Here is a 57,671-nt window from a genome sequence, read left to right as displayed (position 1 = left end):
CGCGCTGTGGAGAAAGACCATCTATGCACCGCGCGAGCACCCGCGTTTGTCGGCGCAGGAACTGGACTACATCCAGCGCAACGGTGCACTGGTGGACATGGAGCAACGCAACACGCCTAGCCAGCACGTCAAGGGAGCGCAATGGCATTACGCCAAGCAACTGCTGGGCAATCGCATGTTGCTCGGCGTGTACATCGGCCAGTACTGCATCACCACGCTGACGTACTTCTTTTTGACCTGGTTCCCGGTGTATCTGGTCAAGGAGCGTGGCATGTCGATCCTGGAGGCAGGCTTCGTTGCCTCGCTGCCGGCGGTGTGCGGCTTCATCGGCGGCGTGCTGGGCGGTTACGTGTCCGATCGCATGGTGCGGCGCGGCTACTCGCTCACCGTGGCGCGCAAGACGCCGATCGTGGTTGGCATGTTGATGTCGGTGACGATGATCGGCTGCAACTACGTGCAGGCCGAATGGATGGTGGTCGGCTTGATGGCGCTGGCGTTCTTCGGCAAAGGCATTGGCGCGCTCGGCTGGGCGGTGGTGGCCGATACCTCGCCCAAGGAAATCGCAGGGCTCTCGGGCGGCCTGTTCAACACCTTCGGCAACATGGCCGGCATCACCACGCCGATCGTGATCGGCTACATCGTCTCCAACACCGGCACCTTCGAGTGGGCCCTGGTGTTCGTTGGATTCAATGCCTTGCTGGCGGTGGTGTCGTACCTGGTGGTGGTCGGCCAAATCAAGCGGGTGGAGCTCAAGGCGCCGCCTGGCGGCCCATCCATGCCCCTTCCTGCAGCGCTGTGACTCACGCGGAGATCCTTCAATGAACATCCATTCTTCAAGTGCGCGCAGCAGCGCGACACCACGCATCACCGACGTGCGCGTGGTGCCGGTCGCCGGGCAGGACAGCATGCTGCTGAACCTGAGTGGCGCGCACGCACCGTACTTCACCCGCAACGTGCTGGTGCTGCACGATTCCTCCGGGCGCATCGGCGTGGGCGAAGTGCCGGGCGGCGAGGCGATTGCCGCGCTGTTGCGCGAGGCCGCCGGGTTGATCCTTGACCGGCCCATCGCCGACTACCAGCGCATCCTCAATCAGGTGCGCGCAACCTTTGCCGACCGCGACAGTGCGGGCCGTGGCCTGCAGACCTTCGATCTGCGCATCACCATCCATGCGGTCACCGCGATCGAGTCGGCATTGCTGGACCTGCTTGGGCAATTTCTGGAGCAGCCGGTGGCCGCGTTACTGGGCGAAGGCCAGCAACGCGACGCGGTGGATGTGCTTGGCTATCTGTTCTTCATCGGCGACCGCCGCAAGGCCAGCGTGGCCTACCGCGATGGCAGCGGCGCGCGTGATCGCTGGGAATCGCTGCGTGACGAGGAGGCATTGACCCCCGATGCCGTGGTTGCACTGGCGGAGGCCGCCTACGACAAATATGGCTTCCGTGATTTCAAGCTCAAGGGCGGCGTGCTGCGCGGCGAGCAGGAGATCGAGGCCATCCGCGCCTTGCATGCACGCTTCCCGCAGGCGCGTATCACGCTCGACCCCAATGGCGCGTGGTCGCTGGAGCAGGCCATCGCGCTGTGCCGCGATCTGCACGGCGTGCTGGCGTATGCCGAAGACCCATGTGGTGCGCAGGATGGGTATTCCGGGCGCGAAGTCATGGCCGAGTTTCGGCGTGCCACCGGCCTGCCCACGGCCACCAACATGATCGCCACCGATTGGCGCCAGATGGGCCACGCCATCCAGCTGCAATCGGTGGATATTCCATTGGCCGATCCGCATTTCTGGACGCTGCAAGGTTCGGTGCGCGTTGCGCAGATGTGTCGCGATTGGGGCCTGACCTGGGGTTCGCATTCCAACAATCACTTCGATATTTCGCTGGCCATGTTCACCCACGTGGCCGCCGCCGCACCCGGGCGCGTAACGGCGATCGATACGCACTGGATCTGGCAGGACGGTCAACGCCTGACGCACGCGCCGTTGACAATTGCAGGCGGCCAGATCCAGGTGCCTGCCAAACCGGGCCTGGGCATCGAGCTGGACATCGACGCACTGGATGCGGCGCATCGCACCTATCAGAGCCTGAGCCTGGGTGCGCGCGACGACGCGGCAGGCATGCAGTGCCTGATTCCGAACTGGGCATTCGACAACAAGCGTCCGTGCCTGGTGCGCTAGCTGTGGCGTCGCAGGCCAACACGGGTGCATTGCGCCAGGTTGCATGCACCGCTTCACCACCGCGGAGGGCGGTTGACATGAAACACGTACTGGCACTCGGCAGCGCCGCGCTGCTGGCGGTTGGTGCCGCCGGGCGCGCACGCGCACAGGCGCCGGACGATGGGTTCTGGGATGGCGCGGGCGTGGACGTCACTGCGCTCAACTTCTATTACAACCGTGACTTCCGCAGTGGCGAAGGGCAGGGCAAGCGTGCCGAATGGGCCCAGGGCTTCGTGGTGGATGCCAAAAGCGGCTATACCCGCGGTCCCGTCGGTGCCGGCCTGGATCTGCTCGGCATCGGCGACTTCAAGCTCGATGGCGTGCGCGCCGAGGGCGGCACCGGCTTGCTGCCCAATAACGACGATGGCACTGCGCAACACGCGCTGATGCGGGTGGCGCCCACACTCAAGCTGCGCGCCTCGCAAACCGAATTGAAGTGGGGCAGCTTCATTCCCAACGAGCCGCTGGTACGCGCCAGCATCACCCGCATCATGCCGGAGACGTTTCAAGGCGTGACGCTGGAATCCAAGGACGTGCCCAAGCTCGATCTGCTGCTCGCGCGTTTCACCAGTGCCTGGTATCGCGACGGCGATTCGCGCGTGCCGATCACCTTGACCAACAAGAACCGCCGCTTTCTGGGGACCCCGGATGCGGATGCGTTGAATCTGGTGTCGGCCACCTACAGCGTTGCGCCCGGCACGCAGCTACGCTATCAGGGCGCGCTGATGGAAGACATCTACCGCCAGCAGCTCTACAACCTGATCCAGACGCACGCCTTCGGCAAGGATCAGTTGCGTGTAGACCTGCGCTATTTCCGCACCGATGACGTCGGCCAATCGCGTGCCGGGCCAATCGACAACCGTATGTTCAGCAGCATGGTGTCCTGGCGCACTGGCGGGCATGAATTCGGGGCCGGCTATCAACGCCTGTCCGGGCCCGGCGCCATGCCCTGGCCAGGCGGTACCGACGGCAATGTCTTCAACTGGACCTTCATCAACGACTTTCTCGAACGCGGCGAGCGCAGCTGGCAGCTGCGTTACAGCATCGATGGCAAGAGCATCGGCATCCCCGGGCTCAGCGTCATGGCGCGCTACATCCACGGCGATGACGCGCGGCCTGCGACCTATGCAGGCGAAGGCCGCGAGTGGGCGCGTGACGTGCTCACTACCTACCGGTTTCAGAGCCCGCGTCTCAAGCATTTCAGCGTGATCTGGTTCAACGGCACGTTTCGCTCCAACTACCAGCGCAACGTCGACGAGAATCGATTGATTCTGCAATACAAGCGCCAGTTCGATACGCCTGGCCAGTGATGTTCCTCTCCCCTGTTTGCAAGGTAAGCCCATGATGTCCGCCACCCAGCAACTGCCGCGCTGGCTCAGTCTGCAAGCGCATCCTCAGGACAACGTCGCCATCGTCGTCAACGATGGCGGTGCGCCGCCGGGCGCCACGTTCCAGGACGGGATGACCGCGATCGAGCACATTCCGCAAGGTCACAAGATTGCATTGCAGGCGCTGCACAAGGGCACGGCAGTGCGCCGCCTGGGCGCGGTCATCGGCACCGCGGCCGACGACATCGCACGCGGCGCCTGGGTCAGCGAGCAGTTGCTGGAGATGCCCACCGCACCGGAACTGGCAGCACTGGATCTGACGCCGCAGCCACCGGCTGCCGCCGCGCCACTGGACGGGTATACGTTCCAGGGCTATCGCAATCGCGACGGCAGCGTCGGCACCCGCAACATTCTCGGCATCATGACCAGCGTGCAGTGCGTGGTGGGTGTGCTGGGCCATGCGGTTGCCCGGATCCGCGCCGAACTGCTGCCCAAGTACCCCAATGTCGATGACGTGGTGGCGATCAATCATGTCTACGGCTGCGGCGTGGCCATCACCGCGCCCGAGGCCATCATTCCCATCCGCACGCTGCGCAATATCGCGCGCAGCCCCAACTTCGGCGGGCAGGCATTGATCGTGGGCCTGGGCTGCGAAAAACTCGCGCCCGAGCGCCTGCTGCCGGACGATGCCAGCGCCGACGATAGCGGCATTTATCGGCTGCAGGAGGCTAGCCTGGGCTTCGCCGACATGGTTGGCTCAATCATGCAGATGGCCGAAGAACGGCTGCGCCACCTCGACACCCGCCGCCGCGAAACCGTGCCCGCCAGCGAGCTGGTGGTGGGCATGCAATGTGGTGGCAGCGATGCGTTTTCAGGCGTCACTGCCAACCCGGGCCTGGGCATCGCGGCCGACCTGCTGGTGCGTGCTGGCGCGACCGTGATGTTTTCGGAAAACACCGAAGTGCGCGATGGCATTCACCTGCTGGTGCCACGCGCCGCCAATGCCGAGGTCGCCAAGGCGCTGGTGCGCGAGATGGCCTGGTATGACGCCTACCTGGCGCGCGGCCAGGCCGATCGCAGCGCCAACACCACCCCGGGCAACAAGAAGGGCGGGCTGGCCAATATCGTGGAAAAGGCGATGGGCTCGATCGCCAAGTCCGGCTCGTCACCCATCAACGGCGTGGTGCCGCCGGGTGAGCGGGTCAAGGGGCGCGGCTTGCAGTACTGCGCCACGCCGGCCAGCGATTTTGTCTGCGGCACCTTGCAGGTGGCCGCCGGCATGAACCTGCACGTCTTCACCACCGGGCGTGGCACGCCGTACGGGCTGGGCATGGTGCCGGTGATCAAGGTGGCCACGCGCACCGAGCTGGCGCAGCGCTGGTCCGATCTGATGGATATCGATGCCGGTGGGGTGGCGAGCGGGGCCAAGACGCTGGACCAACTCGGCTGGGAACTGTTCCAGCGTTATCTCGATGTAGCCAGCGGGCAGCGCACCTGGACCGAGCAACACCGCCTGTACAACGACCTGGCGTTGTTCAATCCGGCGCCGATCACCTGAGCGCCGGCTGCCGAGGATGGCTGATGGCCGCCGAGCACTGCCGCGTAGGGCGCGTCGGCGGCGGCCACGCTGTCATTGGCCCGTGCGTGGCGTGCGCCGATACAATGGGCCTTCGTTTTCAGTGTTGACGGAGTCCCCATGTCCCAGATCATCCATACCGATCAGGCGCCTGCCGCCATCGGTCCGTATTCCCAGGCCGTGCGTGCCGGCAACACCGTGTATTTTTCCGGGCAGATTCCGCTGGACCCGGCCACCGGCGAGATCGTGCCCGGCGACATCGGCGCGCAGGCGCGGCGTGCGTTCGACAACCTCAAGGCCGTGGCCGAAGCCGCGGGCGGCTCGCTCGACAAGATCGTACGTTTGGGCCTGTACCTGACCGATCTGGGCCAGTTCGCCGCCGTCAATGCGGTGATGCAGGAATACTTCCAGGCGCCGTTCCCGGCGCGCTCGACCATCGAGGTGTCGGGCCTGCCCAAGGGCGCTGGCTTCGAGGTCGACGCAGTGATGGTGCTCGACTGACCGAAGGCGCGATTCGCCGTGCCGCGCGCGCGTTCCGTCACCCCAAGCCTGGCCGTCGCTGGCCAGGCGCCGCTTTCCAGCTTGCCCGGGGTCGGCCCGAAAGTGGCCGAGAAATTTGCCGCGCGCGGCATTCTCAGCCTGCAGGATCTGTGGCTGCACCTGCCGCTGCGCTACGAAGACCGCACCCGCCTGACCACCATCGCGCAGTTGCAGGGCGGGGTACCGGCGCAGATCGAGGGGCGTGTGGAGGCGATGGAGCGCGGCTTCCGCTTTCGCCCGGTGTTGCGCGTGGCGATGTCGGACGACTCGTGCGGCACGCTGGTGCTGCGCTTCTTCCACTTTCGCGCGGCCCAGGTTGCGCAGTTTTCCCCGGGCACGCGCTTGCGCGTGTTCGGCACGCCCAAGCCCGGCCAGAACGGCTGGGAAATCGTTCACCCCAGTTACCGCGTCCTGGCGCCGGATGAAGATGCGGGCCTGGGCGATTGCCTGGACCCGGTGTATCCGGTGCTGGAAGGTGTCGGGCCGGCCACGCTGCGCAAGCTGATCGGCCAGGCATTGGAGCGCTTGCCGCCGGAGGCCGCGCTGGAACTGCTGCCGCCGCACTGGTTGCAGGACGAACAGCTGCCGTCGCTACGCAGCGCGCTGCTGACCATGCATCGCCCACCGGTGGACACCGACCCGCAGCAACTGCTGGCCGGCGGACATCCGGCGCAACAGCGATTGGCCATCGAAGAACTGCTGGCGCATCAAGTGAGCCTGCGCCGGCAACGCATCGCGCTGCAGCGCTTCCGCGCACCGCAGTTGCGCGGTGGCCGCTTGGTGCAGCAGTTACGCAAGGCCTTGCCGTTCCAGCTCACCGGCGCGCAGCAGCGCGTGTTCGAGCAGATCGCCCACGATCTGGCGCAGCCGGCACCGATGCTGCGGCTGGTGCAGGGCGATGTGGGCAGCGGCAAGACCGTGGTGGCGGCACTGGCCGCGATGTTGGCGGTCGAACACGGCAAACAAGTGGCCCTGGCTGCGCCCACCGAGCTGCTGGCCGAGCAGCATCTGGCCAACCTGCGTGGCTGGCTGGAACCGCTGGGCGTGCGCATCGTCTGGCTGGCCGGCAAGGTCACCGGCAAGGCGCGCGTCGCGGCGATGGCCGAAGTAGCCTCCGGGCAGGCACAGGTGGTGGTGGGCACGCATGCGCTGATGCAGGACGCGGTGGTCTTCCACGATCTGGCGCTGGCCATCATCGACGAGCAGCACCGCTTCGGCGTGCATCAGCGCCTGGCGCTGCGCGACAAGGGCGCGGCTGCCGGCAGCGTGCCGCATCAACTGGTGATGACCGCCACGCCGATCCCGCGCACGCTGGCAATGGCGGCCTACGCGGATCTGCACGTCTCGGCCATCGACGAACTGCCGCCCGGTCGCACGCCGGTGCAGACCATCGTGCTGAGCGCCGAGCGCCGGCCCGAGCTGGTGGAGCGCATTCGCGCGGCCTGTGCCGAAGGCCGGCAGGCGTACTGGGTCTGTACCCTGATCGAAGAAAGCGAAGACACCGACAAGGGCGCGCAGAACGGCCCGCCGCGCATCGAAGCACAGGCCGCGCAGGTCACCTTCGAAACGCTCTCGGCGCAACTGCCGGGCGTGCGCGTGGCGCTGGTACACGGGCGCATGAAACCGGCCGAAAAGCAGCAGGCCATGCTGGATTTCAAGCAGGGCCGCACCGATCTGCTGGTCGCCACCACCGTGATCGAAGTGGGCGTGGATGTGCCCAACGCCTCGCTGATGATCATCGAGAACGCCGAGCGTCTCGGCCTGGCCCAGTTGCACCAGTTACGCGGGCGGGTCGGGCGCGGCGCGGCGGCGTCCAGCTGCGTGCTGCTCTATCAGGGCCCGCTGTCGCTGATGGCACGCCAGCGGTTGGAGACCATGCGCCAGACCAACGATGGCTTCGTGATTGCCGAAAGGGATCTGGAGCTGCGTGGCCCCGGCGAGTTGCTGGGTACGCGCCAGACCGGTCTGGCGAGTTTCCGCATCGCCGACCTGGCGCGCGATGCCGGCCTGCTGCCGCGGGTGCAGGTGCTGGCGGAGCGCTTGCTCGACGAAGCGCCGGAGATCGCCGACCGCGTGGTCGCACGCTGGATCGGTGGCGCAGTGCGGTATGCGGCCGCTTGAGTGGCGGGGATTGGGGATTTGGGAGTGGGGATTTGTCAGAGCGGGGCTGCTGCCTCATCTGATTCGCTTGCCTCGCCGATCCTTGCGAAGATGCGACAACGAATCCCGAATGACCAATTCCGAATCCCATGACAAAAAAGATACCGCTGCTGATCGACACCGACCCGGGCGTGGATGACGCGCTGGCGCTGCTGATGGCGTTCAACGATACCCGCCATGACGTGGTCGGCCTGACCATCGCCGCAGGCAATGTCGGTCTGGAGCACACCGTGCGCAATGCGCTCAAAGTGTGCGAGGTGGCCGGTCGCGCCGATGTGCCGGTGTATGCGGGCTGCCCGCAACCGCTGCTGCACCCGTCGGTGGACGCGGCGCATGTGCATGGCATCGACGGCTTCGGCGATGTCGGCCTGCCGCCTGCCGCGCGGGCTGCGGACGCCGAGCATGCCGCGCTGGCCATCCTGCGGCTGTCGCACGTGCATGCAGGCGAGTTGTTGCTGGTGGCACTTGGCCCGCTGACCAACCTCGCCCTGGCTCTGACCCTGGACCCGACCCTGCCACAGCGTGTGGCGCGGCTGGTGGTGATGGGCGGGGCGCTGACCGGGCACGGCAACATTACCGCCGCGGCTGAATTCAATATCGGCTTCGACCCGGAGGCGGCGCATATCGTGTTCCGCGGGTTTCCCCAGTTCGATGTGGCCGATTGGGAGGCGACCGCCGCGCACGGCCTGCTGCACCGTGATGTGGAGCAGTGGCTGGCGGCCGATTCGCCGCGTGCGCGCTTCTACGAAGAAATCTCGCGCAAGACCCGGCTGTGGTCGGAGGACAGTCGTGGCGAGTACTGGTATGCCGCAGACGCGTTGGCGATGGCCTTCGCCCTGCAGCCGGACGGCGCGCAGCGCCTGGAGCAGCGGCCGGTGCACATCGAACTGTCGGGCACGCACACCCGCGGCATGACCCTGGTGGACTGGAACCGGCAGGGCGGGGCGGCCGACAACGCCACCCTGTTGCTGGACTACGACCGCCAGCGCTTCTACGGCCTGGTCGGGCAGGCGCTTGCGGCCGGCTAGGGCCGGCTTGCACCGGGTGCCGGGCGGTGGCTATAATGCCCGGCTTACCCAGGCAGCCCGGCGCCAAGTCCATGAAAGATAACGTTCATCCCAGCTACAACGACGTCGTCTTCCACGACGTGACCTCGGATTTCAAGATCCTGACCCGTTCCACCATGAGCTCGAAAGAGACCGTGAAGTGGGAAGACGGCCAGGACTATCCGCTGATCAAGGTGGAAATCTCCTCCGCATCGCACCCGTTCTATACCGGCAAGCACAAGGTGATCGACACCGGCGGCCGTATCGACAAGTTCCAGAAGCGCTACGCGCGCTGAGCTTGCAGGACGGGCTGTACCGGCAACGGCCGCGCATTGCGCGGCCGTTGTTTTTTGGGGAATTCCCGCTTCGCTTTTGCGCCCCTCACGGGTGCGTCTACGACTTCTGTCCAAGCGACGGCCAAAATGCTGCTGTGCGATAATGACGTGATCCGAGGCGATGCCTTGGACTTCCATCACGTGCCTGCCCATGTGGGATCAGGCGCCTTCCACTGAAGGAGCGTACACAGTGTCCGATCTTGATCAGGTCACGCTCAACGCCGGCGACACGTCGGTCGTTCTGCCGGTTCTCAAGCCCACGTTGGGCAATGATTGCGTCGATATTTCCAAGCTGACCAAAGAAACCGGTCTGTTCACCTACGACTCGGGCTTCACCGCCACCGCCAGTTGCAAGTCGGCCATCACCTACATCGATGGCGACAATGGCGTGCTGCTGTACCGCGGCTACCCGATCGAACAGTTGGCCGAGAAGTCCAGCTTCCTGGAAGTTTCGTATCTGCTGATGAACGGCGAATTGCCGACGGCGGACGAATTCAAGAAGTTCGACCACGAAGTGACGCATCACACGATGATGCACGAGTCGCTGAAGAACTTCCTCGGCGGTTTCCGCCACGATGCGCACCCGATGGCCATGCTGGCCGGTTCGGTGGCCTCGCTGTCGGCGTTCTACCACGACACCCTGGACCTCAACGATCCGGAGCAGCGCCGTCAGGCCGCCATCCGTCTGATCGCCAAGGTGCCGACCCTGGCTGCTGCGGCGTACCGTTACTCGATCGGCTGGCCGATCCGCTATCCGCGCAACAACCTGAACTACGTCGACCGCTTCCTGCACATGATGTTCGAAGTGCCGAGCGAGCCGCTGGAGATCAACCCGGTCGTTGCCAAGGCACTGGATCTGCTGTTCATCCTGCACGCCGATCACGAGCAGAACGCCTCCACCTCGACCGTGCGTCTGGTCGGTTCGACCGGTGCCAACCCGTACGCGTCCGTGGCAGCCGGTATCACCGCGCTGTGGGGCCCGGCACACGGTGGCGCCAACGAAGCCGTGCTGAAGATGCTGGAAGAGATCGGTACCGCTGACAACGTCGAGTCCGCCGTGGCCAAGGCCAAGGACAAGAACTCCTCGTTCCGTCTGATGGGCTTCGGTCACCGCGTCTACAAGAACTTCGACCCGCGCGCCAAGATCATCCGCGAGATGACCCACAAGGTGCTGGGCGAGCTGGGTGTCAACGACCCGCTGCTGGAAGTTGCCCTGAAGCTGGAAGAAGCCGCGTTGAAGGACGACTACTTCGTGCAGCGCAAGCTGTACCCGAACGTGGACTTCTACTCGGGCCTCATCTACAAGGCGCTCAATATCCCGGTGGAAATGTTCACCGTGATGTTCGCCATTGCCCGCACCGCCGGCTGGGTGTCGCATTGGCTGGAGCAGCAGGTCGACCCGGAAATGAAGATCGGCCGTCCGCGCCAGATCTACACCGGCTACGACAAGCGCGACTACACCGACGCCGGCAAGCGCTAAGCGCCCCGGAGTTGGTTGTTTGACCAAACGCCCCGCATTGCGGGGCGTTTTGCGTTGCGGCCTGGAGTGCTGTGGGCAGTGCCGGGCCGGTCCTGGCGCGATGCAATGGTGCGGTCTGCTGCTTACCGCAGTGGCTGCACGTAACCCTGGATCTCTTCGTCCGCCAGCAACTGCCGCAACTGCGCTGCAGAGGCGCGTGCCATCGGTTTTTCGTCCAGCTGCGACAATGGGGCCTGACGCAGTGCGTCGTAGGGCAGCACGGTCAGGTCGAAGGTCAGGTCTTCCGCACTGAACAGCCACACTGGAAACTCGCCGCTACGTTCGCGATCCAGGCGCAGGCGCCGCGTGCGCGCCTCGGCCGGAATACGGTGTTCTTCGAGAAATCGTTGCACTGCATCGGCATCGTCACTGTGCAACTGCACTTGCACCGGCGCATTGGCATCGGCGGTGCCGTCCAGTACCGGGCCGGTCAGCCGTGGCTGGAATGGGCTGAGGAAATCCAGCGCGCGCAGTGCGGCCTCGCGCCGTTGCCGCAAGCGAACGCCATGCTCGGGGCCGGCGAACAGACGTTGATACTCACGCAGCGCGTCTTCGATCTCGCGGTTGCGTGGCAGTGATGCATCGTCGTGGATGCCGAGCCGGCTGGCCGCCTTGAGTTTGGCTTGATGGAAATCGCGGATGCCGCCTTCGGCCATCAGTCGGGCGGCCTCATGGGCGAGCCGGTGACGGCGCTCTCGGGTGCGCGTGTCGGCATGTTGGCGTGCGTGATGCATGGCCGGGCTCCCCAGTCTGAACCTGACTTCGACTCTACACGAGCGTAGTGAAGTTGCCGATGACAATCGTTGGTGCGATAGCGCCGCCTGGACGCGGCGTTGGCAGGTGATCGGCTACCGCGCGCTGGCATCGCATGGGTGCTGCGCGCGGCGGCGATGAAGCCATCCGGTGCGGGTCATACAGGCGTAGCGAACGCTGGCGTCCGCAGCACGGATAGGCTGTGGGGCGTCGCGCAGACGTTCAGTGCCGGCACTGAGTTGGCCCAGGTAGCGTGCGTGCCCTGTGCGTCGATAACGCAGCGAGACGCGGCACGGCGGTGGAGGTCATCGCAACCGATCAGCAACGCCCAGCGTCACGCCGCATCAATCGCTTGCCCAAAAAAAACAGCGGAGCCACAAGGGCTTCGCTGCTGGCATCACACCGTCTGGAACAGCTTAGAGCAGCTATCAAAACTACTGCGCAGCCGCCAGGCGGGCGCGGCCGGTGCTCGGAATCCTCATGTACCCACGTACACTCCGGTTCCTCCGCGCCGTCCGCACCCACCTGACGGCTGCTCGCTACGTTTTGTTAGCCGCTCTTAGAAGATGTCGAATGCCTTCTCGTCCTGCTGTTCCTGCAGACCGTAGTCGTAATCCTGCAGACGGTCGAGGTCTTCGTTCTTGACCCACTCCACCGCGCCATTGATGGTGGCCTGGGTCATGCCATCGGGCGGGTCGTTTGCCGCGATCGGCTTGTCCTTCAAGGCCACGCGCATGTAGTCGATCCAGATCGGCAGCGCGGCCTTGCCGCCGTATTCGCGATACCCCAGCGAGCGGAAGTCGTCGCGACCAACCCACACAGTGGTGGCGTAGGGGCCGCCAAAGCCGGAGAACCAGGCGTCGCGGTGATCGTTGGTGGAGCCGGTCTTGCCACCCACATCCTCGCGTCCCAGCACCTTGGCCGCAGTGCCGGTGCCGCGCTGGACCACGTCGCGCATCATCGAAACCAGCTGATACGCAGTGCGCTCGTCGATGGCGCGCGGCGCGATCTTGGTTTCGGCGGTGGCTGCCGGGGTAGTTTCCGCAGGCGTGGCAGGGGTCGCGGCGGCTGGCTCGATCGACTTGGGCAGCGCAGGCGCGCCGAAGTTGAAGCCGTCCACCACCTGGCTGACCGGGGCGGCGGTGCCGCCCTGTGTAGCGCAGGTGCGGCAGGCCACGGCGGGCACTTCCTTGAAGACCACATTGCCGTCGCGGTCCTTCACCTCGTCCACGATCCAGGTGTCCACGCGCGAGCCGCCATTGGCGAACACCGCGTAACCGCGCGCCACCGACAGCGGCGTCAGTGATGCGGTGCCCAGCGACATCGACAGATTGGGCGGCAGCTCGGCTTCCTGGAAGCCGAACTGGCTGATGTACTTGCGTGCGAAATCGACGCTGATCGCATCCAGCAAGCGCACCGACACCAGATTGCGCGACTGCACCAGCGCCTCACGCAGGCGCATCGGCCCACGGAAGCCGCCGCCATCGTTCTGCGGCGACCAGGTCTTGCCGCGGCGGTCGCGGAACACCACCGGTGCATCCAGCACAATCGAGGCCGGGTTGAAGCCCTTCTCGAAGGCCGCCGCATACACGAACGGCTTGAAGCTCGAGCCCGGCTGGCGCCGTGCCTGGGTGGCGCGGTTGAACTTGTTGCCGGCAAAACTAAAGCCGCCGACCAAGGCGCGCAGCGCGCCACTGTTGGCGTCCAGCGACACCAGCGCGGCCTGGCCGCGCGGCAGCTGATCGATGATCCACTCGCCGTCCTTTTCGCCGGCACGGATGCGTGTCAGATCGCCGCGGGTCAGCAGCTTGGCCGGGGTCTTGTTGGTCCAGCGGCTGGCGCTGGCCGGCAAGGTCAGCTCGGTCTTGTCGCTCTGTACGACGGTCACACCGCCGTCGGCGTTGGTGCGCGCCACGATCACGGCGCGCAGGCCGCCTTGGGTGAACACGCCCGACAGATGCTTGGCCAGGGCCGGCGCATCCGCATCGGCGGCGACATCGAAATGCTGCTCCACGCCGTGCCAGCCATGGCGGTGGTCGTACAGGCGCAGGCCTTCGGCAACCGCCGCATCGGCGCCGGTCTGCAAGGTGGAATCGATGGTGGTGGTGACGTGGTAGCCCTTGTTGAGCACGTCGCCGCCGTACTTGGCGATCATTTCCTGGCGCACCAGCTCGGCCACGTATGGGGCATAGACCTCCACCGGCGGCTCGTGCGGCTTGGCGTGCATCGGCACCGCCTTGGCCGCGTCGGCCTCGGCCTGGGTGACAAAGCCCAGGTCGGCCATGCGCTGCAGCACGTAGTAGTCGCGGCGTTCGCGCGCGCGCTCGGGGTTGCTGATCGGGTTGCCGCTGGACGGGAACTTGGGGATGCCGGCCAGAGAGGCCATCTCGTCCAGGCTCAGGTCGGCCATCTTCTTGCCGTAGTAGTACTCGGCTGCAGCACCCACGCCGTACGCGCGGTTACCGAAGAAGCTCTTGTTCAAATACAGCTCGAAGATCTCGTCCTTGGTCAGCTCGCCCTCGATCTTGCGCGCCAGCAGGATCTCGGCCAGCTTGCGGGTGTAGCTGTATTCGGAATTGAGGAAGAACTGCCGGGCCACCTGCTGGGTGATGGTCGAGCCCCCCGGCACACGCTTGGCGTCAGTACTGGCCAGCAGCCACACCGCGCGGGCGATGCCCTTGTAGTCCACGCCGCCATGCTCGTAGAAGCGCGCATCCTCGGTGGCCAGGAACGCCTGCTTGAGCCGCTCCGGAACCTCCTTCATCTGGATGGGATACCGGCGCGTCTCGCCATAGACGGCCATCAGCCGGCCATCGCTCGAGTACACGTACATCGGCTCCTGCAGTTCGACCTGCTTGAGCGATTGCACGTCCGGCAACTTGGAGGAAATGGCGTAGTACAAGCCGCCGGCGGCAATAGCACCAAGCACGGCAAGCACGACGAGCGTGGCCAGGATCCAGCCCAGCCAACGGCGAATACGGGGCATGTAAGAGAGATTCCGATTGCAGATTTCTTGGTCACAGAGTATAGATGACGCCGGGTTTGGCTGGGGCCGAACTCTGGGGATCGCAGAAGACACCACTGGGGTCACGTCATGGAGCCATTGCTTCGTGCGTGAAGGGGTTGTCAACTGTTAAAATTTGATTATTAATGCGAGGACGCAACACATGCGTCCAAGTGCCCGTCGGCAGGGGAGTTTCCGTGGGGCTTTTACCCAAGAGTCAGTCGCCACTTATTGGTGTCGACATCAGTTCCACTGCGGTCAAGCTATTGCAGCTGTCGCGCAGCGGAAATCGTTTTCGCGTGGAACATTACGCTGTGGAGCCGTTGCCGCCGAATGCGGTGGTGGAAAAGAACATCGTCGAAGTCGAAGCGGTGGGCGAAGCCATTCGCCGCGCCATCAACCGTTCCGGCAGCAAGGCCAAGAACGCGGCAGCAGCCGTGGCTGGCTCGGCGGTGATCACCAAGCTGATCCCCATGCCGGCGGATCTGGACGATAGCGATCTGGAAGCCCAGGTCGAGCTGGAAGCCACCAACTACATCCCGTACCCGATCGAGGAAGTGAATCTCGATTTCGAAGTGCTCGGCCCGATGCCCAACAGCCCGGACATGGTCCAGGTGCTGCTGGCGGCGTCGCGTTCGGAGAACGTCGAGCTGCGCCAATCGGCGCTGGAGCTCGGCGGCCTGGTCGCCAAGGTGATGGACGTGGAGGCCTTCGCGGTCGAGAACGCCTTCGCCCTGGTTGCCAGCGAATTGCCGGTTGCCGCCGATGCGGTGGTGGCGCTGGTGGACATCGGCGCGACCATGACCACGCTCAGCGTGCTGCGCTCAGGGCGCAGCCTCTACAGCCGCGAGCAGGTGTTCGGTGGCAAGCAGCTCACCGACGAAGTGATGCGCCGCTACGGCCTGACCTATGAAGAAGCTGGCCTGGCCAAGCGTCAGGGCGGCCTGCCGGAGAGCTACGAGGTCGAAGTGCTGGAACCGTTCAAGGAAGCGACGGTGCAGCAGATCAGCCGCCTGTTGCAGTTCTTCTATGCGGGCAGCGAATTCAATCGTGTTGATTGCATCGTGCTGGCAGGCGGCTGCGCGGCGTTGTCGCGCCTGCCGGAGATGGTGGAAGAGCAGCTGGGCGTGACCACCGTGGTCGCCAACCCGCTGGCACAGATGACGCTGGGCCCGAAGGTTCAGGCCCATGCGCTGGCGCTGGATGCGCCTGCATTGATGATCGCCACCGGCCTGGCCCTGAGGAGCTTTGACTGATGGCAAGAATCAATCTATTGCCCTGGCGCGCCGAGCGTCGGAAGGCGCGCGAGCGTGAGTTCTATTCGATGCTCGGCTTCGCCGCGCTCGCTGGCGTGGTGTTGTCGGCGCTGATCTGGTTCTACTACGACGGGCAGATCAGCGGGCAGACCGAGCGCAACGCGTTTCTGACCACCGAGATCGACAAGGTCAAGGCCCAGAACGAAGAGATCAAGGAACTCGACAAGAAGAAGGACCGCCTGCTGGCCCGCAAGAAGGTCATCGAGGAGCTGCAGGCCAATCGCTCGCAGATGGTGCACCTGTTCGATTCGCTGGTGCGCACCATTCCCGATGGCGTGGCGCTGACCAACATCAAGCAGGATGGCGACATCCTCACGCTGGAAGGGCGCTCGCAGTCCAACGCGCGCGTCAGTGCCTACATGCGCAACCTGGAAGGCTCGGGCTGGATGACCAATCCGGACCTGTCGATCATCGAGGCCAAGAGCCAGGACAAGGCCGCCGGCCAGCCTGCGGCTTCGTCGATGGACACCAAGACCTTGCCGTACGTGTTCACGTTGAAGGTCAAGCTGGCCAACCCGAACGAGGCCGACAAGAACGGTACCGCGCCGGTTGACGGCCAGGCACCGGGCGCAACCCCGGCGGCCACGCCAGCCGGCGCAGCGCCTGCACCGGCAGCGACACCGGCGACAACGCCTGCACCGGCCGCGCCTGCACCCGCACAAGCGGCACCGGCGCAAGCCACTCGGCCGCAGGAGGGGGCGGCGTCATGAGTAAGAAATCATTCAAGCTCAGCGATCTGGACTTCAACAACATCGGCGGCTGGCCGCAGCAGGCGCGCATCGTGTTCTGCGTGGTCGTCGGCCTGTTCATCATGGTGCTGGCCTGGTTCCTGTTGATCAGCAGCAAGCGCGATGAACTCGAAGGCCTGGAAGGCACCGAAACGCAGCTGCGCACCGAGTTCGAGACCCAGCAGGGCCGTGCGGTGAATCTGGAGCCGCTTAAGCAGCAGCTCGCGCAGATGGAGCAGGTGCTGCAGCAGATGCTGCGCCAGCTGCCCAGCAAGACCGAAATGCCGGACCTGATCATCGACATCTCGCAGACCGCGCTGTCCAGCGGCCTGTCCAACGAGCTGTTCCAGCCGGGTCCGGAATCGCCGAAGGAGTTCTACGCCGAGAAGCCGATCGCCCTGCGCATGGTGGGCAGCTACCACCAGTTCGGCGCCTTCGTCAGCGGTGTGGCCTCGCTGCCGCGCGTGGTGATCCTGACCATGCACGACATCAATCTCAAGCCCAAGGACGCCAAGGCCGGCATCACCCCACGGGGTGCGCTGGAGCTGTCCGGCACGGTCAAGACCTATCGTTATCTGGACGATGAGGAGATGGCCGAGCAGGAGAAGGCTGCGGCCGACGCGGCGAAGAAGGGCGGCCAATGACCATGAAATTGCTCAAGATCCTGTCCTGCGTGGCGCTAATTGCAGTGTTGCCGGCATGCACCCGCGGTGTGACCAGCACCCCGGGCGATGCACCGAATCTGGAAGCCTGGGTGGCCGAAGTGCGCGCGCGTCCTGCGCCGCCGCTGGAGCCGTTGCCGGTGATGCAGCAGTTCGAAACGTTTGAATACGCGGCGCAAGTGATGCGCGACCCGTTCAGCGATGCCTGGGTCAGCGCGGAAGGCGGCAATGGCACGCGTCCGGATCCGAACCGGCGCAAGGAGCCGTTGGAAGCCTTCCCGCTCGATGCCCTCGACATGGTGGGGACCATTGGAGGTGGCTCGGGCCTGATCGCATTGGTCATGGCACCTGACAAGGTGACCTACCGGGTGCGGCCGGGTGTGTATCTGGGGCAGAGCGATGGCCGGGTGACCGGGGTCTACGAAGACCGCATCGAGCTGATTGAACTTGTACCGGACGGTGCGGGTGGATGGCTGGAACGGCCTGCCGCGCTCGCATTGGATGATCAATAAAGTGATAGGGGATAGCACGATGACTTTTTCCAACGCCCAGCGCCTGCGTCCGGTCCGGCGCCAGGCAATGCTCCGGGCCTGCGCGCTGGGGTTCGCGCTGGCGCTGGCGAGCGGCAGTTCGTTTGCCGCCGCCGCGCTGGCCCAGCCTGCGCAGGATCCGGCCAAGACCGCTCCGGCCAGCCTGGCGGTGTCCAAGATCGACTTCAAGCGCGGCGATGACGGCGCAGGCCGCCTGATCCTGCAGTTCGACGGCCAGGGCGCCAGCCCCGACCTGCGCACCCAAGGCGACAACGTGCTGGTCGACATCAGCAACGCCCGCCTGCCTGCCGAACTGCAGCGCCCGCTCAACGTCACCGACTTCGCCACCCCGGTGCAGCGCGTCGAGGTCAAGCCATCCGGTGGCGGCTCGCAGCTGGTGCTGTCGACCAAGGGTGCATTCGACTCGCTGGCTTACCAGACCGGCAACGAATACGTGGTGGAAATCACCCCGCGCAAGGGCCAGCCGGCCGTTGGCGGCGTGAGCGTCAGCGCGGTGACGCAGGCGGCCGCGCAGATCGCCGCGCGCGGCTACAGCGGCCGCCCGGTGACGTTCAACTTCCAGGACGTGCCGGTGCGCACCGTGCTGCAGCTGATCGCCGAGGAATCCAACCTCAACATCGTGGCTTCCGATACGGTGCAGGGCAATGTCACGCTGCGCCTGATGAACGTGCCGTGGGACCAGGCACTGGACATCGTGCTGCGCGCCAAAGGCCTGGACAAGCGCCGCGATGGCGGCGTGGTCTGGGTTGCCCCGCAGCCGGAGCTGGCCAAGTTCGAACAGGACAAGGAAGACGCCCGCATCGCGATTGAAAACCGCGAAGACCTGATCACCGATTACGTGCAGATCAACTACCACAATGCCGCGGTAATCTTTAAAGCGCTGACCGAGGCCAAGGGCATTGGCGGCGGCGGTGGTGGCGGTGGCCAGGGCGGTCAGGGTGGTGCCGGGCAGCAGGACAATGGCTTCCTCTCGCCGCGCGGTCGCCTGGTGGCCGACGAGCGCACCAATACCTTGATGATCAGCGATATCCCGAAGAAGGTCGCGCAGATGCGCGAGCTGATTTCGCATATCGATCGTCCGGTAGATCAGGTGCTGATCGAAAGCCGCATCGTGATTGCGACGGATACGTTTGCGCGGGATCTGGGTGCGCGTTTTGGCGTGACCGGAGCGACAGGTCGGGGTATTTTGAGTGGTTCCCTGGAAAGCAACGTCAACTACCTCAACACCTCGGCACAATCTCGTTTAGAGCAAGCTAACGGAGGTCAGGTTACAACGCTGCCGGCGCATCTTTTCCCCTCTGGTTTGAACGTTGATCTAGGTGCAGGTGGCTTTACCAATAGCGGCGCAGCCGGTCTCGCATACACGTTGTTGGGTTCGCACTTCAACCTGGATATTGAGCTGTCGGCGATGCAGGAAGAAGGCCGAGGCGAGGTTGTGTCCAACCCGCGCATCGTGACCGCCAACCAGCGCGAAGGCGTGATCAAGCAAGGCCGGGAAATCGGCTATGTGACCATCAGCGGTGCCGGCGTTGCAGGTGGTGGCTCGCAGGCCAACGTGCAGTTCAAGGAAGTCCTGCTCGAACTGAAGGTCACGCCCACGATCACCAACGACAACCGCGTCTTCCTCAACATGAATGTCAAGAAGGACGAAGTTGCTCGTTTCATCACCTTGCCGCAATACGGCACCGTGCCGGAAATCAATCGCCGCGAAGTCAATACGGCGGTCCTGGTGGCTGACGGCGAGACGGTGGTGATCGGCGGTGTCTACGAATTTACCGATCGTGAGAGCGTGGCGAAGGTGCCGTTCCTTGGCGACATCCCGTTCCTGGGAAACCTGTTCAAGAAGCGTGGACGCAGCAAGGAAAAGGCCGAGCTGCTGGTCTTCGTCACCCCGAAGGTTCTGCGGGTTGCGAGCGCCGCGCGGTAAACGCGTTGGCAATAGAAGAAGGCCGCGAAAGCGGCCTTTTTCTTTTTAGCGGTCTGTGAAGTGCTCTCAAAACACAACTGCAAGTGACGTACTTGCTCTGCCCGCGATACGTGCATCAGGGCCCATCCAACTGCTTGTCCCCATGGCGGCCTGCGAGCCGATGGATGAATGATCACGCAGGCCGGGGCCCTCAGGCGAGCATGACCCCGGTCACTCACTGAACATCTTCCGCCCGCACAGTGAACCAATCGCGTTTGAATCGGTCACACTGGGTCTATGAACGCACCGCCGCTCCTTCCGCCAGAAGCCGCCGCCGCGCCCGCCGAGGACCGGCTGCATGGTCAATTCACCGCGCTGCGCGAGTCGCTGGCGCAACGCATCGTGGGGCAGTCCGCGTTGGTCGAGCGGCTGCTGATCGCCTTGCTGGCCGACGGCCACCTGCTGGTGGAGGGCGCGCCCGGTCTGGCCAAGACCACCGCCATCCGCGCACTGGCCTCACGGCTGGAAACCGATTTTGCGCGCGTCCAGTTCACGCCAGACCTGCTGCCGGCCGATCTGACCGGCACCGAGATCTGGCGGCCGCAGGAAGGGCGCTTCGAGTTCATGCCCGGGCCGATCTTCCATCCGATTTTGCTCGCCGATGAAATCAACCGTGCGCCGGCCAAGGTGCAGTCGGCGCTGCTGGAAGCGATGGGCGAGCGGCAGGTCACGGTGGGCCGGCATACCTATGCCTTGCCGCAGCTGTTCCTGGTGATGGCCACGCAGAATCCGATCGAGCAGGAGGGCACGTTCCCGCTGCCGGAGGCGCAGTTGGACCGCTTTCTGATGCATGTGCGGATCGGGTATCCGCAGGCCGATGCGGAGGCCGAGATCCTGCGCCTGGCGCGTGAAACCGCACGCGACACCCTGGAAAAGCATGCGACGGTGCCGGACAAGATTCCGCTGGAGGATGTGTTCGCCGCACGCCGCGTGGTACTGGATGTGCATCTTGCGCCGCAGCTCGAGCGCTACCTGATCGAGATCGTGCTGGCGTCGCGCGATGCGCAGCGTTACGACCCTGCGCTGGCGCGGCGTATCGCCTGGGGCGCAAGCCCGCGTGGCTCGATCGCGCTGGAACGCTGCGCGCGCGCACGTGCGTGGTTGGCCGGCCGCGATTACGTGACCCCGGACGATATCCGCGCCATCGCGCCGGACGTGCTGCGCCATCGCGTGCTGCCCAGCTACGAAGCCACCGCCGAAGGCTGGGATGGCGAACGTCTGGTCGCCGCGCTGTTGGAAAAGATTCCGCTGCCCTGATCGGGTAGCGTTGCTGCGGTATGCCGCCCTTTCGCCCGAAGCCGATCGCCTCGATGCCGTCCTCGCCGTCTGCTGCTGCCCCGTTGTCCGTCGCTGGCGATGGCGTGCGTCCGCAGCTGGCCGAGTTGATTGCGTTGCGCGGTGCCGCTCGCCAGCGGCATCAACCGGGCCGTGGCCGGCATGGGTTGGTGGGTCCGGTGCCGGCGGCAACACGCGGGCGTGGCATGGAATACGCCGAGTCGCGCGAGTACGTGGCCGGCGATGATGCGCGGCATATCGACTGGCGCGTCACCGCACGCACCGGACGCGCGCACACCAAGTTGTTTCAGGCCGAACGCGAGCGGTTGAGCCTGATCGTGGCCGACACCGCGCCCGCGCTCTTCTTCGGCACCCGGGTGCGCTACAAGTCGGTGCAGGCGGCACGCGCCGGTGCCGTGGCGGCCTGGCTGGCGCAGCGGCAGGGCGACCGGATTGCCGCGTTGCGTGGCACCGCGAGCGAAGCGCCGATTGCGCCACGCGCCGGGCAGCGCGGGGTGTTGCCGGTGCTGGATGCCTTGGCGCGGTGGTATGCGCAGCCGCCGGCCGATGATGCCGGGTTGCAGGTCGGGCTCGACCATGCGGCACGCCTGTTACGCCCGGGCGCGCGCCTCACCGTGCTCGCCGATGCACGCAGTGCCGCCGCGGTGCCCGAGTCGCGCTGGTCGGGGCTCGCCCTGCATCACGAGGTGGTGGTGATCGTGCTGGTGGATCCACTGGAGCTGGCACCGCCCGCGCGTGCGCTCACCTTCGACGCGGGCGGGCAACGGATCACCGTGGACCTCACCACGCAGGCCGGGCGCGCGCAGTGGAATGCCGAATTCGTTGCGCCGCTGGAACGGTTGTCGACGCTGCTGCAGGCGCGTGGTGTGCGCCTGCACCGTCTGTCCACGGCCGATGCCAGCGATGCCTGGCTGGGCGGCAGCATCTCTAAGGTGCAGGGGTCATCGCGGTGACGCCCGACACCCTTCCGCTGCGCGATGTGCACCTGCCGCCATCACCGTCGTGGTGGCCGCTGGCCTTGGGCTGGTGGCTGGTGATCGCGGCAATCGTTCTGGTGCTGGGCACGTTGGCTTTGTGGTGGTGGCGTCGCCACCGGCGTGCCCAACGCTGGGCGGCGACCTTCGACGCTGCGCTGCAGGCGGCCAGCACACCGGCGCAGCGGCTGGCGGCGCTGTCGGCGTTGCTGCGGCGTGCCGCGCGCACGGTCGACCCGCAGGCCGATCGGCTGCAGGGCGAGGCCTGGCTGCAGTTGCTGGATGGCCGCAAAGGCCACGCGTTTTCGCAGGGGCCCGGCCGTGTGTTGCTGGACGGTGGGTTTCAACGTGACCCGGCAGTGAGCGATCTTGCGGCGGTGGAGCAGCTGGCACGCCAGCGCTTCCTTCGCCTGATGCAGGGGCGGCGATGAACTGGCTGCAGTGGTCGCAGTGGCAGGACGCGCTGGCGCATTGTGCGTGGCCGTGGGCCTGGTGGTTGATGCCGCTACCGTTGCTGATGTGGTTCTGGCCGCAGCGGCGCACGCAGGCATCTGCACTGCGCGTGCCGTATGCCCAGCAGCTGCGCGCGATGGTGAGTGCGCCACGCATTCCATCGCTGCGTGCGCCGCGCTGGCTGGCGTGGCTGGGATGGTTTTTGCTGTGCGCCGCGCTGGCGCGTCCGCAACAGCTGGGCGAGGTGATCCAGCCGCCGCGGGAGGCACGCCAGATGATGCTGGCGGTGGACCTGTCCGGCAGCATGAGCGAACCGGACATGGTGCTGGGCGGCAACGTGGTGGACCGCCTGACTGCGGCCAAGGCGGTGCTCTCGGACTTTCTGGACCGGCGCGAAGGCGACCGGGTGGGCCTGTTGGTATTCGGGCAGCGCGCCTATGCGTTGACGCCGCTGACCGCCGACCTCACCAGTGTGCGCGATCAGCTGGCTGACAGCGTGGTGGGCCTGGCCGGGCGCGAAACCGCAATCGGTGATGCCATTGCCTTGTCGGTCAAGCGTCTGCGCGAGCAGCGCCAGGGCCAGCGTGTCGTGGTGCTGCTCACTGACGGCGTCAACACCGCTGGTGTCCTCAACCCACTGAAGGCGGCCGAGCTTGCCAAGGCCGAGGGCGTACGCGTGCACACCATCGCCTTCGGTGGCAGCGGGAGCTATTCGTTGTTCGGTGTGCCGATTCCGGCCGGTGGTGGCGACGATATCGATGAAGACGGCCTGCGCAAGATTGCCGAGCAGACCGGTGGGCGCTTCTTCCGAGCCCGCGATACCGAGGAACTGGCCGGCATCTACGCCGAGCTGGATCGCCTGGAACCGGTGAAGGCCGCCGGGCCATCGGTGCAGCCGAAGGTCGAGCGTTATTACTGGCCGTTGGGCGCGGCGCTGCTGATTGGGTTGCTGGCCTACGCATTGCCGCGGAGATGGCGATGAACACGCTGAGTACCGCGTTGCACACGCTGCATCTTCTGCGTCCGCAACTGCTGTGGGCGCTGGTGTTGATCGTGCCAGCGGCAGTGCTGTGGTTCCTGCGCCAGCGCGATGCGGACGTGTGGCGGCAAAGTGTCGATGCGCATCTGTTGCCGCAGTTGCTGGTGACTGGCGGCCGCCGTGGGTGGTTTGGTTTTGTGCTCGCGGTTGTGGCCTACAGCGTGGCGGTCGTTGCGATGAGTGGGCCCAGTTGGCGGCAAACCGAGCGGCCGGTGTATCAATCCAACCGGCCGTTGGTGGTGGCGTTGGATCTGTCCTCCAGCATCAACGCCAACGATTTGCCGCCCTCGCGGTTGCTGCAGGCACGCGCCAAGCTGGCCACGCTGTTGCGCGAGCGTGCCGGTGGCGATGTGGCGTTGCTGGCATACGCGGGCGAGAGTTTCACCGTGGCGCCGCTGACCGAGGACGCGGCCAACGTGGCCTTGTTTCTGGATGCGTTGTCGCCGTCGGTGATGCCGGTGGATGGCAAGCGTGCCGATCGCGCCATCGAAGCGGCAGTGCAGCTGCTGTCGCAAGCTGGCTTCAAGCAGGGCGACATCCTGGTGATGAGCGACAGTGCCGATGAGTCGGCCGAAAGCGCTGCGCGGGTCGCGCGCTCGCGCGGCTTTAATGTCTCCACCTTGGGTGTTGGCAGCGCGCATGGCGCGGTCTACCGCGCCGCATCGGGTGAGATCGCGCAGGCGCGGCTGGACGAAGCGAGCTTGCGCGATCTCGCCAGCCAGGGCGGTGGCCGTTATGCACCGCTGGCCGCTGACGATGCCGACCTGCGTGCGCTGGGCGTGCTGGACCCGGCACAACAACCCGCGGCCGACGCCGCCGCGGCCGCGAACGGCAGCAAGACCTGGCTCGATGAGGGCTACTGGTTGCTTTTCCCGGTGATGGCGCTGGCGTTGTTGGCGTTCCGCCGGCGCGCCGCGGTGATGGTGCTGGCGTTGTTGTGTGTCGGGCCCTTTGTCCAACCGGCGCAGGCGGCGGAAGGGACGTTGTGGCAACGCGCCGACCAGGTGCAGCAGCAACGCCTGGACGCCGGCGTGCAGGCCTATCGTAAGGGCGATTTCGCTGCCGCGCAGAAGGCCTTCGAGGCCGTGCCCACCGACCAGGGCTGGTACAACCTTGGCAATGCGCTGGCCCGTCAGGGGCGCTACGACGATGCGATTGCCGCCTACGACCGTGCGCTGCGGCAACAGCCCCAGCTGCAGGACGCCATCGCCAACCGCGCCGCGGTGGAGGCGGCGCGCAAGCGTCAGCAGCAGAATAAAGACGGCAAGGGCAAGCCGCAGCAGGACCAGAACAAGGGCGACAAGCAGCAGGATCAGAACAAGGACGGGCAGGGCAAGCCGGAACAAACTGCCGGCAAGGACGGGAAGGATGGCAAGGGCGGCCAGGACGGAAAGCCGTCTTCGCAGCCGCCCAAGGACGGCCAGACGCCGGGCCAGCCGTCGCCAGCGCGGCAGGGCGAGCAAAAACAGCCCGACAGCCCACCGCAGACGCCGGATGCCCAGGCCCAGCAGCAGGCCGATGCAGCGCAACGGCGCAAGATGGAACAGGCCATGGCGCAGGCCGGTGCCAAGGGCGTGCCCAGCAAGGAGCAGCAGGCCGCCGCCGCGGCCGCGGCAGAAACGCCGGAGCAGCGCGAGCAACGGCAGGCGGTGGATGCATGGATCCGGCGCGTGCCGGATGATCCGGGCAGCCTGTTGCGCGCCAAATTCAGGCTGGAACACGAACGCAGGCAACGGGACGGACAATGACGGGCAACGGGCACTGGCGCCGTGTGGCGATATGGCTGCTGAGCAGCAGCGTGGCGATCCTGGCGTTGCCCGCCGGCGCGGTGACGCGCGCCTGGCTGGACCGTGACAGCATCGATGCGGGCGATGCGGTGACCTTGAACATCGAGACCGACCAGCGCGGCGCCGAGCCCGATTACAGCCCGTTGCGCGGTGGGTTCGGGCTGGGGGCCAAGAACGCCAACCAGCAGATGCAGGTGACCAATGGTTCGGTGACCATCCGGGCGTTGTTCGGGGTGGTGATCACGCCACGCCAGACTGGCGAGATCATCGTGCCGGCGATCCGGGTGGGCAACGAGCGCACCGAGCCGCTTCGGCTGCAGGTGGTGGCTACGGCTGTCGATGCCGGCGCTCCGGGGGACGCTGGCGCAAGCGCGGCGCGAGGCAACGAAGAAGCGTTCGTCGAAACCCAGGTGGACGACCCGCAGCCCTACGTGCAGCAGAGCGTGGGCGTGGTGGTGCGGCTGTACTACGCCACCCAGCTGGCCTCTGGCGAACTGGATCTGCAAGCCCCGGACGGCGCGTCGCTGCAGCGCGTTGGCGATGATGTGAGTTCGGCCAGGGCGGTCAACGGGCGGCAGTACAACGTGGTGGAGCGGCGCTACCTGCTGGTTCCCGAGCGCAGCGGCCGCCTGGTGGTGCCGCCGGCCCGCTTCAACGGGCGCGCGGTGGGTGGGTTCTTCGACGATTATTTCGGGCGCGGCAATGGCGAATTGAACGCGCGCAGCGCCAGCATTCCGCTGCAGGTACGCGCGCAGCCGGCCAATGCGCCGCAGCCGTGGTTGCCGTTGCGCAGCCTGACGCTGCGCTACACCTCCACGCCGCAGCGGGCCACCGCCGGCGAGGCAGCGCAAATCGTGGTGGAAGCCAGCGCACGCGGCGCCACCCAGGCACAGTTCCCGGAGCTGCCGACGCCCAGCGTGCCGGACGCGCAAGTGTTTGCCGAACCGGCGCAGTACGAGGAGCGGTTTGTCGATGGCTCGCCACAGCTGCGGCTGACGCGGCGCTATTCGATCGTGCCCAATCGCGCAGGTCCTCTGTTGATTCCCGGCCTGCAGGTGGCGTGGTGGGATGTGGGCGCGGCAGCGGCGAAGACGGCATCGCTGCCGGACCTCACGCTGGATGTGGCCGCACGCAGCGCTGCATTTGCAGCGCCCGCAGCGGCGCCTTCGCCAGCCAGCCAGCCAGCTGGTGAGGCCGTGGCACCTGCGCCGGCGGCCAGCACGCTGCGCCTGCAGGGTGCCCCTGCAGCCTCGCGCCCGTGGGGCTGGATCGCGGCGGCGGCGGGTTTCGCGGTGCTGTGGATTGCCACTCTGGTCTGGGCGCTGCGTCGTCGTCGCGGTGGAGTGCGCGCTGTGGCCGCGGGTGCTGGTGCTGCTGCGCCGGCGCCCGGCAGGCGCGGCACCCACAGCGTGGCCGACCTGCGCCGTGCGCTCGATACCGGTGGCATGGACGATGTGGCCACGGTGCTGTGTGGTATGGCCGGCGTTGCCGACATCGACAGTGTGCTGGCAGCCTTGAGCGACCCGGCTCAGCGCGCGGCGGTGGCACAGATGCAACGCGCCCGTTGGGGTGGCGATGGCGATGTGACTGCTGCGCGCGCTGCCTTGCGCGAGGCGTTCGCCAATGGCCCGCGCTGGCATCACGCCACGGCAGCAGAGCCGGAGGTGCTGGCACCGCTCTATCCGCCGGCGCATTGATTGCTTGCGCTGCCGCGACAGCGACACGACAGACGAGCCACGGCAAGGTTAAGTCGGGTGCGCAGGACCCGGCCGCTGCCAGCGCTGCTGCGTGGTCTTGCGTGATGACTGATTGAGTTTCGGCTGCGTACGGCATAGGTGTGCGGGATGAAGATTGCGCAGAGCGTTATGGCTGCGGGGCTGCTGCAGGGCCCTTGCCCGCCCACCATCGCAGGACACGCCGCAAGTACGTCCCTGTAGCTCTTTGGCGGCATCCATGCCGCCAAAGGTCCCGCGACGGTGGGCGGGCAAGGGCCTGGCACGCTGGTCGGTGCGTCGTTTCAACACTAAAGACAGGTCGGGTAGGGCACACCGGCGCTGCTGCGGTGCCGCTTGCGCCTTGGCGGCTGCGCTTTGGCGTTGTGCAAGATGAGCGCTGTTTGCTGCCCGCTCCAGCGTCTGCAGCACATGGTGTCGAGAGGCGGGCCTACCCTAAGGATGCGCGCATGGGGCGCCTTGGGTAGGTGGCCGCGCCGGTGGTGTTTGTTAAGCTCCGGCCTTTGTGTCCAGACCAAGGCCTGTCCCGATGACCGCATCCCCAGCCGCGCGCCGCCCAGGCCTGCCCCTGCATTGGAAGATGGGCATTGGCTTCGCCATCGGCCTGGTGCTGGGTCTGGCCGTGTACTACCTGGCCGGGAGCGACGCCGAATGGGTGCGGCTGGTGACCAAGTACGTCACCACGCCGTTCTCGCAGATCTTCCTCAATCTGATCTTCATGCTGATCGTGCCGCTGCTGTTTTCGGCGCTGGTGGTCGGCATTGCGGAAATGGGCGACATCCGCGCGTTGGGCCGGGTGGGCTGGCGCACGCTGGGCTACACGGTGGTGTTGTCGGGCATTGCGGTGTTGCTGGGCTTGGTCCTGGTCAATGTGCTCAAGCCCGGTGCAGGCGTGGACCCGCAACTGGCCAACCAGTTGATCCAGGAAAATGCCGACCGCACCCGCGAGATCATCTCCAGCTCCGGCAATCAGCCGCAGGGCATGGACATGCTGCTTTCCATCGTGCCGAACAACGTGATTGCGGCGGCCTCGAGCAATGGCGCGATCCTGTCGTTGATGTTCTTCGCGGTGATGTTCGGCGTGGGCATGGTGCTCACGGCCGACGAAAAAGTGGCCACGCTCAAGCGCGGCATTGAAGGCATCTTCGAGATCTCGATGACCCTGATCGGGCTGGTGATCCGCCTGGCGCCGTACGCGGTGGCCTGTTTCATGTTCAATCTGGCCGCGTTGTTCGGCTTCGATCTGCTGATTCGCCTGGGCGCCTACGTCGGCGTCGTGGTGCTGGCGCTGGGCCTGCACATGGTGGTCAGCTACGGGCTGGCGGTGAAGTTCGCCGGGCGTTCGCCGATCGGCTTCTTCCGGCAGACGCAGGAGGCCACGCTGATGGCGTTCTCCACCGCCTCCAGCAACGCGACCCTGCCAACCGCCTTGCGCGTGGCCGACGAGATGGGCCTGCCACCGCGGGTCTCGCGCTTCGTGCTCACCGTGGGCGCCACCGCCAACCAGAACGGCACCGCGCTGTTCGAAGGCGTGACGGTGATCTTCCTGGCGCAGTTCTTCAATGTGGACCTGAGAATCGGCCAGCAATTCATGGTGATGATCGTCTGCATCCTGGGTGGCATCGGCACCGCCGGTGTGCCCTCCGGCTCGCTGCCGGTAGTAGCGCTGATCTGCGCGATGGTTGGGGTCAACCCGGTCGGCATCGGCATGATCCTGGGCGTCAATCACTTCCTGGACATGTGCCGTACCGCGCTGAATGTCACCGGCGATCTGGCGTTGACGACGCTGGTGGCTAAGGGGGAGAAGTAGGGAATCGGGAATCAGGAATCGTTAGAGCGGGCTGTTGCGATCGGGGCGCGTACTGCGAAGTCCTGCGCATCGCAGCGGTAGCGGTGGTGTGAGTGGCGTTAGCGGCCCACTTGCAACACTGCATCCGATTCCCGATTCCCGTTTCTCCATTCCCGGCTGCTGATTCCCCTAACACGCTCTGTGGGAGAATACGGGTCTCCGCTTCCAGCGGTGTTCCCCTCCGCTTCCATAGACGCCCATGACCCAGCCCACCCGCCGCCAGCTGGCCAACGCCATCCGTTTCCTCGCCGCCGATGCGGTCGAAGCCGCAAAGTCCGGCCACCCCGGCATGCCCATGGGCATGGCCGATATCGCCGAAGTGCTGTGGAACGATTTCTTCCGGCACAACCCGAACAATCCGCAGTGGTTCAATCGCGACCGTTTCGTGCTGTCCAACGGGCACGGGTCGATGCTGCAGTACGCGCTGCTGCACCTGTCCGGCTACGACCTGCCGATCGAGCAGCTCAAGCAGTTCCGTCAGTTGCACAGCAAGACCGCCGGCCACCCCGAGCGCAGCGAAACGCCTGGGGTGGAAACCACCACCGGGCCGCTTGGGCAGGGCTTTGCCAATGCAGTCGGGTTCGCGCTGGCCGAGAAGTTGCTGGCACAGCGTTATAACCGGCCCGAGCTGGAAATCGTCGACCACCGCACCTGGGTGTTCATGGGCGACGGTTGCATGATGGAGGGCATCTCGCACGAGGCGGCCTCGCTGGCCGGTACCTGGGGCCTGGGTAAGCTGGTCGCGTTCTGGGACAACAACCAGATCTCCATCGACGGCAACACTGCCGGCTGGTTCAGTGACAACACCCCGGCACGCTTCGAAGCCTATGGCTGGCATGTGATCCGTGATGTGGACGGGCACGACGCCGACAAGATCAAGGCGGCCATCGAGGCGGCGCTGGAAAACAGCGACAAGCCCACGCTGATCTGCTGCCGCACCAAGATCGGCTTCGGTGCACCCACCAAGTCGGGCAAAGAATCCTCGCACGGCGCACCGTTGGGCAAGGAAGAGCTGGAAGGCGCGCGCAAGGCGCTGGAATGGCCGTACGGCCCGTTCGAGATTCCCGAAGAGATCTATGCCGGCTGGCGCGCAGGTGGCACCGGCACGCTGCGTCAGGCCGAGTGGGAGCAGCTGTTCGACAAGTACGCCAAGCAGTACGGCGAACAGGCCGACGAGCTGACCCGCCGTTCGCGTGGCGAGTTGCCGGCCGACTTCATCGTCCAGGCCGATGCCTACATCGCCAAGGCGCAGGAAGACGGCCAGACCATCGCCTCGCGCAAGGCATCGCAGCTGGCGATCGAAGCGTTCGCACCGCTGCTGCCGGAACTGGTCGGCGGCTCGGCCGACCTGGCGCATTCCAACCTCACCTTGTGGAAGGCCAGCAAGTCGGTCGCCACCGACGACCCGAACGCCAACTACGTGTATTACGGCGTGCGCGAATTCGGCATGACCGCCATTGCCAACGGCTTGGCGCTGCATGGTGGCTTCATCCCGTTCGACGCCACCTTCCTGGTGTTCAGCGACTACGCGCGTAACGGCGTGCGCATGAGCGCGTTGAATCCGGCGCATGCCATCCATGTGTACACGCACGACTCGATCGGCCTGGGCGAAGACGGCCCGACCCATCAGCCGGTCGAACACCTGGCCTCGCTGCGCTACATCCCCAACAACGATGTGTGGCGCCCGGGCGATGCGGTGGAGTCGGCGGTGAGCTGGAAGGCCGCGATCACTCGCAAGGACGGCCCGAGCTGCCTGGTGTTCAGTCGCCAGAATCTGCAGCACCAGCCGCGCAGCGCCGAGCAGATCAAACTGATCGAACGCGGCGGTTACGTGTTGGCCGATGCCGAAGGCGGCACGCCCGACGTGATCCTGATCGGCACCGGCTCGGAAGTGGGCCTGGCAGTGGAAGCGAAGAAGACGCTGGATGCGGCCGGGCTGAAGACACGCGTGGTGTCGATGCCGTCCACCGACGTGTTCGATCGCCAGGATGCCGCGTACCGCGAGCAGGTGCTGCCCAATGCCGTGCGCAAGCGCGTGGCGGTGGAAGCGGGCGTGACCGGCTTCTGGCGCAAGTATGTCGGCCTAGATGGCGATGTGGTCGGTATCGACACCTTCGGTGCCTCGGCGCCGGCGGATCAGCTGTATGCGTACTTCAAGATCACCGCCGAGCACGTGGTCGAGGCCGCCAAGGCGCTGTAATGCGTTGTGGTGTTGATTGAAAAAAGCCGGCGAAAGCCGGCTTTTTTCTTGGGAGGTCTGCGCGATGGGTGATGCTGCGGGCAGGCAGCATGCACCGCCGCGTGCATTCCAAGACGTGGCGGCGTGGCGGATCACTGGCGGTGCATGTTGGCGACGCAGAGGTCGATCTGGCGCACACAGGCGGCGGCCCAGATCCATGCATCACTGCGTGCAGGTCACTCGCTGCATAGCGTTGCAATGCTTAAAAACAAGTGCACCCGATAAAGCCGGGCGCAGAGGTGCAAGCGTCTTGGCCCGGCATTGCCGGGATCAGCGCGCGTCGTTCGCCACTGCCTGCGCACGGACCCGGGTGGTCAACACCTGCAACTGCGTGTCCATCATGGTCGGGTTGGGGTCGTGGCCAGTGCGCGGCAGGATCAGGAACTCTTTGGTCGGCGCTGACAGCGTTTCGAAATACGCTTTGCTGACCGTCAGCGGCGTGACCAGATCCTGGTCGCCTTGCAGCAGGTAGACAGGCATTGCGAAGGCCGGCCCGAGTGCGCGCAGGTTGATCTGCGGCCCCATGCCATTACCCGCCAGCCCGACAAATTGCAGGAAGGAATAGTCCTCGCCGGCCTCGTAGGCCGCGCGATACTCGGGCGTGTCGTACTCGGCAGAAAATCTGAACCAGTCGGCCGGCGCCGGCTCGGTCCGCAACGCTTCGTACTTGCGGCTCACGCGCCGCAGAATCCCGAAATTGCGCGGGTTCGTCCACGGCGGCGGGCCGATCTGTTCGAGCTTGCCGAGCGCATCATGATCGTTGGCTGCCTGCACCAGCTGCATGGTCGCGGCATAGCCGGCCGCCACGTCGTCCTGGTAGTTGACCAACTGCGCGGTGCCGACATACGCATGGAATAGGTCGGAGTTGGCCTTGGCCATGTGGGCGGCCAAGGCCGAGCCCCACGAGCCACCCATCAGGATGACCTTGCGCTTGCCGAGCTGTTGCATCGCATGGCGCGCCACCTCAACACCGTCTTGCGTCAGCCGTTGCATGGTCAGCGCTTCGCCCTCGGCAGGCTTGTTGGCGGCGTAGGTCTTGCCCGAGCCGCGCTGATCCCACTGCACGACGGTGAAGTCGCGCGTCCAACTGCCGAACAGGCGCTGCGCGAATGGAGTATTGGGGTTGCCCGGCCCGCCATGGACGATCAACACCACCGGATTGCGGCAGTCGGCGCCCTCGACCGTCACCCATTGCTGGATCCCGCCGATCTGTACAAGACCTGCCTCATGGACCGGCGCACCGGGCACCCGGCAGGTGTCGGCCAATGCGGATTGTTTTGGTGCTGCCACGCCTACCACGGGCGCGCACAGCGCCAGTAATGCAAACGCCTTCCAAAAGTTGTTCATATGCTCCTTGGTGCGCTGGCGCCCGGCATGCGCTGGGCGACGGTCCGTTGTTCCGCTGGTGCGCGGCATCCGCGTCGAGTGTTGCGCATGGGCGAACTCGGCCGCAATGACTGTGAGTACTGATCTGCCTGGGCGGACAAGCGCGTTGTAAGCACGCGTGCGCCATGCGGGCTTTGTTTGCTCGATAGCCGCAGGATTACGTAACGCCGCCATGCGATCTGCATAGCGGATCCAGTGAAGACACTGCGCCATGGGATCGCGGACTCGACCGCCGTGGCGAGTCGCTGGCACCGGCACCGTGCCGGACAGACCTACTCCAGCAGGGTACGCACCAGTTTCAGGTAGCGCTTGTTTCTCTCGGTGACCTCGACGCCCCCCCGCCCTGAGTAGCGGCCTGGTTTAGAGTCCGGGGTTGATGATATCGGTGTTTGCCAGATGTTGGGCATAAGCAGCCGGGGTCATGCCGCCGATTGCTTTCTTGGGTCGGTCCTCGTTGTATTCGCGTCGCCAGCGTTCGATTTCGGTGCGCGCGTGCAGTAACGTCGGGAACCAGTGCTCGTTGAGGCATTCGTCGCGCAGTCGGCCGTTGAAGGATTCAACATAGGCGTTCTGGTTCGGTTTGCCTGGCTGGATGAGCCGTAGTTGCACATTACGGGCATGCGCCCAGGCGACCATCGCCTTACCGCAAAACTCCTTGCCGTTGTCAGTGCGGATCACCTTCGGCAAACCGCGACTGTGCGCCAGTCGGTCCAGCACGCGCGTCACCCCGTGCCCGGAGATCGCGCGCTCCACTTCGATGGCGACCGCTTCGTGGGTTGCATCGTCCACGATCACCAGACACTTGATCACCCGGCCTTCCGCGGTGCGGTCGAACACAAAGTCCATCGACCACACCTGGTTGGCCTGCGATGGCCGCAGCAGCGGTTGACGCTCGCCTATTGGGACCTTCTTGCGCTTGCGGCGGCGCACTTGCAGCTGCTGCTCGCGATACAACCGTTCCACACGCTTGTAGTTCACGATGCGCCCTTCTTGCCGCAATTTGAGATAGATCATTCCCACGCCATAGCGGCGATGGCGATGTGCCAACGCACAGATGCGTTCGCGCAGTTCGCCATTGCGATCTTCGCGCGGGCAATACCGCAGTGCACTGGCGCTCATGCCGATCACTGCCAACGCACGACGCTCGCTGGCACCACGCCCGATCCATTCGCGCACCAGCGTACGACGCGCCGGTGCGCTTACCACTTTTTTCGCAGTGCATCCTTGATCAGGTCGTTCTCGAACAACTGCTCGGCCAGCAACTTCTTCAGCCGCGCGTTCTCGGACTCGAGGTCCTTGAGCCGCTTGGCATCGGGCACGCTCATCCCACCGAACTTGCTGCGCCACAGGTAGTACGAGGCCTCGCTGAAGCCATGCCGCCGGCACAGATCCTTGATGGCGACGCCGCTTTCGGCTTCGCGCAGAAAGCCGATGACCTGCTCGTCAGTAAAACGTTTCTTCACGTCCAATCTCCTCGGGGTAGGGAATTGGACTCCAAACTGAGGCGCTACTCAAAATTGGGGGGACGTCGACCTGCCAAAAGCAGGCTCGGTTTGCTATTTAAAATGTGAATCATTCCCATTAAAATGGCGCGCTGCCGGTGGTATGGCACCCGTTCCTCCCCCTTTTGTTGCCGGCGCTGCGATTGCGTGCGGCCCAATCCGTCTGTGTTGGAGTCCCCCCGATGAACCGTAGTACCCAGATGCGTCTTCCTTCCGTGGGCGCGCGCCGCCATGTCCTGCCGCGCGCGCTGTTCGCGGCGCTGTGCACGATGACGGCCGGCCAGGCGCTCGCCGAAGCGCCCGCTGCTGAGGCCGCCGCCGATGCCGAGGTCACCACGCTCGATGGCGTGAACGTCACCGGCGAGCGCGGCTACACGGTGGAGAAGACCACCGCCGGCACGCGCATGAACCTGTCGCTGCGCGAGATTCCGCAGTCGGTCACGGTCATCACCCGCGACCGCATGGACGACCAGAACCTGCAGAGCATCACCGATGTGCTCAACAACGTCACCGGCATTTCGGTGGCGCAGAGCGACAGCGAGCGCCTGGAGTTCTACGCGCGCGGTTTCTACATCGACAACTATCAGTTCGATGGCATCCCGGCCTACATGGAGCAGGCCTGGAGCTACGGCGACTCGGCGCTGGACGTGGCCCTGTACGACCGGGTTGAAGTGGTGCGCGGGGCCACCGGCCTGCTCACCGGCTCGGGCAATCCGTCCGCCTCGATCAACCTGGTGCGCAAGCACGCGCTCAGCCGCGAGTTCACCGGCACCGTGTCGGTGGGTGGCGGCGATTTCAACAAGACCCGCAGCGTGGCCGATGTCACCGTGCCGCTCAGCCCGGCGGCAATGTGCGCGCACGTGTGATCGGCGTCTACCAGGACGGCGAATCGGACATGGACCGCTACAACCTGCGCAAGAAGATCGGCTCGGCGATCATTGATGCCGACCTCACCGACAGCACGCTGCTGAGCGTGGGCTACGAGTACCAGAAGAAGGAATCGGACGACGTCACCTGGGGCGGCTTCCCGCTGTTCTTCAGCGACGGCACGCGCACCAATTACGACCGCTCGTTCAATCCGGCCGCCGATTGGACGTTCTGGGATACGCGTCTGCAGCGCACCTTCGCCAGCCTGCAGCAGGGCTTCGACAACGGCTGGACGCTCAAGGCCAATGTCAGCCATGAGAAGACCGAAGCGGCCAATCATCTGTTCTATCCGTTCTATACGATTTTCGGTTTCGACCGCGCCACCGGCGGCGGCGTGGTGCCGTATTCGGGTAACTACCTCACCGAGCGCAAGGCCGACGGCGCCGACGTGTACGCGGAAGGCCCGTTCCAGCTGTTTGGCCGCGAGCATCACCTGGTCGCCGGCGCCAGTTACAACCGCCGCGAATTCACCAACAACGGCACCTTCGATTTCCCGGCGCCGCTGGATACTTACTTCGGCTGGAATGGCGCGTATCCGGAACCCAACTGGAGCCCGCGCACGGTGCAGAGCACCGGCACGATCAAGCAAAAAGCCGCCTACGTGGCGGGCCGTTTCTCGCTGGCCGACCCGCTGACGCTGCTGGTGGGCGCGCGCTACACCGACTGGCAGATCGATGGTGGTAACTTCGATGCCGCGCAGGGGCTTGTACCGTTCTCCGACACCCAGACCGAAGTCACCCCGTACGCCGGCCTGGTCTACGACATCAACGACGTGTGGTCCACCTACGTCAGCTACACCGAAATCTTCAACCCGCAGACCTTGCGCGATGCCAACGGCGGCTACCTGGATCCGTTGACCGGCAAGGGCTACGAAGCCGGCGTCAAGGCTGCCTGGTTCGACGACAAGCTCAACGCCTCGCTTGCGGTGTTCCGCATCGAACAAGACAACCTGGGCGTGGCCACCGGCGGCTTCGTTCCCGGTAGCAGTGAATCGGCGTATGAGGCCGCCAACGGCGTGGTCAGCGAAGGCTTCGACTTCGAGATCTCCGGCCGTGTGACCGCCGGTTGGAACACCACCTTTGGTGCCTCGCATTACACCGCGCGCGATGACAGCGGCACGTCGATCAATACGCAGCTGCCGCGTACCACCCTCAAGCTGTTCAACAGCTACACCCCGCAAGGTGCGTGGAGCGATCTGACCGTGGGTGGCGGCGTCAACTGGCAGAACCGTTCGTACTACGTGGACCCGGTGTACGGCGCGTTCCAGCAGAGTGCCTATGCCCTGGTCAGCGCGTTTGCGCGGTATCGTCTGTCACCGCAGTTCTCGGTGCAGCTCAATATCGACAACCTGCTCGACAAGCGTTACTACGCGCAGTTCAATGGCGGCTACGGCGCATGGGGCGCATCGCGCAACGGCATGCTGACCTTCAACTACACGTTCTGATCGACGCACACCTGGGGCGTTTTAACGTCTGATGGCTTGGCAATCACACAGGCATCTCGCAGAGATGCCTGTGTTTTTTTGTGCGCTGATGATCTGTAACCTGATCGTTCTCTTGCGACTGCGACGACGTTTTCCACGTAGCGGGGAACAAGGATTGTTTGCGTTGAGATTCTGCGAGAAGCAGAGGCTTGCGACACTGTTGCCACTTAAAGTAGTCGCCCCTGAAAAACCCCCAATCACCCAACGCCCGCAAGGCCTTGATGTCTGCAGTGGCGTGCCAGAACTACCAGTTTTCGCTACGCTGAAGGCTGGTTTCTGGCAATTTCCACTCATGCATACACGCCGTCCTGCTGCCGAGCACATGCCTGCCGAGGAGTTGTTTCGTTCGCGCCTGGAGAACCAGATCGATCTGCGGCATCCGCTGGCGCAGCTGAGCCAACGGATGCCGTGGACGGCGTTGGAGCAAGCACTTTCATCGCGCTTGCCGGCCACCCAGGCTGGTGGCGGTCGGCCGGCATTGCCGGTGCGGCTGATCGCCGGTTTGCTCTACCTCAAACACGCCTACGACCTGTCCGATGAGGCGGTGTGCGAGCGTTGGCTGGAAAATCCGTATTGGCAGTTTTTCACTGGCGAGGTCGTGTTCCAGACGCGCTTGCCGTGCGATGCCAGCTCGCTGACGCGCTGGCGTCAGCGGCTTGACGAAGCGGGGATGGAAGAGTTGCTGGCACACACCATCAACGCTGCACATGCCATGCAGGCGGTGGACGCACGCGAGTTGTCGCGGGTGATCGTGGACACCACGGTGCAGGAAAAGGCGATTGCCTATCCGACCGATAGTCGGTTGCTGGAGGTGGCACGCAAGAAACTGGTGCTGCTGGCCAAGCGTTACGGCATCGGGTTGCGGCAGAGCTACGCACGGCAAGGTCCGGCCCTGAGCCGCAAGGCGGGCCGCTATGCGCATGCACGCCAGTTCAAGCGCATGCAGCGCGTGCTGCGACGTCAACGCACGGTCTTGGGGCGGGTGTTGCGCGATATCGCGCGCAAGCTGGACCAGGTGGAACCCGGCGTGCGCGAGCGCATCGCGGTCTGGCTGGAACGTGCGCAACGGCTGTACACGCAGCGTCCGAAGGACAAACAAAAACTGTACGCATTGCATGCCCCGGAAGTGGAATGCATCGGTAAGGGCAAGGCGCGTCAAGCGTACGAATTCGGCGTCAAGGTCGGCATTGCGGTCACCGCCTGCAAGGGATTGGTCGTGGGTGCGCGTAGCTTCCCGGGCAACCCGTACGACGGCGACACCTTGGCCGAGCAGCTGGAGCAGACACGCGGGTTGCTGCAGGATCTGAGCGTAGAACCGACGGTGGCGATCGTGGACCTGGGCTATCGCGGGCGCGAGGTCGATGGCGTGCAGGTGCTCCATCGTGGCAAGGCCAAGACGCTGACGCGACGGCAATGGCGCTGGATCAAACGACGGCAGGCGGTGGAACCGGTGATCGGACATCTGAAAGACGACTGCAGGTTGCGTCGCTGCAGGCTGAAAGGTGCACAAGGCGATGCGCTGCACGTACTCGGCTGCGCCGCCGGCTACAACCTGCGCTGGCTGCTGCGCTGGATCGCGTTTTTGCGTGCCTGGATGCGGGCGATGGGATGGCCATCCTTTAGCGCCGTGCCGCTGTCGCCGATGACACTTGGTGCTTGAAGGGGGTTTTTCAGGGGCGACAAAGTAGTGCCAGATTGGCATGCCAACGCCCGTCTACATGGCGCGCGCGCCAGCGCTGTAGCGCCACACCCGCGCCGACGCAAATTCAAGGCAAATGCGGCTCCAGATGCGGCGCCATCACTTGCGCAATCCAGTCCATGAACAGACGCACGCGCTGCGGTAGATGCCGGCGCTGCGCATACAGCAGCGTGACCGGCATCGGCTCCGGTGCCATCTGCGCCAACACCTCCACCAACACGCCACTGTCCAGATGCGCCTGCAGCGGGCTGGCTGGTGCCTGGATGATGCCCAGCCCCGCACGTGCGGCGGCAAGGTAGGCATCGCCGTTGTTCACCGTCACCGGGCCGCGCATCGGCAGCCAGTGGTACTGCGCACCGTCGTGGTATTCGAACCCGGGCGAGCGTTGGCCCAGCGTGGAGACGTAGTGCACCAGATCGTGCTGCGCCAGATCCTCAAGGGTCTGTGGCACGCCACGTTGCGCCAGGTACTGCGCGCTGGCCACGTTGATGATGCGCAGCACGCCCAGCGGCCGGCCGACCAGGCTGGTGTCTTCCACCGTGCCAACCCGCAGCACGCAATCGAAGCCCTCGCGCACCAGGTCCACGCGGCGATCGGTGCCGCTGATTTCGATCTCCAGCTGCGGATGCTGGGCGAGAAAGGCCGGCAGCGCGGGAATCACGAACTGCCGCGCGATGCCGGCCGACATGTCCACGCGCAGGCGCCCGCGCAACTGGCTGTGGTCGCGCTGGAACATGCCCTGCAATTCGTCCATGTCGTCGAGCAGATCGCGGCTGCGCTGGTAGAACGCGGTGCCGTCGGCGGTGAGTTGCACGCGGCGGGTGGTGCGATGCAGGAGCTGGGTGCCCAGCGAGGCTTCGAGCCGTTGCACGGCGGTGGAGACGCTGGCTTTGGGCAGGCCCAGCGTTTCGGCGGCACGGGTGAAGCTGCCGAGCTCGGCAACGCGCAGGAAGGCGCGGAGCGTGTCCATTGTGTCCATGGATTGGTCGCTGAGAGTGAACGGTGCAATCAGGATGTGGCGATTTATGTCATGCCGCAAGGCTAATAGCCTGCGTCCTGTCCATTCACTCGCGGAGCACGGCATGCACAGCACCACACCCATCACCCTGATCACCGGCGGCAGCCGCGGCCTGGGCCGCAACGCCGCACACGCACTGGCCGCCGCCGGCCACGACATCGTGCTGACCTATCACCGCCAGGCCGACGACGCGGCCGCAGCGGTGGCCCACATCCAGCAACTGGGCCGCCGCGCGCATGCGCTGCAACTCGATACCGCAGACGTGTCCACGTTTGCCGACTTTGCTGCGCGGCTCAAAGACGTGCTGGCCAGTTGGGAGCGGAACCAGTTCGATGCGCTGGTCAATAACGCCGGCACCGGCTTGCACGCGCCCATCGCCGACACCACCGCGGACCAATTCGATGCGCTGGTGAACATCCATCTGAAAGGGCCGTATTTCCTGACCCAGACCCTGTTGCCGTTGATTGCCGACGGCGGGCGCATTCTCAATGTCTCGAGTGGTCTGGCGCGTTTCGCGCTGCCGGGGTCTTCGGCCTACGCCATGATGAAGGGAGGCATCGAAGTGTTTACGCGTTACCTGGCCAAGGAGCTCGGCGCACGCGGTATTTCCGCCAACACCCTGGCGCCGGGCGCGATCGAAACCGACTTCAATGGCGGCAGCGTGCGCGACAACGCGCAGGTGAACGCGATGGTGGCCTCGGTCACCGCATTGGGCCGGCCGGGGCAGCCGGACGATATCGGCCCGGTGGTCGCCGCGCTACTTGCGCCCGGCACGGCGTGGATCAATGCGCAGCGGATCGAGGCATCCGGCGGCATGCTGATCTGAGGATCACTGCCGTGCCTTCACTGCGCTGATGTGCCCATGCTGCACATCGGCGCAGGTGGGGGCTAGCAGCGGCTTTAGGTGTTGAGTGATGGGGCCGAGCAGACGCTTCGAGCAGCGCAAAACGCATCGTCGCCCGGGGCCGCGATGCGCTCGATGATCTAGGCCACACATCACAATCCGGATTTGAAAGTGTCGCTCATCAGGTATCGCTCACGCCTGCGAGCCGCGCATTGAATCCGGGTGATTCTGCATCGCTGCGGCACAGTGCGCAGCAGCGATGCAATTCACTGCACTGATCATGCAACGCGGCCGTGACAGGCAATCACTGCAACGACTGATCACCATGCAGCACCGGGTAGGGATTCAGCGCCTCGCCCTTCCACCATTCGCGTTCCGCGCCGAGACGGTGAATCTCGAAATGCAGATGCGGTGCGGCGGGATCGGCATTGCCGGTGCTGCCGACGTAACCGATCAGCTGCCCGCGCTTGATCACCTGCTTTTCGGCCAAGCCGTCCGCATAGCGCTGCAGATGCGCGTAGTAGTAGCAGTACTTGCCGCCGGGCTCGAACTGGTAGACCGTCAGGCCACCGCGCTTGCTGTCGAACAATTTCTCCACGGTGCCGTTGGCCACCGCGAGCACCGGCGTGCCGGCCGGTGCCAGGATGTCGATTGCATCATGCACGCGGCCTTCGCTGCGTGCGTCGGTGAAGGTGTCCTGCAACTGGCTGCTGGTGATGCCTTGCACCGGGATCAGCAAGGCCACGTTGTTGCTTGCCGATGCCGATGCCTGCGCAGCGGACGGGCCACTGACCGGTGCAGCCATCGCGCTCGCTGCCTGTGCCGGCGCAGGTGCCGCCGCTAGCGGTGTGGCAGCAGTCATCGCCTCAGGTGCTGCTGATGCAGGCGCGCGTTGCGCAGCAGGCGCGGATGCCGTGGCCGCCGCCGCCGCCGCTGGCGATGCAGCCACAGGGTCGGTGGCGTGGCGCAGGTCCAGCCACCAATACCCCGCCGCACCGATCAGCACGCCCACGATCAGCATCATCAGCGTCTTCATGGCCTACTCCTGCATCACCACGGGCACCGAGGCGTCCACTACGCTGGCCAGGTTCACCACGTCCCAGTTGGTCAGGCGCACACAGCCATGCGATTCGGTCTTGCCCACATGGCCGGGTTCCGGCGTGCCGTGCAGGCCGTAATGCGGCTTGGACAGATCGATCCACACGCGGCCCACCGGGTTGTTCGGGCCCGGCGGCAGCGTGGCCTTGCCTTCGCCGGGCTTGGCATCCCAGAACAGTTTGGGGTTGTAGTGGAACTTGGGGTCGCGCGAAATGCCCAGGATCTTCCAGCGCCCGATCGGCAGCGGATCGTGCTTGCTGCCCGAAGACACCGGGAACTGCGCGTACACCTTGCCCTGCGCATCGAACAGCCGCAGCGTCGAATCGGATTTGTCGATGACCAGCTTGGCCGGCTTGCTCAGCGCAGGCACACCGTCCACGTTGGGCGCCTGGATAACGCTGCCGGCCTTGCTCAGGTCAACGCCGGGGTTGAGCTGGCGCAGCAGGTCCGGGTCAGCGTGGAAACGCTCGCCGAGCGCTTCTTCGATGGAGACATAGCCCAGCGCCGGCAACTTCGCCTGCTCGGCGGGGCGGTCGGGAATCGGCTGGAACGGGCCGGCCACGTCGGCATCGGTCAGCGTGTACTGCACCAGTGCTGGCGTGGTGTCGGCCTGCAAGGCCTGCCAGGTGGCGTCATCCAGCTCGCCGGTGACCTTGATGCGGTGCGCGGCCTGGAAACCGGAGATGGCGCGCTTCTGGTTCGAGCCGCGCTGGCCGTCGATCTGGCCGGGCGAAAAATGCGCGCGGTCCAGCAGCACCTGGGCGTGCAGGTCCGAACGTGGTCCGGTGCCTACCGTGGTCGGTGCGCTGATCGGTGCAGGTGCGGCGGCCGGCTGCTGGGCCTGCGCAACCGAGGACAGCGCCGCGCCCAGGGCCAGGGTCAACAAGCAGGCGCGAGCATGAAAACGTGAGGGCATGGGTGGTTCCAGAGAAGGCGTGCACGCACCTTGCCGCAGTGGGCTGCGTACCCGCCGTGAAATCCCTGCACCCGGAGTAACTGCCTAAATCACTGACGCCTGTGGCGCGCGCGCGCGGCAATGCGCCCGTTGCCCAGGCACTGCCGCCAAACAACGCGCGCTCAGGTTGATTGCCGCGATCAGTAACATGCACGCGCGACGCGCGGCGGCGCAGCTCTACATTTCCACACAGGCCATTGCTGTGGCCACGGCCCGCACAAAGACGGGAAGACCGGCGCTGCGTCTTCCCGTCGCCGCTTGGTCAATAGGTGTATCCCACCGTCAGCATGTACGCCCGCCCGGTCTGCACGTAGGCGCCGTCGGCACCGGGGTCGTAGGCCATGTAGCGTTTCGATGTGCCCTGCGTTTCGTAGAACGTTGCCGCATTGAGCAGGTTCTTCGCCGACACGCCCACATCGACATGGTGGGGCAGGTGATAGGTGGCGTTGAAATCCAGCGACTTCACCGGCTGCAGATAGTAGTTGAGCCGATCGGTGGTGAGCCCCAGCAATTGCAGGCCGGTGTAGTTGTAACTCAGGTCGGTACGCAGATGGCTATCGTCGTAAAACAGGTCCAGGTTGTAGATGCGCTCCGGCGCGCGCGGCAGCCAGGTCTTTTCCGGTTGGTCCGCCCGTTTGCTGTCGGCTGCGCTGTGCTGCAGGGTGAGATTGGCATTGATGCCGAAGTGGCTCCAGATGCCGGGTAATGCCAACAGCCGTTTGCTCGCCGCCAGTTCCAGGCCGTAGAGCGTGGCGGTGCCGCCGTTCTGCGGCATGGTCACCGGTACGCCGTTCTCGAAAGTGGTGCCGGTCGGCACCAGCCCGCCGAGCGTGTTGTCGTTGCTGGTCGCCGACTGCGAGGTGTAGATGAAACCGGTGATGCGCTTGTAGTAGGTCGATGCACTGAGCACGCCGCCGTCATGGTCGTAGAACTCGGCAGACAGATCGGCGTTGTCTGCCTTGCTTGGCTGCAGATCGGGATTGGGTTTGGAGATGCCGACCACGGTCTGGGTGTCGTCGATCGAATACACGGTTTCGCCGGAAATCAGCCCGAATGCCGGCCGGCTGAAACTGCGCCGCAGCGAGGCGCGATACACGGTGAGGTCGTCGGGCCGGTAATTGATGCTGATGCCGGGCAGAACCTGGCCATAGGTGCTGCCTGTCCCGACAAACTCGCCGGTGCTGCCATCGCCACGCGATTGCCAGGAATCTGCCGCGTAGCGAGTCAGTTCGTAGCGCACACCGGGCAACACGCTCACCGAGCCGATGTGCAGCGCCGCCATCGCATAGCCGGAATAGATTGCTTCGGTGCTGGCGGTGGTATTGGCGTTGTAATCGTTGGCGGTGTAGACGCCGGCGCCGGTGGGGTCGTTGAGGTACTTGTAGGGCAGCGCTTGGGCCAGCATCCAGTTGCGGTCCAGCAGCTTGAACGGCCCCGCGTAGTGGCCGTTGAAGGCGTTGCCGGTAATGCGTCCGGGGATGGCGCTCAGCGGCGGGCCACCGGCCGTGGGAAACGCATAATTGGGGCCACCGAAGTACGGGCCGTTGGTGACGAAGTTGCCATCCTTGTGGAAGAACGGATGGTCGTAGGCACCGCGGTCGGCGTGGTCGGCGGACAGGCCCAGTTTGACGCTGTCCAGCAGGTCGCCATCGACCTGGTAGGCGATATCGGTGTGTGCGTTGACGCGGTTGTCGTGGCTGCCGGCATCATGGCCCTGCACCTTCCACAGCAGCGACGCGTCCAGGTCGTAGAAGAACGCTTTCAACGCAGCGGAGCTGGGACCGATGCTCGGATACGTCGGGTCGCTCAGATCGAAGGCGAAGCTGCCCGGGGTAAAGCCGTACAGGCTCGCCGACACGTAATCCGGGCGGCTGCGGGTGCCGCGCCCGACAGAGGCGCCGTAGTCCACATGCAGGCGATCCAGCGTGGTCTTGCCGCCCAGTTGCAAGGTTGCCACTGTCTCGTCGATGTCGTGCGTGTTGAAGTAGCCGCCACGTACGGCAGTGGGTTGGTTGCGATAGGTTTCCAGGCGCGCGCTGGACTGGTCCTGCTGGCCGGTGACGCCGTAGCTGCCGTAGATGGCGCGTGCGTAGAGCGCACTGGTGTCGCCCTGCCAGTCGAGCGAGAGATTGCCGCCGTAGCGTTCGATCTGGCTGGTGTAGAGGCTGTACTTGTAGCGGGTGCTGATCAAAGGCCCGGCAGTACGCAGGTCGGTCGCATTGGCCAGCGCCGGATCGGCAGGCACGTATTTGCTGTTGGGCGCCGGCGCCTGCGCCATGTTGTTGTTCTTGCCGTAGTAGGCCGATGCGTAAACACCGAACGCATGGCCATCGCCAAATTTCCAGGCCAGTTCCTGCTGCAGCGTACCGCCGCTGTCCTTGCCGCCCAGCGTGGAGGCCAGCGCGTTGAACTGGCCTTGCGCGGTGGTCTTGGCGTAGAGGTCGCGATCGAAGTCGAAGGCATTGGGCGTGCGCATGTCGATCGCACCACCGATCGAATCGCCCGGCATGTCCGGGGTGGGCGATTTGGACACCTGGACCGACTGGATGCCGAACGGCGCCAGCATGTTCAACGAGATCGCGCGCGTTGAAGAGTCGGTCTCCGGCATGCCGACACCGTTGAGCGTGTAGGCGTTGTAGCTGGCATCCATGCCACGAATGCTCACATACGCATTCTCGCCGGTGGTGGCCTGGCCCAGGTGCATGTCGCTATACGCGGACAACCCTGGCATGTGCGCCACCACATCGGCAATGCCGCCCGAGGGAATGTCATCGATCTGCTGTTTGCTCATCACGCTGTTGACGCTGCTGGACAACCGTTGCTCGTCGAACGAGCCGGGTGTGGCGACGTGCTTGGCCTGCACGGTGACCGCATCCATCGTCGTGGTGCTGAGTACAGGCGTTTCGGCGAACACGGGTGCGGACAGTGCCAGCGCAATGGCGCAGCTCAGGCGGCGGGCGGAACGGGGATGCTGCATGCGGTAGCTCACAAGGTGGAGAACGAGAGGGCGCCCGGCCCGATCACGCGAGCACAGGCAGTGCATCGCCGACGCTGTCCATTGCGACCGATGACATGCCACTGCGGTATTACTGCCGGGCAGGCAGCGCCGGTCAGTGGGTGAGATCGACACCCTCGCAGTGCGCGCGCGGCAGCTGCGGTGCGCAGCGCGCAACCGCATCGCCATCGAAGCGCACCACATAGCCGTTGCGGGCCGGCTCGTGGGCAGGGAAGTCCGTGCTGAGCAATTGCGCCCCGGTGGCCAGCATGGCGTCGCGGCGGCGGTTGTCGCCGCGTGCAGGCTCTTTCAGATCGGCATCGGTGCGTGTGCGGACCAGGTAGCCGGCTTGCACCAGGCGGGTGATGTCCTCGGCGGGGCCGTCGTTGCGTTCGGTGAACGCGGCATCATCCTGCCCCGGCTCGGCGTTGGTGAAGCACACGCGGCCGCGTAGCGACGGGTGTCCCGGCAGATAGCTGGCGCCGGCCGCGCGTTGATCGAGCAGGAACACCACCTTGCCGCGCGTGGCGCGCAATGCTGGCCAACCGTGCGCCAGCACCGCGGCGTTGAGGGTGCGTGCAGTGCCGCGGACAGTATCCGGGCTCACGTACTCACCCGGTCGGAAGACTGAGCGCAGCTCGGCATCCAGCGCATCCATGGCTTTGCGATCGAAAGGCTCCGGCTGCACCGTGGGAAACGACAGCTGCACCGGTGACTGCTTGGTTTCCAGCAGGATGAAGATCGGCAGATGTCCCGGATGTTGCTGCGACCACGCGCGCACTTCCTGCAGGCAGGTCACCAGTGGCTGACAGGTGCTGCGTTGGTCCACGTCCTGCACATGCAACACCTTGAAGCCGGGCTTGTTCATGACGCCGGCGGGTGCGCTGGCCGGTGCCGGTGGCAGCCCGGCCTTGGCGATTTGTTCCACGATCGCCGGATGCGCATAGCGCCCGCCGTGCGCATCGGCAAACACATCCAGCTCCAGTTGCCTGACGCCGTCGTCCAACTGTTGTGTCAATGGCGGATGGCGATAGTCCAGCGTCGCGAACGCAGCGGGATCGTGTTGCTTCAACAACGTTGCTTCGCTGGGTGCGAAGCCGGCGTGGTAACTGTTATGGCTTCCGATGTACTGCAGATCGGTGAGCCGCGGCTCTGCCTGCGCCGCCACGCTGGCGAGCAGTAACACGCCAAGCACGGCTGTTTTCAGCCTGATTCTTCGCTTTGCGGGCAACCGCTTCGCTTCTGTGTCATTGCCTGCATTCGGGGCAGAAAACGCATCATGAAAAGAGTGCATGCAGCGGTGCCGGAAAGAAGGTGGTCGCCATCATCCCGGTCGCGCTTGACGCAATGCTTTCCACCGTGTGTCCGTCTTGCGTCAGCGGTCACACGGCCAGCGTCGATGCAGTCGCACTGTCAGGGCTGCGTCATCACTGCTGCCTGGTCTGCTGTAGCGCATAGGCCAGGAGCTTGGCCTGCACGCGGTCGCCCAGGCTGCGCGGTGTGGCCAGGTCCATGCGCTGCAGGCAGGCGGCATCACCTGCAGCGCGCGACAGCAGCGCGCGCATCAGTGTCGCTAATGCTGCGGTCTTTCCGGTGGTGGCGCTTTTGAGCCAGCCAAGCGCCGGCAACAGGCGTTGCTCGGTGTCGGTGAAGTCGCTGCCGAGTGGGTAGTCAGGCAGGCTGCCATCGCGGCGGAACGGAGCCAACGCCGCTTCCAGCGCCTGCGGCGTGTTGCGCTGCGCGCGTGCGGCCTGCTCAGGAACGTCCCGCAGTTTGCGTGACTGCCTTGCCTGGGCAAGTAACGCGGTCTGAAAGCGCGCATCGCAGATACCAGCCATTTCCAGCACGCAGTCCTGATCGGTCTTGTGGCGCAGATCGGCGATGCCGTATTCGGTGATGTAGAGATCGCGCAGATGGCGCGGGATGGTGGTGTGCCCGTAGTTCCAGCGCACGTTACTGGCAGCGTCCTTGCCCGACGCGCGGGTGGCACGCAACATCAAGACGCTGCGTGCCTGCGGCAGGGCGTGCGCCATCGCCACAAAGTTGTACTGCCCGCCCACGCCGGAGACCACGCGCCCATCTTCCAGGCCGTCGGAGACCGCCGCGCCCAGGGCGGTGGCCATCATGCACGAGTTGAAGAAACGCGCATCGCGGCGTTGCAGCCGCTCCAGCGCTTCATTGCCGCCGTAGAGCTGGTTGATCTCGCTGATGCGGCGCATGCCAATCGCACCGCGCAGCTGTGGGTCCAGCGCGCGCAGCCAGGCGTAGAACGCCGGCGAGCCAAGATAGAACGCGCCATGCAGGAATTCGCCTTCGTCCGCCAATCGCGCTGCATCGGCAGCGTCGGCGGTGCCGTCGGCCAGGCGCTGCATCAAGCCCAGATCGTCATGGACCTTGCGCCGGATCACACCGCTGTCCACCAGCTGTTTGAAGCCTTCGTTGAGCATTTCGCTGCAGCCGTACAGGCCGATCGTAAAGGGCTCCAGGCCGCCGCTGGCCTGCACTGACGGATGCGATGTCAGCGTTGGATCCAACGCCTGCAACACGCGCCGGTAGGTGGCGTTGTCGGTATGTCGCAACACCAGCGCGTGGCTGAGTGCATCGGCGAGCGTGCCGATGCCGATCTGCAACGTGCCGCCATCGCGAACCAGCGTGCTCGCATACAGGCCGATGGCGTAATCGATGCTGGTGACCGGCTGGCGCGGCAGCCCGAACAGTCGCGGTGACGGGCCGGGTATCTCCAGCACCAGGTCGAAGAACGATGCATCCACAGCCGCAGTGCCGCCGATCCACGGCAGCTCCGCATCCACTTCGGCCACCAGTAGCGGACGTGGCAAGCCAAGTGCGGCGACCGCATCCAGCGTGTCCTGGGTGATGTCGTTGTTGCACGACAGCGACAACCGCGTGCCACCGGGTTCGCGTGCAACTTTCTGCACGATCAGGTTCGGCGCGCGCTGCGCCACCGCAGCAGCGGCATGGGTGTAATTGAGGCTGGTGTAGTCGGCCTGCGCCTGGGTGGAGTGCAGCAGCCCGCCGGACTGCATGTAGAACTCTTCCACCTGCACATGCGCGGGCAAGGCATCGCGCAGCATGGCATCGACATAGGCCAGGCGCGGGAAGTCATCGCCGAAATGCCGCGAAATAAACGGCCCGGCAAAGCGCGCGGCCAGACCGCTGCCCGGCTTGGGCGGATTGAGCGACAACGCGGTGTACAGCGCAAGCGGACGCGATGGTTGGTCCACCACGTGCGCATACAGCGCATTCAAAAGCCGATGCGGTTTGCCGATGCCCAAGGGCGCGCCCACGCGCAGCGGGCCGTCGATGCGTTGCAGGATCCACGCCACCGTGGCGCTCAGATCGGTCAGATGTTCAGTCATCCAGCCAGGGTAGCCGAGCCGGATGCGGTGCGCCCGGTGATTTGCATTATGTGCCGGGCAAGCCAACCGATCAGGCTTGACAGGGTTTGAAATTACATGCGTAATCGAGAAAAATTACGGGTGTAATCGCACGGCGATCAGTGAGTCCGAAGCGATTGTGATGCAAGTGCTGTGGGAGCGTGCGCCGCGTACGGCCGAGGAGGTGGTGGCCGCCCTGGCCCACACCGGCTGGGCCGAGCCCACCATCAAGACCTTGCTCAACCGGTTGCTCAACAAGGGGGCGGTGGCGGCGCACAAGGATGGGCGCAAGTATCACTACGCGCCGGTGCTGCTGCGCGAGCACTGGGTGCAGCAGCAAAGCGAAGGACTGTTGCAGCGGGTATTCGGCGGCCGCGTCGCGCCGCTGGTGGCGCACTTCAGCGCGCGCGGCAAACTCAGCGCGTCCGATCTGGCAGAACTGAAACAGCTGATCAAGGACCTCGATGATGCTCACTGACCTGAGTGCATTCGCCTGGCGCGTTGCCGTGGCGACCACCATTGCCGTGATCGTGTGCCTGTTGCTGCGCCGGCCGGTGCGCGCGTGGCTAGGCGCGCCGGCGGCGTACGCGGTGTGGAGCTGCGTGCCGCTGGCGATCGTGGCGGCGGCGGTGCCCGGCCCACCTGCCGCCACTGCCGCGTTGTCGATGCCTCTGTTGCGCGCCCTGCCACAGCCGCATGGCACGCCCGTCCTCGCGCCTGGATGGGAAAGCGCGCTGGGCATTGCCTGGCTTGTGGGCGCCGTGGCAATGGCCGGGTGGCTGTGGTGGTGGCAGTCGCACTTTGTGCGCAGCCTCGGGCCACTCCGGGCGCAGGGCAACGCGGTGTGGTCGGCCGGTCATGACCGCGGCCTGCCGGCATCGCTCGGTGTGTGGCGGCCGCGCATCGTGGTGCCGGCCGACTTCGCCACGCGTTACAGCGGCGTGGAGCGTCAATTGATCGTGGCGCACGAGCGGCTGCATCTGCGCCGTGGCGATCTGCAGGCAAACCTGTTCGCCGCCGTGTTGCTATGCCTGGGCTGGTGCAATCCGCTGGTGCACCTGGCGTGGCGCGCATTCCGCCTGGATCAGGAGCTGGCCTGCGATGCCGGCGTGCTGGCACGGCATCCACGGTTACGCCGCCGCTATGCCGACGCCATGCTCAAGACCCACTTCGGGAGCGCTGGGGCGGCGACGGTGTGCCACTGGACCACGCCGCATGCGTTGGTGCAGCGAATCGCCGCATTGCGTGCGCTTGCCCCGCATGGCCGCACGGCCGGTGCAGCACTGCGCCAGTGGAACACGCCCTTGGTGATGCTGCTGGCGCTGCTGGCCAGCGCCGCTGCGTGGGCAGCGATTCCCACGCGCGCGCCTGCCGTCACGCACGCCGGATCAACGCCACGTCCGCCGGTGGATTACGCAACGTTGACGCCACCGCGATACCCGAAAGATGCGATGGATGCCAGGCTCGAGGGCAGTGTCGAATTGAAGATCCGCATGGATGCGAGTGGCGTGCCGCAACAGATCGTCATCCTGCGCAGCCAGCCTGCCGGTGTGTTCGATGCCGCGGTGCTCGCTGCCGCCAGGCAATGGCGCTTGGTACCCGACAAGGTGCACGGCAGGCCGGTGCCAACCACCGTAAGGGTGCCGGTGCAGTTTGCGTTGGACCCGCCCGACGAAGTCGCTGTACCACCAGGCACTGATGCGCCCGCTGCAGCGGGCGCGCAGCCTGCGCGCTGCGCCGCGTCCGCATGCGCCGCAAAGAAGGGCTGACAGATGCGGCAGTCTCTGGTCTATGTGGCAGTGATGCTCGTCGCGATCACCGGCTGCGCAAGCCGGCCCGTGCAGATCGCCGAACAGACCCAACGCGAAGCCTCGGTGGATCAGCGCATGCTGGCGGCGCAGCCGCCGGCAGAGGGTGCGGCTGCCGTTACCACCTATGTGCTGGCACCGACGCAGCGGTTTCGCATGCCGCGCGCATTGCGTAGTGACACTCCCCAATTGGCGCCCGATACCGCACGGACCAGCCTGCCGCCGACCACGGTGTGCGCGCACGTCATTCTCGACGCCAGCGGCACTGTGCAGCGTGTCGATCCGATGTCCGATCGTGACGCGTGCGCTGCCGGCTTGCTGCCAGCCAACGCAGATCTGCTGCAGGCAGTGCGTGCGACCGTGCAGCAGTGGCGGTTCGTGCCTGCGGCGCTGTGCGCTTTCGCTCCCGGTGTTGCGCAGCCGGCCGACATGGACGATTGCACCGGCGCCGAGCGCCAGGAGCCTGTCCCGGTGACGTTGTCGTTTGCCTTCACCTTCGAGATCCGGCAGGGCAAGGTCAGTGTGCAGACCGGCAAGGTCGGGCGCTGACGGCAAGCCGCTTCAACGCGGCTAGAGCATCTCCGGTGTGAACAGGCGCCGCCGCGATACCTCCGCGCCAGAGAGCATGAAACGCCCATCGCCACGGTAATGCACGGTCTTCGGTACCGCGGGCCGTGGCGCCACATGCGCGTGCACCACTTCCCACACAAACAGGTTGTGGCGGTTGATCTGCCGCCCGTCATGCAGGCGGCACTCGAAGCTGGCATAACACTCGGCGATGCCCGGTGCGTCCACCTGCGTGCTTGCCGCTGCAGTCAGCCCGAAGTGTGCGAACTTGTCGATCTGCGCACCAGTGCTGTTGCCGATCGCAACCACGGTGTCCAGAAGCTCGGCCGTCGGTAGGTTGATCACGCATTGCTTGCTGCGACGGACCAGTTCAAAACTGTGGTTGCCGCGCGCGATGCAGCACGCAATGAGCGAGGGTGAGAACTCCAGCACCATGTGCCATCCCAGGGTCATGATGTTGCGCTGGCCGCGGTGCGCCGAGCTCACCAGCAGCACCGGCCCCGGCTCGAGAAAACGGCGGACCTGGTCGACGGGAAAATCCTGCTTCTGATAGCGTTTCATGCGTGCTCCGCGTGATCTTCCCAATGCGCGCGTGGCGCGTTGGCTGTGCTAGTCCAGCACATGCACGCTGGAGGCAATGCGCTGCACTTCGTCGGGGTTGTGGCTGACATACAGCATCGGCAGGCCGATCTCGTCGCGCACGCGCTGCAGGTAGGGGATCAACTCCTCGCGTCGTGCCTGATCCAGGGCCGACAGCGGTTCATCGAACAACAGGATCGCCGGCTGCGACAGCAAGGCGCGGCCGATCGCCACGCGTTGCGCTTCGCCACCGGACAGATTGCGCGTGCGCCGCTGCAGCAACGGCGCAATCCCGAGCAAGGCCACCACATCGTCGAAACCGAAGCGCGCCGCAGCGCCTGCGTGGCGCCCGTAATCCAGGTTGCGGCGGACATCCAGGTGTGGAAACAGGCGCGCATCCTGAAACACATAACCGATGCGCCGGCGGTGGGTGGGCAGATCCACACCCTGCTGATGGTCGTACAGGCAACGCCCGTCGATACGGATATGTCCGGCCTGCGGGCGCACCAGCCCGGCGATCGCATTGAGCACGGTGGTCTTGCCCGCACCCGAGGCGCCGACCAGCGCCACCACGCGTTCGTCGTCCTGGATGACGATGCGTCGGTTGAACTGGCCACGTTGCAGCTGCAGATCGATATCCAGCATCAGACCTCCTCGCGCGGATGCGGCCGGCGCACCAGCCACTCGGACAGCAGCAGCGCGGCCAGCGAGATCGCCAGTGCCACGCCGGCCAGCCGCCACACGCCCGATTCCATGCCGGGCACCTGCATCAAGCCATAGATCGCCGACGACAGCGTCTGCGTTTCGCCAGGGATATTGGACACAAACGTGATTGTTGCGCCGAACTCGCCCAAGGCCTTGGCGAACGCCAGCACCACACCGGCCACCAGACCCGGCCAGGCCAGCGGCAGGGTGATGCTGAAGAACACCCGCCAGGGGCCGGCACCGAGCGTGGCGGCCGCCGCTTCCAGGCGGCGGTCGGTGGCTTCGATCGACAGCCGGATGGCCCGCACCATCAACGGGAAGCCCATCACCGCGCAGGCCAGCGCCGCGCCGGTCCAGCGGAACGCGAACTGGATGCCCAGGTGTTCAAGCAACCAGCTGCCGACCGGGCCCTGCGTCCCCAGCACCACCAGCAGCGCGTAACCGGTCACCACCGGCGGCATCACCAGCGGCAGGTGCAGCAGCGCGTCCAGCAGCGCCTTGCCCGGGAAGCGCCGCCGCGCCAGCAGCCAGCCGCAGGCGATGCCGGGCGGCAGGCTCGCCAACGCCGCCACGACCGCGACCTTGAGACTCAGGCCAATCGCGGTCAGCTCTTCCGGGGTGAACATCGCCACGCGGACTGCCTCAGTCCTTCAGCGAAAAACCGCGGCGCACGAAGATCGCCTTGGCGGGTGCACTGCCCAGCCACTGCACGAACGCCGCGGCCTTGGGATTGCGGCTGTTTTTCAGCGCTGCCACCGGGTAGACGATGGGGGCATGGCTGTCGGCGGGGAACGTGGCGACCACACGCACCTTGGGCTCGGCGCGGGCATCGGAGCCATACACGATGCCCAGCGGCGCCTCACCGCGCGACACCAGCATCAGCGCGGCACGCACGCTCTCGGACTCGGCCAGATGCGCACTGACACCCTCCCACTGGCTCAGCGCACGCAGCGCGGCGGCGGCGTACTTCCCGGCCGGCACACTCGCGGTCTGGCCCACTGCCAGGCGGCCGTCACTGCCCAATGCCTTGGCGATCGCGCCGGGCTGGCGCAGGTCCACGCGCACCTTGCTGGTTGCCGGCGCGATCAGCACCAGGGTGTTGCCGAGCAGGTTGCGGCGTTGCGCAGGCAGCACCTGCCCACGTTGCTGCAGATAGTCCATCCATTCCAGATCGGCGGAGAAGAACACGTCCGCCGGTGCGCCTTGTTCGATCTGTCGCGCAAGCGCGGAACTTGCGGCATAGGACACGCGGACCGGCGTGCCGGTCGCTTGTTCGTAAGCGGCCGCGGCCTCATCCATCGATTCCTTCAGGCTCTCCGCAGCGAACACCGTCAATGGCGCGGTCTGCGCGCTGGCAAGCACGGGCAGGGCGAGCAGCACGGCGCAAAGGGTGCGGCGCCAGAAACCGGTCATGCGCATCGGGAACTCCGGATGGGGGAAGCCCCCGATCATAACGGCAGGGCGTGCCGCGCCGCGTGCGTGAGGGGGCTGGCGGCTTTCACTGGACGAGCCAGCAGCGGTGCTGCCAGACGTGCCGCAGTGATGCAGCCGCGTCTGGAATCCACATGTGGCCCCGCGCCATTCGCACCCAGCTGACGATTGCTCGCTACGTTGTGTTAGCCGTTCTTAGAACCTGTTCACGATCTTCTGAGTAATAGTGCCAAGAAGGCCAAATGGATGAACTGCAGGCTGGTGTTGAGTTTGCGCTCGCAGTTCTTCCATAGCCTTCGGTTCTTCTCCAGCCAAGCAAAACTACGCTCGACGATCCATCGCTTGGGCATGACCTTGAAGGTATGCAGTTCGCTGCGCTTGGCAATCTGCACCGTGAGCTGTTCGCCTAAAATCTCTCGCACGCCGTCGGCAAACCGTACTCCGGTGTAACCGCTGTCGCACAGTAAGGTTTGTACATGCGTCAAGTTTGACTGGCAGCGCTCCAACGCTTGCAGCGCACCTTTGCGGTCGGTCACCTCCGCCGTCGTCACCGCGATTGCATGGGGCAATCCCTGAGTATCAACAGCGATATGCCGCTTGATGCCCGACACCTTCTTGCCCGCGTCATATCCCTTTTGCCCTGCTGTGTCGGTGTTCTTTACGCTCTGCGCGTCCACGATCAAGAACCTGGTGCAGGCGTTGCGCTCCTGTCTGGCGCGGGCCACGCCAACCTGATTTTTTAAGTGCCTGCTCCAGCAGGCTCACTCCCTCATCGTTGCACTCGCTCCACTTGGCAAAGTACGAGTGCACGGTCCGCCACTTTGGAAAGTCGCTGGGGAGCGCTCGCCATTGGCAACCGGTTCGCAGCACGTACAACACTGCGCACCACACCTCATACATATCCACACGGCGTGGCTTGGTGCGCTTACGCGCTTGTTCCAGGATCGGCAGCACGTGTTCGAACTGCTCCCGGCTCATGTCGCTCGGATAGGTCTTTTGGCGCATCCGCATAGTCTGCACTGATCAGGAAAGATCGTGAACAGGTTCTAAGCCGCGCGTCGCGCAGGCCGGGTGCCTGCGCGAATGGGCAAACGCTGCAATCCGCCTTACAAATGCGACGCGTACAATTCCGGGGATGAAGACCTTCTCCCCGTTGTTGTTGACGCTCTCCGTGTGTGCAGCCGCGCTGCAGCCCACCGCCGCACTGGCCTGGGGCCCGCAGGGCCACCGGCTGGTGGCGCGTGTTGCCGAAACCGAATTGACGCCGCAGGCGCGCGCGCAGGTCAGTCAGTTGCTGGCAGGCGAAGCCGACCCCAGCCTGGCCGGTGTGGCCACCTGGGCCGATGAGTTGCGCGCCAATGATCCGGATCTGGGCAAGCGCTCGGGCCCCTGGCATTACGTCAATCTCGGCGAACACGACTGCGGCTATGTACCGCCGCGCGATTGCCCGGATGGCAACTGCGTGATCGCTGCGCTGGAGCAGCAGACCGCCGTGCTGGCCGATCGCAACCAACCGTTGGCCGCACGCAGGCAGGCGCTGAAGTTCGTGGTGCATTTTGTTGGCGACATCCATCAGCCAATGCACGCCGGCTATGCGCACGACAAGGGCGGCAATGACTTCCAGCTACAGGTTGCCGGCAAGGGCAGCAATCTGCACGCGCTGTGGGACAGCGGCATGCTCAATGACCGCCACCTCAGCGACGATGCCTATCTGAAAGTGCTGCTGGCCTTGCCGGCAACCGCGCCCACCTCGCCGGCGCTGCCGCCGCCGGGCGCGGCCTGGGCACAGGCGTCGTGCCGCATCGCGATCACGCCCGGCGTGTATCCCGACACGCATGTACTGCCACCAACCTATATCGCCACCTATCGCCCGATTGCCGAGACCCAGCTGCGTGTCGCGGGCGACCGGCTGGCCGCGCTGCTCAATGCGGCGCTGCGCAGCCCCTGAGACGGAGATACCGATGCAGCCGCAGGTCCTTGCGTTCTTCCATGCCGACAGCAACACCTTTACCTACGTGGTTGCCGATACGCGCACCGGGGCGGCGGCGGTGATCGACCCGGCGCTGGACTACGCTGCCGACACCGGCGCGATCACCACACAGGCGGCGCAAGCCATTGTCGATGCCGTACAGCAGCATGGCTGGCAGGTGCAGTGGTTGTTGGAAACGCACGCACACGCCGATCACCTCAGCGCCGCGCAATGGTTGAAGCAGCACTGGCCGGACGCGCGAGTCGGGATCGGCGAAGGCATCACACAGGTCCAGCAGACGCTGGCGCCGCAGTACGCATTGCCGGCCGGGTTTCGTGCCGATGGCGCGCAGTTCGACCATCTGTTTGCCGATGACGAGCGCTTCGCGTTGGGCGCGATTGCCTGCCGCGTGATTGCAGTGCCCGGGCACACCAGCGACAGCATCGCCTACCTGATGGGCGATGCACTGTTTCCTGGCGACTCGCTGTTCATGCCGGACGCGGGCACCGCGCGCTGCGACTTCCCCGGCGGTGACGCGCGTCAACTCTATGCGTCGATCCAACGCTTGTACGCCTTGCCGGATGCCACGCGCGTGTTCGTGTGCCATGACTACGGCCCGGGCGGGCGCGCGATTGCACACGCGACCACCATCGGCGAGCAGCGCCGCAGCAATATCCATGTGCGCGATGGTGTGGACGTGGAGGCTTATGTGGCGCAACGGCAAGCCCGCGATGCCGGCCTGCCCGAACCCAAGTTGATGGGCCCGGCGTTGCAGGCCAATCTGCAGGCGGGCTGGCGCGGCTGAGTGCAGTACGTGCGGCCTGCGCGCGATGCTTCTTTCGGGCCGATGGTTTTCTTCCGTTCCTAAGAACCTGTTCACGATCTTTCCTGATCAGTGCAGACTATGCGGATGCGCCAAAAGACCTATCCGAGTGACATGAGCCGGGAGCAGTTCGAACACGTGCTGCCGATTCTGGAACAAGCGCGTAAGCGCACCAAGCCACGCCGTGTGGATATGTATGAGGTGTGGTGCGCAGTGTTGTACGTGCTGCGAACCGGTTGCCAATGGCGAGCGCTCCCCAGCGACTTTCCAAAGTGGCGGACCGTGCACTCGTACTTTGCCAAGTGGAGCGAGTGCGACGATGAGGGAGTGAGCCTGCTGGAGCAGGCACTTAAAAAATCAGGTTGGCGTGGCCCGCGCCAGACAGGAGCGCAACGCCTGCACCAGGTTCTTGATCGTGGACGCGCAGAGCGTAAAGAACACGGACACAGCAGGGCAAAAGGGATATGACGCGGGCAAGAAGGTGTCGGGCATCAAGCGGCATATCGCTGTTGATACTCAGGGATTGCCCCATGCAATCGCGGTGACGACGGCGGAGGTGACCGACCGCAAAGGTGCGCTGCAAGCGTTGGAGCGCTGCCAGTCAAACTTGACGCATGTACAAAGCTTACTGTGCGACAGCGGTTACACCGGAGTACGGTTTGCCGACGGCGTGCGAGAGATTTTAGGCGAACAGCTCACGGTGCAGATTGCCAAGCGCAGCGAACTGCATACCTTCAAGGTCATGCCCAAGCGATGGATCGTCGAGCGTAGTTTTGCTTGGCTGGAGAAGAACCGAAGGCTATGGAAGAACTGCGAGCGCAAACTAAACACCAGCCTGCAGTTCATCCATTTGGCCTTCTTGGCACTATTACTCAGAAGATCGTGAACAGGTTCTTAGAGCGGCTACAAAACGTAGCGCGCAGTCGTCAGGTGGGTGCGGACGGCGCGGAGGAACCGGGGTGTACGGGGGGTACATGCTGATTCCGAGCACAGGCCGCCCCCGCCTGGCGGGCGCGCAGTCGTTTTGATTGCTGTTCTTAGAAATAGACCAGGTACGACACGCCATAGGTCAGCGGATCGATCTGCGCCTTGCCCAGGCGGGTGCCGTTGAAATCGACGTTGCTGGACGAATCGGTCCAGCGTGCATCCACACGCAGGCCGCTGCGCTCATTGAAGATGAAGTCCACACCCACGTGCGCGGTGGCGCCCACCGAATCGTCGAAGCGGATATCGCCACTGCCCAGCGCTTCGTCTGTGTCTTCACCCAGGAAGGTGGTGTAGTTGATGCCCACGCCCACGAAGGGCGACACCGTGCCATAGCCGTTGATGTGGTACTGCAACAGCACGCTCGGCGGCACCGACCAGTAGCTGCCCACCTTGCCGACACCCGCAAGCTCCAGGTCGTGCTTGCCCGAGACGG

At 65.2% G+C, this 57,671-nt stretch carries 45 protein-coding genes, 3 other RNA genes and 2 pseudogenes (2 of these 50 cut by a window edge); 33 read left to right on the top strand and 17 right to left on the bottom strand.

Features of this window, described 5'->3' with window-relative positions; genetic code table 11:
* The 9 genes from XCC_RS16820 to XCC_RS16780 form a co-directional block, all read left to right on the top strand.
* A protein-coding gene (locus XCC_RS16820; protein ID WP_011038346.1) for an MFS transporter crosses the window boundary here: on the top strand, positions 1-799 show its 3' portion. 566 nt of this gene lie to the left of the window's left edge; 799 of the gene's 1,365 nt are visible here — the last part of the coding sequence; its start codon lies off the left edge, out of view; its stop codon occupies positions 797-799.
* A gap of 19 nt (positions 800-818) precedes the next feature.
* Complete coding sequence (gene gudD / locus XCC_RS16815; protein ID WP_011038345.1) at positions 819-2,174, top strand: glucarate dehydratase; 1,356 nt, start codon at positions 819-821, stop codon at positions 2,172-2,174.
* A gap of 77 nt (positions 2,175-2,251) precedes the next feature.
* Positions 2,252-3,523, top strand: a complete 1,272-nt coding sequence (locus XCC_RS16810) for an OprD family porin (protein WP_011038344.1) — start codon at positions 2,252-2,254, stop codon at positions 3,521-3,523.
* A gap of 34 nt (positions 3,524-3,557) precedes the next feature.
* Positions 3,558-5,099, top strand: coding sequence for a galactarate dehydratase (gene garD / locus XCC_RS16805; RefSeq protein WP_011038343.1), 1,542 nt, complete (start codon positions 3,558-3,560; stop codon positions 5,097-5,099).
* Between the two features lie 138 nt (positions 5,100-5,237).
* Positions 5,238-5,618, top strand: a complete 381-nt coding sequence (locus XCC_RS16800) for a RidA family protein (RefSeq protein ID WP_011038342.1) — start codon at positions 5,238-5,240, stop codon at positions 5,616-5,618.
* A gap of 18 nt (positions 5,619-5,636) precedes the next feature.
* Positions 5,637-7,778 (top strand): ATP-dependent DNA helicase RecG, encoded by a 2,142-nt coding sequence (recG, locus tag XCC_RS16795; RefSeq protein WP_011038341.1) that lies wholly within the window; start codon positions 5,637-5,639, stop codon positions 7,776-7,778.
* Positions 7,779-7,906: 128 nt separating this feature from the next.
* Positions 7,907-8,845, top strand: coding sequence for a nucleoside hydrolase (locus XCC_RS16790; protein ID WP_011038340.1), 939 nt, complete (start codon positions 7,907-7,909; stop codon positions 8,843-8,845).
* A 71-nt stretch (positions 8,846-8,916) separates the two neighbouring features.
* Positions 8,917-9,159, top strand: a complete 243-nt coding sequence (locus tag XCC_RS16785) for a type B 50S ribosomal protein L31 (RefSeq protein ID WP_011038339.1) — start codon at positions 8,917-8,919, stop codon at positions 9,157-9,159.
* 229 nt (positions 9,160-9,388) lie between these two features.
* Positions 9,389-10,678: a citrate synthase gene (locus XCC_RS16780; RefSeq protein WP_011038338.1), complete on the top strand. Its 1,290-nt coding sequence runs from the start codon at positions 9,389-9,391 to the stop codon at positions 10,676-10,678.
* A 122-nt stretch (positions 10,679-10,800) separates the two neighbouring features.
* Here the strand turns inward: XCC_RS16780 and XCC_RS16775 are convergent, their stop codons facing one another.
* A complete protein-coding gene (locus tag XCC_RS16775; protein ID WP_011038337.1) occupies positions 10,801-11,451 on the bottom strand; it encodes a hypothetical protein in 651 nt (216 codons plus the stop codon).
* A 499-nt stretch (positions 11,452-11,950) separates the two neighbouring features.
* On the opposite strand from XCC_RS16775, the gene XCC_RS16770 reads away from it, so the two are divergent.
* Positions 11,951-12,025: non-coding RNA, sX9 sRNA (locus XCC_RS16770), on the top strand.
* A gap of 4 nt (positions 12,026-12,029) precedes the next feature.
* Here XCC_RS16770 and XCC_RS16765 read toward each other — a convergent pair.
* Positions 12,030-14,456: a penicillin-binding protein 1A gene (locus tag XCC_RS16765; protein WP_019237291.1), complete on the bottom strand. Its 2,427-nt coding sequence runs from the start codon at positions 14,454-14,456 to the stop codon at positions 12,030-12,032.
* Between the two features lie 215 nt (positions 14,457-14,671).
* Here XCC_RS16765 and XCC_RS16760 point away from each other — a divergent pair, with 215 nt between their 5' ends.
* The 13 genes from XCC_RS16760 to tkt all read left to right on the top strand — a co-directional run bounded on the left by XCC_RS16760 (position 14,672) and on the right by tkt (position 31,028).
* Entirely contained in the window at positions 14,672-15,730 is a 1,059-nt protein-coding gene (locus XCC_RS16760) for a pilus assembly protein PilM (protein WP_016944654.1), read from the top strand.
* The gene (locus tag XCC_RS16755; protein ID WP_011038334.1) at positions 15,730-16,500 is read left to right on the top strand and encodes a PilN domain-containing protein; all 771 of its coding nucleotides are present in this window, start codon (positions 15,730-15,732) and stop codon (positions 16,498-16,500) included. The genes XCC_RS16760 and XCC_RS16755 overlap by 1 nt, the downstream gene beginning before the upstream one ends.
* Positions 16,497-17,162 carry a type 4a pilus biogenesis protein PilO gene (locus XCC_RS16750; RefSeq protein ID WP_011038333.1) on the top strand — a complete coding sequence of 222 codons (666 nt, stop codon included), beginning with the start codon at positions 16,497-16,499 and terminating at the stop codon, positions 17,160-17,162. The genes XCC_RS16755 and XCC_RS16750 overlap by 4 nt, the downstream gene beginning before the upstream one ends.
* Positions 17,159-17,692: a pilus assembly protein PilP gene (locus XCC_RS16745; protein WP_011038332.1), complete on the top strand. Its 534-nt coding sequence runs from the start codon at positions 17,159-17,161 to the stop codon at positions 17,690-17,692. Before XCC_RS16750 ends, XCC_RS16745 begins: the two co-directional genes overlap by 4 nt.
* A 19-nt stretch (positions 17,693-17,711) precedes the next feature.
* Entirely contained in the window at positions 17,712-19,658 is a 1,947-nt protein-coding gene (locus XCC_RS16740; protein ID WP_011038331.1) for a type IV pilus secretin PilQ, read from the top strand.
* A 276-nt stretch (positions 19,659-19,934) separates the two neighbouring features.
* Entirely contained in the window at positions 19,935-20,954 is a 1,020-nt protein-coding gene (locus XCC_RS16735) for an AAA family ATPase (protein ID WP_011038330.1), read from the top strand.
* 20 nt (positions 20,955-20,974) lie between these two features.
* Positions 20,975-21,946, top strand: coding sequence for a DUF58 domain-containing protein (locus tag XCC_RS16730; RefSeq protein ID WP_043877717.1), 972 nt, complete (start codon positions 20,975-20,977; stop codon positions 21,944-21,946).
* A complete protein-coding gene (locus XCC_RS16725) occupies positions 21,943-22,398 on the top strand; it encodes a DUF4381 domain-containing protein (protein ID WP_011038328.1) in 456 nt (151 codons plus the stop codon). Before XCC_RS16730 ends, XCC_RS16725 begins: the two co-directional genes overlap by 4 nt.
* Entirely contained in the window at positions 22,395-23,402 is a 1,008-nt protein-coding gene (locus XCC_RS16720; protein ID WP_011038327.1) for a vWA domain-containing protein, read from the top strand. Before XCC_RS16725 ends, XCC_RS16720 begins: the two co-directional genes overlap by 4 nt.
* Positions 23,393-25,207 (top strand): VWA domain-containing protein, encoded by a 1,815-nt coding sequence (locus XCC_RS16715; protein WP_011038326.1) that lies wholly within the window; start codon positions 23,393-23,395, stop codon positions 25,205-25,207. Before XCC_RS16720 ends, XCC_RS16715 begins: the two co-directional genes overlap by 10 nt.
* Complete coding sequence (locus tag XCC_RS16710; protein WP_011038325.1) at positions 25,204-26,943, top strand: BatD family protein; 1,740 nt, start codon at positions 25,204-25,206, stop codon at positions 26,941-26,943. Before XCC_RS16715 ends, XCC_RS16710 begins: the two co-directional genes overlap by 4 nt.
* Positions 26,944-27,508: 565 nt before the next feature.
* Complete coding sequence (locus XCC_RS16705) at positions 27,509-28,789, top strand: dicarboxylate/amino acid:cation symporter (RefSeq protein ID WP_012437509.1); 1,281 nt, start codon at positions 27,509-27,511, stop codon at positions 28,787-28,789.
* A gap of 238 nt (positions 28,790-29,027) precedes the next feature.
* Positions 29,028-31,028 carry a transketolase gene (tkt, locus tag XCC_RS16700; RefSeq protein ID WP_011038323.1) on the top strand — a complete coding sequence of 667 codons (2,001 nt, stop codon included), beginning with the start codon at positions 29,028-29,030 and terminating at the stop codon, positions 31,026-31,028.
* A 309-nt stretch (positions 31,029-31,337) separates the two neighbouring features.
* Here the strand turns inward: tkt and XCC_RS16695 are convergent, their stop codons facing one another.
* Both XCC_RS16695 and XCC_RS16690 read right to left on the bottom strand, forming a co-directional pair.
* Positions 31,338-32,414: an alpha/beta fold hydrolase gene (locus XCC_RS16695; protein ID WP_016944657.1), complete on the bottom strand. Its 1,077-nt coding sequence runs from the start codon at positions 32,412-32,414 to the stop codon at positions 31,338-31,340.
* A gap of 399 nt (positions 32,415-32,813) precedes the next feature.
* A pseudogene (locus tag XCC_RS16690) lies at positions 32,814-33,916 on the bottom strand (IS3-like element IS1404 family transposase).
* Between the two features lie 221 nt (positions 33,917-34,137).
* Between XCC_RS16690 and fhuE the strand changes: the two are divergent.
* Positions 34,138-36,326 (top strand): annotated as a pseudogene (gene fhuE / locus XCC_RS16685) (ferric-rhodotorulic acid/ferric-coprogen receptor FhuE).
* Positions 36,327-36,657: 331 nt separating this feature from the next.
* Positions 36,658-38,025 carry an IS5-like element IS1478 family transposase gene (locus tag XCC_RS16680; protein ID WP_011035783.1) on the top strand — a complete coding sequence of 456 codons (1,368 nt, stop codon included), beginning with the start codon at positions 36,658-36,660 and terminating at the stop codon, positions 38,023-38,025.
* 106 nt (positions 38,026-38,131) lie between these two features.
* Here XCC_RS16680 and XCC_RS16675 read toward each other — a convergent pair whose 3' ends face one another.
* Entirely contained in the window at positions 38,132-39,043 is a 912-nt protein-coding gene (locus tag XCC_RS16675) for a LysR family transcriptional regulator (RefSeq protein WP_011038319.1), read from the bottom strand.
* Between the two features lie 103 nt (positions 39,044-39,146).
* Here XCC_RS16675 and XCC_RS16670 point away from each other — a divergent pair, with 103 nt between their 5' ends.
* A complete protein-coding gene (locus XCC_RS16670) occupies positions 39,147-39,908 on the top strand; it encodes an SDR family NAD(P)-dependent oxidoreductase (RefSeq protein ID WP_019237321.1) in 762 nt (253 codons plus the stop codon).
* Between the two features lie 322 nt (positions 39,909-40,230).
* Here XCC_RS16670 and XCC_RS16665 read toward each other — a convergent pair whose 3' ends face one another.
* The 5 genes from XCC_RS16665 to XCC_RS16645 form a co-directional block, all read right to left on the bottom strand.
* Entirely contained in the window at positions 40,231-40,962 is a 732-nt protein-coding gene (locus XCC_RS16665) for a M23 family metallopeptidase (RefSeq protein ID WP_011038317.1), read from the bottom strand.
* Positions 40,963-40,965: 3 nt separating this feature from the next.
* The gene (locus tag XCC_RS16660; RefSeq protein ID WP_011038316.1) at positions 40,966-41,940 is read right to left on the bottom strand and encodes a L,D-transpeptidase family protein; all 975 of its coding nucleotides are present in this window, start codon (positions 41,938-41,940) and stop codon (positions 40,966-40,968) included.
* A gap of 301 nt (positions 41,941-42,241) precedes the next feature.
* Positions 42,242-44,956 carry a TonB-dependent receptor gene (locus tag XCC_RS16655; RefSeq protein ID WP_011038315.1) on the bottom strand — a complete coding sequence of 905 codons (2,715 nt, stop codon included), beginning with the start codon at positions 44,954-44,956 and terminating at the stop codon, positions 42,242-42,244.
* A gap of 133 nt (positions 44,957-45,089) precedes the next feature.
* Entirely contained in the window at positions 45,090-46,268 is a 1,179-nt protein-coding gene (locus XCC_RS16650; protein WP_011038314.1) for a phosphatidylinositol-specific phospholipase C1-like protein, read from the bottom strand.
* A gap of 133 nt (positions 46,269-46,401) precedes the next feature.
* Positions 46,402-48,351, bottom strand: a complete 1,950-nt coding sequence (locus XCC_RS16645; protein ID WP_019237318.1) for an acetyl-CoA hydrolase/transferase C-terminal domain-containing protein — start codon at positions 48,349-48,351, stop codon at positions 46,402-46,404.
* 160 nt (positions 48,352-48,511) lie between these two features.
* Here XCC_RS16645 and XCC_RS16640 point away from each other — a divergent pair, with 160 nt between their 5' ends.
* From XCC_RS16640 to XCC_RS16630, 3 genes are read left to right on the top strand one after another with little or no spacing between them, the layout of a single operon-like run.
* The gene (locus XCC_RS16640) at positions 48,512-48,847 is read left to right on the top strand and encodes a BlaI/MecI/CopY family transcriptional regulator (RefSeq protein WP_043877716.1); all 336 of its coding nucleotides are present in this window, start codon (positions 48,512-48,514) and stop codon (positions 48,845-48,847) included.
* Positions 48,837-50,138, top strand: coding sequence for a TonB family protein (locus tag XCC_RS16635; protein WP_011038311.1), 1,302 nt, complete (start codon positions 48,837-48,839; stop codon positions 50,136-50,138). Before XCC_RS16640 ends, XCC_RS16635 begins: the two co-directional genes overlap by 11 nt.
* Before the next feature lie 3 nt (positions 50,139-50,141).
* Entirely contained in the window at positions 50,142-50,726 is a 585-nt protein-coding gene (locus XCC_RS16630) for a hypothetical protein (protein WP_011038310.1), read from the top strand.
* A 21-nt stretch (positions 50,727-50,747) separates the two neighbouring features.
* Here XCC_RS16630 and XCC_RS16625 read toward each other — a convergent pair whose 3' ends face one another.
* From XCC_RS16625 to modA, 4 genes are read right to left on the bottom strand one after another with little or no spacing between them, the layout of a single operon-like run.
* Entirely contained in the window at positions 50,748-51,305 is a 558-nt protein-coding gene (locus XCC_RS16625) for a flavin reductase family protein (RefSeq protein ID WP_019237316.1), read from the bottom strand.
* A gap of 48 nt (positions 51,306-51,353) precedes the next feature.
* Positions 51,354-51,968, bottom strand: a complete 615-nt coding sequence (modC, locus tag XCC_RS16620; RefSeq protein ID WP_011038308.1) for a molybdenum ABC transporter ATP-binding protein — start codon at positions 51,966-51,968, stop codon at positions 51,354-51,356.
* Entirely contained in the window at positions 51,968-52,654 is a 687-nt protein-coding gene (gene modB / locus XCC_RS16615; RefSeq protein ID WP_029628866.1) for a molybdate ABC transporter permease subunit, read from the bottom strand. Before modB ends, modC begins: the two co-directional genes overlap by 1 nt.
* 16 nt (positions 52,655-52,670) lie before the next feature.
* The gene (modA, locus tag XCC_RS16610; protein ID WP_011038306.1) at positions 52,671-53,447 is read right to left on the bottom strand and encodes a molybdate ABC transporter substrate-binding protein; all 777 of its coding nucleotides are present in this window, start codon (positions 53,445-53,447) and stop codon (positions 52,671-52,673) included.
* A 140-nt stretch (positions 53,448-53,587) separates the two neighbouring features.
* Here modA and XCC_RS16605 point away from each other — a divergent pair.
* A non-coding RNA gene (locus tag XCC_RS16605) (sX9 sRNA) lies at positions 53,588-53,650 on the top strand.
* Positions 53,651-53,665: 15 nt separating this feature from the next.
* Here XCC_RS16605 and XCC_RS16600 read toward each other — a convergent pair.
* A protein-coding gene (locus XCC_RS16600; protein WP_144421971.1) for an IS5-like element IS1480b family transposase occupies positions 53,666-54,464 on the bottom strand; the annotation gives its coding sequence in 2 pieces (ribosomal slippage) (positions 53,666-54,194 and positions 54,193-54,464; 801 coding nt in all).
* 130 nt (positions 54,465-54,594) lie between these two features.
* On the opposite strand from XCC_RS16600, the gene XCC_RS16595 reads away from it, so the two are divergent.
* The 3 genes from XCC_RS16595 (at position 54,595) to XCC_RS16585 (ending at position 57,137) form a co-directional block, all read left to right on the top strand.
* On the top strand, positions 54,595-55,407 hold the full coding sequence (locus tag XCC_RS16595) for a S1/P1 nuclease (protein WP_011038304.1): 813 nt from the start codon (positions 54,595-54,597) through the stop codon (positions 55,405-55,407).
* A gap of 13 nt (positions 55,408-55,420) precedes the next feature.
* Positions 55,421-56,233 carry an MBL fold metallo-hydrolase gene (locus XCC_RS16590; RefSeq protein ID WP_011038303.1) on the top strand — a complete coding sequence of 271 codons (813 nt, stop codon included), beginning with the start codon at positions 55,421-55,423 and terminating at the stop codon, positions 56,231-56,233.
* Between the two features lie 105 nt (positions 56,234-56,338).
* Positions 56,339-57,137, top strand: a protein-coding gene (locus XCC_RS16585) for an IS5 family transposase (RefSeq protein ID WP_087942923.1) whose coding sequence is annotated in 2 segments (ribosomal slippage) — positions 56,339-56,610 and positions 56,609-57,137 — 801 coding nt in all. Because the reading frame shifts where the segments join, the coding sequence is not laid out codon by codon here.
* A 15-nt stretch (positions 57,138-57,152) separates the two neighbouring features.
* Here the strand turns inward: XCC_RS16585 and XCC_RS16580 are convergent.
* A non-coding RNA gene (locus XCC_RS16580) (sX9 sRNA) lies at positions 57,153-57,227 on the bottom strand.
* Between the two features lie 61 nt (positions 57,228-57,288).
* Positions 57,289-57,671, bottom strand: the 3' portion of a protein-coding gene (locus XCC_RS16575) for an OmpW/AlkL family protein (protein ID WP_011038302.1). The gene runs 232 nt beyond the window's last position; only the last 383 of its 615 coding nucleotides appear in the window; its start codon lies beyond the right edge, outside the window — the gene reads right to left on this strand; it ends in the stop codon at positions 57,289-57,291.

This window comes from Xanthomonas campestris pv. campestris str. ATCC 33913 (genome assembly GCF_000007145.1).
GTDB classification, from domain to species: Bacteria; Pseudomonadota; Gammaproteobacteria; order Xanthomonadales; family Xanthomonadaceae; genus Xanthomonas; species Xanthomonas campestris.
Note: the sequence above shows the minus strand (reverse complement) of the source record. Positions and strands in the feature narration are given on the sequence as shown.

Bases quoted from the DNA above. Each gene is read 5' to 3' on its own strand.
- modC (WP_011038308.1), bottom strand. From the start codon at position 51,968: ATGCTGGATATCGATCTGCAGCTGCAACGTGGCCAGTTCAACCGACGC.
- XCC_RS16775 (WP_011038337.1), bottom strand. From the start codon at position 11,451: ATGCATCACGCACGCCAACATGCCGACACGCGCACCCGAGAGCGCCGT.
- XCC_RS16695 (WP_016944657.1), bottom strand. From the start codon at position 32,414: ATGAACAACTTTTGGAAGGCGTTTGCATTACTGGCGCTGTGCGCGCCC.
- XCC_RS16745 (WP_011038332.1), top strand. From the start codon at position 17,159: ATGACCATGAAATTGCTCAAGATCCTGTCCTGCGTGGCGCTAATTGCA.
- XCC_RS16765 (WP_019237291.1), bottom strand. From the start codon at position 14,456: ATGCCCCGTATTCGCCGTTGGCTGGGCTGGATCCTGGCCACGCTCGTC.
- XCC_RS16755 (WP_011038334.1), top strand. From the start codon at position 15,730: ATGGCAAGAATCAATCTATTGCCCTGGCGCGCCGAGCGTCGGAAGGCG.
- gudD (WP_011038345.1), top strand. From the start codon at position 819: ATGAACATCCATTCTTCAAGTGCGCGCAGCAGCGCGACACCACGCATC.
- XCC_RS16675 (WP_011038319.1), bottom strand. From the start codon at position 39,043: ATGGACACAATGGACACGCTCCGCGCCTTCCTGCGCGTTGCCGAGCTC.
- XCC_RS16785 (WP_011038339.1), top strand. From the start codon at position 8,917: ATGAAAGATAACGTTCATCCCAGCTACAACGACGTCGTCTTCCACGAC.
- modB (WP_029628866.1), bottom strand. From the start codon at position 52,654: ATGTTCACCCCGGAAGAGCTGACCGCGATTGGCCTGAGTCTCAAGGTC.
- XCC_RS16810 (WP_011038344.1), top strand. From the start codon at position 2,252: ATGAAACACGTACTGGCACTCGGCAGCGCCGCGCTGCTGGCGGTTGGT.
- XCC_RS16670 (WP_019237321.1), top strand. From the start codon at position 39,147: ATGCACAGCACCACACCCATCACCCTGATCACCGGCGGCAGCCGCGGC.
- XCC_RS16680 (WP_011035783.1), top strand. From the start codon at position 36,658: ATGCATACACGCCGTCCTGCTGCCGAGCACATGCCTGCCGAGGAGTTG.
- XCC_RS16750 (WP_011038333.1), top strand. From the start codon at position 16,497: ATGAGTAAGAAATCATTCAAGCTCAGCGATCTGGACTTCAACAACATC.
- XCC_RS16650 (WP_011038314.1), bottom strand. From the start codon at position 46,268: ATGCACTCTTTTCATGATGCGTTTTCTGCCCCGAATGCAGGCAATGAC.
- XCC_RS16655 (WP_011038315.1), bottom strand. From the start codon at position 44,956: ATGCAGCATCCCCGTTCCGCCCGCCGCCTGAGCTGCGCCATTGCGCTG.
- XCC_RS16665 (WP_011038317.1), bottom strand. From the start codon at position 40,962: ATGAAGACGCTGATGATGCTGATCGTGGGCGTGCTGATCGGTGCGGCG.
- XCC_RS16740 (WP_011038331.1), top strand. From the start codon at position 17,712: ATGACTTTTTCCAACGCCCAGCGCCTGCGTCCGGTCCGGCGCCAGGCA.
- XCC_RS16790 (WP_011038340.1), top strand. From the start codon at position 7,907: ATGACAAAAAAGATACCGCTGCTGATCGACACCGACCCGGGCGTGGAT.
- XCC_RS16590 (WP_011038303.1), top strand. From the start codon at position 55,421: ATGCAGCCGCAGGTCCTTGCGTTCTTCCATGCCGACAGCAACACCTTT.
- XCC_RS16735 (WP_011038330.1), top strand. From the start codon at position 19,935: ATGAACGCACCGCCGCTCCTTCCGCCAGAAGCCGCCGCCGCGCCCGCC.
- XCC_RS16800 (WP_011038342.1), top strand. From the start codon at position 5,238: ATGTCCCAGATCATCCATACCGATCAGGCGCCTGCCGCCATCGGTCCG.
- XCC_RS16625 (WP_019237316.1), bottom strand. From the start codon at position 51,305: ATGAAACGCTATCAGAAGCAGGATTTTCCCGTCGACCAGGTCCGCCGT.
- XCC_RS16645 (WP_019237318.1), bottom strand. From the start codon at position 48,351: ATGACTGAACATCTGACCGATCTGAGCGCCACGGTGGCGTGGATCCTG.
- XCC_RS16630 (WP_011038310.1), top strand. From the start codon at position 50,142: ATGCGGCAGTCTCTGGTCTATGTGGCAGTGATGCTCGTCGCGATCACC.
- XCC_RS16640 (WP_043877716.1), top strand. From the start codon at position 48,512: ATGCAAGTGCTGTGGGAGCGTGCGCCGCGTACGGCCGAGGAGGTGGTG.
- modA (WP_011038306.1), bottom strand. From the start codon at position 53,447: ATGCGCATGACCGGTTTCTGGCGCCGCACCCTTTGCGCCGTGCTGCTC.
- XCC_RS16710 (WP_011038325.1), top strand. From the start codon at position 25,204: ATGACGGGCAACGGGCACTGGCGCCGTGTGGCGATATGGCTGCTGAGC.
- XCC_RS16705 (WP_012437509.1), top strand. From the start codon at position 27,509: ATGACCGCATCCCCAGCCGCGCGCCGCCCAGGCCTGCCCCTGCATTGG.
- tkt (WP_011038323.1), top strand. From the start codon at position 29,028: ATGACCCAGCCCACCCGCCGCCAGCTGGCCAACGCCATCCGTTTCCTC.
- XCC_RS16595 (WP_011038304.1), top strand. From the start codon at position 54,595: ATGAAGACCTTCTCCCCGTTGTTGTTGACGCTCTCCGTGTGTGCAGCC.
- garD (WP_011038343.1), top strand. From the start codon at position 3,558: ATGTCCGCCACCCAGCAACTGCCGCGCTGGCTCAGTCTGCAAGCGCAT.
- XCC_RS16660 (WP_011038316.1), bottom strand. From the start codon at position 41,940: ATGCCCTCACGTTTTCATGCTCGCGCCTGCTTGTTGACCCTGGCCCTG.
- XCC_RS16730 (WP_043877717.1), top strand. From the start codon at position 20,975: ATGCCGCCCTTTCGCCCGAAGCCGATCGCCTCGATGCCGTCCTCGCCG.
- XCC_RS16720 (WP_011038327.1), top strand. From the start codon at position 22,395: ATGAACTGGCTGCAGTGGTCGCAGTGGCAGGACGCGCTGGCGCATTGT.
- XCC_RS16635 (WP_011038311.1), top strand. From the start codon at position 48,837: ATGCTCACTGACCTGAGTGCATTCGCCTGGCGCGTTGCCGTGGCGACC.
- XCC_RS16715 (WP_011038326.1), top strand. From the start codon at position 23,393: ATGGCGATGAACACGCTGAGTACCGCGTTGCACACGCTGCATCTTCTG.